Raw genomic sequence first — 49873 nt, forward strand, 5'->3', positions numbered from 1 at the left:
CGGCGCCGGTGACGGTCGCCGCCGCGGTCGCGGGTGCGTCGGTGCGGCTGGTCGACGTCGGCACGCGCACGGGCGGGGGCGAGCACCACGTCCGCGCGGGCAGCGGGCGGATCGACCGGGAGGACGCGCTCACCGCCGAGGAGGTGCAGCGGGCACTCGCGACCGGCCGGGGGCTCGCCGACGAGGAGGTCGACTCCGGGGCGGACCTCCTCGCCGTCGGCGCGATCGGGGTCGGCGCAACGACACCGGCGTCGGTGCTGGTCGCGGCCCTGACGGCCACGGAGCCGGTGGCCGTGGTCGGGCGCGGCAGCGGCATCGACGACGCGGGCTGGATGCGCAAGGCGGCCGCCGTGCGCGACGCGCTGCGCCGTGCGAAGCCGCACGTCCGGGTGCCGGAAGCGCTGCTGCAGGCCGCAGGTGGCGCCGACCTGGCGGTGCTCACCGGCCTGCTCACCCAGGCCGCAGCCCGGCGCACGCCGGTCCTGCTGGACGGCCCGGTGGCGGTCGCCGCGGCGATGGTCGCCGACGAGCTCGAGCCGCGGGCCCGCGGGTGGTGGCGGATGGCGGAGAGGTCACCGGAACCCGCGACGGCGCGGGCGCTCGCTCACCTGCGGCTGGAGCCGGTGCTCGACATCGGGACGCGGCTCGGCGACGGCACCGGCGCGGTGGCGGCGATCCCGCTCTTGCGCATGGCCGCGCACCTGCTCGCGGAGACCGCGATCCCCGCGACGTCCCCGGGATGAGCGCGCGCAGCCTGCGGCTGGCGCTGAGCTGGCTCACCGTGCTCCCGGTGCGCCTCGACGCCGCCGAGCTGGACGCGCGCACGGCAGCGCGGGCGATCCGGTGGGCGCCGGTGGTGGGCCTGCTGGTGGGGGCCGCGGGGGCCGCCGTGCTCGGTGGCCTCACCGGCCTGGACGTCCCCGGCCTGGTCGCGGGGCTGCTCACGGTCGGCTTCCTCGCTCTGGCCACCCGCGGGATGCACGTGGACGGCCTCGCCGACACCGCGGACGGGCTGGGCTGCTACGGGCCACCGGAACGGGCCCTGGCCGTGATGCGCGACGGCGGCGCGGGCCCGTTCGCCGTGGTCACGCTGGTCGTCGTGCTCGGCGCGCAGGCGGCCGCGCTCGCGACACTCACGCGGGAACCGTGGGCGCTGATGCTCGCCGCGGCGACCGGACGGGCCGCGTTCGCGTGGCCGTGCCGCCGGGGGGTGCCCGCGGCCCGGCCCGAGGGTCTGGGCGCGCTCGTCGCGGGCTCCCAGCCGTGGTGGGTGGCGCCGGCCTGGTGGGTGGCGCTGGCCGCCGCGTCCGTGCCGGTGACGGCGTGGCGGGGGCCGCTCGCCGTCGCCGTCGCCGCGCTCGTCACGGTGCTGGTGGCCGCGCACACCCGTCGGCGCCTCGGCGGCACCAGCGGGGACGTGCTCGGCGCGGTGAACGAGGTGTCCGTGCTCGCGGTGCTGGTGGTACTCGCCGCGTGACGGCGGTCCCGCCTCGGCCGGCCGGCTGAGCGGGTCACCTCGGGGCGGCCCGCGGCGCCCGCACACACCCCGCGGCGCTCGCACACACCGTCGGCACTGTGTGCCACCACCAGGGGATGTGTGCCACCGCCCGAACACATGTTCCACCTGCCGGCCGACCACCCAACCGCCCGCCGCGCCGCTGACGTGCCGCCGCGCCGCTGACGTGCCACCGCGCCGCTGACGTGCCACCGCTCGAACACATGCTCCACGCACGTGTGTGCCACCACCCCGCGCGAACGCTCAACCGCCCACCCGCGACGCTCGTACACACCCCGCGGCGCTCGCACACACCGTCGGCACTGTGTGCCACCACCAGAGGATGTGTGCCACCGCCCGACCACATGTTCCACCTGCCGGCCGACCACCCAACCGCCCGCCGCGCCGCCGAGGTGCGGCCGCCAGCCGCCCGCCGCGCCGCCGACGTGCTGCCGCTCGAACACATGCTCCACCGCCCGCACGTGTGTGACACCACCCGCGCGAGCCACCCGACGACGCTCGCACACACCCCGCGGCGCTCGCACACACCGTCGGCACTGTGTGCCACCACCAGGGGATGTGTGCCACCACCCGAACACATGTTCCACCCGCCGGCCGACCACCCTGCCGCCACCCGCCGCGCCGCTGACGTGCCGCCAACCACCCGCCGCGCCGCCGAGGTGCCGCCGCTCGAACACATGCTCCACCGCCCGCGGATGTGTGCCACCACCCCGCGCGAACGTTCCACCGCCCGGCCGCCGCCCACCCGGCGCCCGCAGGCCCCCTGACCCGGCGCGAACCCGCACGATCCGGACCGGCCCGACTCAGCAACCCGTCAGCCGGTCAGACCCGCGACCAACACGCACCCCAGCACGGCGAGCCCGACGAGCTTCGCGACCTCCAGCCGCCGGTAGAGCCCCGGCCGGCCCGCCGAATCCGGCTCGACGTCCCCGCTGCGCAGGCCCGACACGACGTGGCCCGGCCGAGGCCGCAGTAGCACGGCCTGGCCACCGAGCACGGCCCACAGCGCCAAGATCAGCGCCACGGACGCGAGCGAGGGGGCCGAGTCGGCGAGCACCGCCATGGTCAGGATCGCGGCCAGCACGATCTCGCCGACGTGGAGCGCCCGGAAGGCCTGCTGGCAGATGCCCAGGTGCAGGGAGAGGTTGATCTCGAGGAAGAGGATCACCAGCGCCGAGCCGAGCCAGAGGAACGGCACCCCGGCGCGCGCGATCTCGGTCGCCGTCGCGAGCACCGCGGTGTCCGCGGCCGGTGTGAGACTCACAACGGGCTCCCGCTCTCCGAGCGCCGAGGCGCCGCCTGCAGGTGGACCAGGCATGCTGCAGGCTCACCGAACGGCTCCATGTGGGTGGCCGCGAGCGGCGCGTCGAGTTCGTCGAGGGCACCCTGGACCAGCCCGAAGTGCAGCGTGCAGACCAGGTCGCGGCGTGGTTCGGCGAGCTCGAGGAACGGGCAGTGACGCAGCCGGAGCACGCCGGGGACACCCTGGGCGTCGGCCTCCGGGGCGAAATCCAGCTCGCCGAGCAGCGCCGTGAGCCGCGCACCCGCCTCAGCGGCGTCGACGGGGCGCCCCGGTGGCGGGCGCCCGATCATGTAGCTGCCCCAAGCCCGGCCGGCTCGCCGCGCGGCCGGGCCCGGCCGCGCGAGACCCGCGAGGTGGCCGAGCAGGATCTCGGCCAGCAGCCGGTACCGGCGGGTGTCGCCGAGCGCTTGGCCAGCCCGCGCCCGGTAGCTCGCCCGGGGCCGGCCGCGGCCCTTCGCCTGCCCGCCGACCCGCTCCACGACCCCGTCCTCGACCAGCGCGCCGAGGTGGAAGCGGGCCGTGTTGGGGTGGATCCCCAGCTGGTCGGCCACCTCGGCCACCCCGATCGGCCGCTCGGCCCGCTGGATCGCTACGAGCACCTGCGCGCGCCTGCCGTCCACGGGGAGGATTAAACACTATTGATCCTTGTGGAAATAGGGTAAATTTCGGCGCGCGTGGAACCGGCTGGTCGGTGAAGCCGTCGGCGCCCGCAGGCTCGGTGCCGGGGGTGCGATCCGGACTCCGGCACCGGCCGGGCCGGGCTACCGCTCGGGCGCCGCGACGAGCGTGCGCATCCAGGAGTGGGTATCCGGCGCGAGGCCGCGCTGGATGTCGGTGAGCATCGCGCGCAGGCGGGTGGTGATCGGGCCCGGCTCGCCGTCGCCGAACGTCACCTCGCCGTCGGCGTGCTTGATCCGGCCGATCGGCGTGATGACGGCGGCCGTTCCGCTGCCGAACACCTCGGTGATGCGACCGCTCGCGCCGCCTTCGAGCAGCTCCGTGCCGGACACCTTGCGCTCGGTCACCTCGCAGCCCAACTCCTTCGCGAGCACCAGCAGCGAGTCGCGGGTGACGCCCGCGAGGATGCTGCCGGTGAGCACGGGCGTCACGAGCTCCGCCTCGTCGCCCGAGCCGTAGACGAAGAACAGGTTGTTCGAACCCATCTCGTCGATCCAGGTGCGCTCCTCAGCGTCGAGGTAGGCCACCTGGGCGCAGCCGTGTTCCGCGCCCTGCTTCTGCGGCAGCAGGGACGCGGCGTAGTTACCGCCGCACTTGGCGGTGCCCGTGCCCCCGAGCGCGGAGCGGGTGTAGTCCGTGGACAGCCACACGTCGATGGGCTTGACCCCGCCCGGGAAGTACGGCCCGGCGGGCGAGGCGATCAGGCCGTACAGGTACTCCGCGGACGGGCGCACCCCCAGCCCGACCTCGGTGGCGAGCATGAACGGCCGCAGGTACAGCGACTCCTCGCCGCCGGCGGGCGGCACCCACTCCGCGTCGGCGGCGCACAGCTCCTGCAGCGACTCGAGAAAGAGCTCGTCCGGCAGCTCCGCCATCGCCAGCCGCGACGCCGACGCCCGGAACCGCGCCGCGTTGGCGTCCGGGCGGAACGACGCGATCGAGCCGTCCGGCTGCCGGTAGGCCTTGAGGCCTTCGAAGATCTCCTGGCCGTAGTGCAGGACCATCGTCGCCGGATCCAGCTGGAGTGGGCCGTAGGGCACCACAGCCGCGTCGTGCCATCCCTCGCCGGCGCGCCACCGGATCGTCACCATGTGGTCGGTGAAGTACCGGCCGAATCCGGGGTCGGCGAGGATCTCCGCGCGCCGGACCTCGGGCGTCGGCGACGGGTGGGTGGTGCGGTGGAACAGCGCGCTCATGGACGAACGGTAACCGGTCGGGCAAGGCGGATGTCAGGACGTCCGACTATCGGCCGATCGATGCTCCCACGGACCGGGACGGGGCGGCTGTAGCGTGCCGCCCGTGGACCTGCTCACGAGCCCCCTGCACGACCGGCACGTCGCTCTCGGCGCCACCCTCGCCCCGTTCGGCGGCTGGTCGATGCCGATCTCCTACCCGGGCGGCACGGTCGCCGAGCACACCGCTGTGCGCGAGGACGTCGGCGTGTTCGACGTGAGCCACCTCGGCAAGCTCGCGCTCCACGGCCCGGGGGCGGCGGGTTACGTCAACGCCTGCCTCACGGCCGATCTCGGCCGGATCTCCCCCGGGCAGGCGCAGTACACGCTGTGCTGCGCGGACGACGGCGGGGTCGTCGACGACCTCATCGCCTACCTCGTCGGCCCGGACGAGCTGCTGCTCGTGCCGAACGCCGCGAACGCCGCCGAGGTGGCGAAGCTCCTGGCCGCGGCCGCCCCTGCCGGCGTCACCGTCACGGACCGGCACACCGAGCTGGCGGTCCTCGCCGTGCAGGGGCCCCGCTCCCGCGCGGTCCTCGACGCCGCGATCGACGGGTTGGCGGAGCTGGACTACATGGCGTTCACCGACGCCGGCGAGGTGCGCGTGTGCCGCACCGGCTACACGGGCGAGCACGGCTACGAGCTGCTCGTCCCCGCGGCCGACGCGGGCCGGGTCTGGGACGCCGTCGTCGCCGCGGGCGCGCGCCCGTGCGGCCTCGGGGCGCGCGACACGCTGCGCACGGAGATGGGCTACCCCCTGCACGGTCAGGACCTCTCGCGCGACATCACACCGGTGCAGGCCGGCAGCGGGTGGGCCGTGGGCTGGGACAAGCCGGCGTTCTGGGGTCGGGAGGCGCTCGTCGCGGAGCGGGCCGCGGGCCCGGCGCGCCGCCTGCGGGGCCTGCTGGCCACCGGCCGCGGGGTGCCGCGCCCCCACATGGACGTGCGCTCGAGTGGTGTCGACGTCGGGACGACGACGTCGGGCACCTTCTCCCCCACGCTGCGGACCGGGATCGCCCTCGCCCTGATCGACACCGCGTCCGGGGTGGAGCTCGGTGACACCGTCGTCGTGGACGTGCGGGGTCGCGAGCTCGCGTGCGAGGTCGTGCGGCCGCCGTTCGTGCCGTCGCACGTGCGCTGACCCGCGGTCGAGGCGGTCCGTGCCGGGCCCTTGATCGGGACCCCGCTCACAAACCTTAGGTAAACGAACCCTAAGGTAGCGCGCCATGCCGCCCACGCAGGACGCCCGGCAGCGGTACGTCGCCGAGCAACTGGTCTCGAACGAGGAGTTCTGGCGCCGCTTCGGCGGTGAGCCCGACGTTCTCGGCCTCGCCGCGCTCGACCTGGGCTGCGGTCAGGGGGTGATGTCGGTGCGCCTCGCCCGCGCCGGGGCCGCCCGGGTGCTCGGCGTCGACCTCAACCCCAAGGCGATCGCGTCGGCCGAGTGCCACCTGGCGCGCAGCCATCCCGAACTGGCCCTCACCGTGTCCTACGTGGCCGCCGACATCGCCGCCCTGGCCGAGGACGGCTCGTTCGACCTCGTCGTCTCGAAGGACACCTTCGAGCACGTCGCGGACCTCGACACGCTCCTGTGCGACATCCACCGGCTGCTCCGGCCGGGCGGGCGGGTGTACGCGGGGTTCAGCCCGCTCTACCACAGCCCGTTCGGCGACCACGGGCGCGCGTGCCTCAAGATCCCGTGGGCGCACACCCTGCTGCCGCTCCCGGTGGTCGTCGCCTGGGCGCGACGGTGCCGGCGCGAGCCCTTCCGGTGCCTGGCCGACCTCGGCCTCAACGGCCTGACACCGGCCCAGTTCCGGGCGGCCTTCGAGCGCAGCCCGCTGGAGACCGAGTCGATCCGCTACAACCGCGGCGACAAGGCGCTGCTGCGGGTGCTGTCCTGGGCCCGGAGCTGGCGGCTGTTCGAGCGCTACGCCACCGTGAGCATGTACGTCGTGCTGCGCCGCCTCTGCTGACGCCGGGCCGATCGCACCCGTGGCCCCGGGATCGGGCCAGTCACGGCGTCGCGGTCCGGTGCACGGCGCTACCGCGGACGGTCGGGGTCGACAAGCTCCGGCTCGGCGCGCTCGGGCTCTGCACGCTCGAGAACCTGGCGACGGCGCGCCCGCCGCGCCGTGACCGTCCCGACCACGGTGCACGCCGTCCAGCCGAGCGCGAGCGCACCGGCGGTGATCAGCACCTGGCGCTGCGGCAGCAGCGCGGCGAGGCCCACACACAGCAGGAGCCCGAGCCAAGACGTCCAGGCCCGGAAGCGGCGCGACGGCAGCCTCAGTGCCGCCGCGTTGATCACGGCGTAGTAGACGAGCACCGCGCACGCCGACACCGCGATCGCCGCCACCGGGCCCGCCACCAGCACGATCACGATCGCGACGAGCCCACCCGCGATGTCGGCCCGCCAGGGGGTGGCCCGTGCCGACAGCGCCGCGAGGGAGGTCGGCAGCTCGCCGCGCCGGGCCATCGCGAGCGTCGTGCGGCTCAACCCGACCAGCACCGAGAGCAGGGCCGAGCCCGCGGCCACCGCCGCCCCGACCCGGACGAGGACGCCGAGGGCGTGCGCCTCGCCGTTGTCGACCAGGACCGCGAGCGGCGACGGCTCCCCGGCCAGCCGGTCGCTGCCCAGGCCGACGAGCAGGGCCGTCGCGACGAGCAGGTACGTGACCAGCGCGATCCCCAGCGCGACGCCGATCGCGCGGGGCAGGGTGCGGTCGGGATCGCGCACCTCCTCGCCCATCGTCGCGATGCGCGCGTACCCGGCGAACGCGAAGAACACCAGGCCGGCGGCCGTCAGCACGCCGAGCACCCCGTCCCCCGGATCCGGCGCAGCGGGCAGGGCGGGAGTGGCCGCGGCCGGTTCGACGTGCCCGCCGAAGAGGCCGCACAGCACGATCACGAAGAGGACCACGAGCGTGCCGCCGACCAGCGCCCACGCCCCGCGCGCCGTCCAGCGCACCCCCGCGATGTTCAGCGCGGTGACGACCACGACCACCGCCACCGCCACCACCTCCGGCCGCGACGGCAGCACGTACCAGCCGAAGACCAGCGCGGCTGCACCCGCGGACGCCGCCTTCCCGACCAGGAACGCCACGCCGGCCAGCCTGCCCGCCGCCGGCGCCAGCAGCTCGCGGCCGTAGACGTACCCGCCGCCGCTCTCCGGGTAGGCCACCGCGCAGTCCGCTGTGGAGGCGGCGTTGCAGGCCGCGACCACCGCCGCGAGCAGCACCGCCAGCGGCAACCAGGCGCCCGCGGCGGCCGCGGCGGGGCCCCAGACGGCGAAGACGCCGGTGCCGAGCATGGCGGCGAGGCCGAGCACGACCGCGTCCGCGGTGCCCAGCCGTCGCGTCACAGCGCCCGTCACGGTCTCCAGCCTGACAGGCGCCCCTGCCCGGGCGGGAGGCACGGCGGTGTCATTAGCATCTCGGTCCGGTCTCGGCGCCGGGTTCCTGCCATGCCCCCGCCGATCCGTCCAGCGCCGCCCTGACCCGATCGAGGAGTGTCCGTGCCCACCCACCTGCACGTCGCGCGCGGCTCCGCCGCCACCGCCGAGGCCGACGCCGTCGTCGTCGGCCTTCTGCCGGCCGACGACCCGGACGGCAAGGGCGGCCCACGGCTCGCACCCGGCGCCGAGGAGGTGGACGCCGCGTTCGGCGGCGGGCTCGTCGACCTGCTCGCCGTCGTCGGCGCCGCCGGCAAGGCCGACGAGATCACGAAGCTGCCCACGCGCGGGGCCGTCGCTGCGCCGCTGCTCGTGGCCGTGGGGCTCGGCACGCCCGGCGACGACGGCCGCCCCGCCGCCGACCAGGTGCGCCGGGCCTGCGGCAGCGCCGCGCGGGCGCTCGCCGGCACCGGCCGGGCCGTCACCACCCTCGGCCGTCTCGACCTCACCGCAGCGGCCGAGGGGACGCTGCTCGGGACGTACACCTTCACCGAGTACAAGGGCGCGAACGGCCGGGCACCGCTCGCCGATGTCGACGTGCTCACCGAGGAGCCCGGGGCGGGGGCCGTGCTCGAGCGGGCCGCGGCCGTCGCGCAGGCCGTCACCACCGCACGCGACCTCGTCAACACCCCGCCCAACGACCTGTTTCCCGCGAGCTTCGCCGAGCGGGCCCGGGTGCTCGGCGAGGCCGCGGGCCTGGACGTGGAGGTCCTCGACGACGCCGCGCTCGCCGAGGCCGGCTACGGCGGCGTCCTCGGCGTGGGCAAGGGTTCGTCGCGACCGCCGCGGCTGGTGCGGCTGTCCTGGTCGGGCGGGGGGACGCCGCGCGCGCGGGTGGCGCTGGTCGGCAAGGGGATCACGTTCGACACCGGCGGCATCTCGATCAAGCCGGCGCAGAACATGGACCAGATGACCTCGGACATGTCCGGTGCGGCGGCGGTCATCGCCGTCACGGTGCTGGCGGCGAGGCTGGCGCTGCCGGTGGCGGTCACGGCGACCGTCCCGATGGCCGAGAACATGCCGTCGGACACCGCGTACCGGCCCGGGGACGTGCTGCGGATGCTCGGCGGCAAGACCGTCGAGGTGCTCAACACCGACGCCGAGGGCAGGCTCATCCTGGCCGATGCGATCGTCCGCGCCGCCCAGGACGGGCCGGACTACCTCGTCGAGACCTCGACCCTCACCGGGGCCCAGCAGGTGGCGCTCGGGATGCGCACCGCGGGCGTCATGGGCGAGGAGGCGCTGCGCGACCGCATCGCCGCCCTCGGCCGGGGGGTCGGCGAGGACGCCTGGGCGATGCCGCTGCCCGAGCATCTGCGGGCCGACCTGGACTCCCGGGTCGCCGACATCGCCAACGTCACGAGCCACCGCTGGGGCGGCATGCTCGCGGCCGGGATCTTCCTGCGCGAGTTCGTCCCGGACGGCCTGGCCTGGGCGCACATCGACATCGCGGGGCCGTCGTTCCACAGCGGCGGCCCGTACGGCTACACGGCGAAGGGCGGCACGGGAGTGCCGGTGCGCACGCTGGCGGCGTTCCTGGAGGACGTGGCCGCCCACGGGTGACCGCGAGTTCCGCATCCCGCGGCCGCGAGTTCCGCATCCCGCGGCCGCGAGTTGCGCATTTCATCAGGCCGTGTGCGCCATACGCCTGACGGCGGACGCCACACGGCTTGACTGATCGCGCAACACGGCCGGGCAGATCGCACAACACGGCCCGGCAGGATGCGCAACTCGCGGTCACATGTTGGTCGCCCGCGTCGGGACGTCCGCAGGGATCGTCCCGGCCGGGCCGGCACCTGCCGCCTGCTCCACGGGCAGGTCCAGCGTGTAGGCCGTCATCGACAGCGACCCGTACGCGTAGCCGTCCACGAGCACGTCCGTGCCCTCCCCCGCCGCGCTCGCGAGCCCCGCCAAGTACAGGAGCGGGATGAAGTGGTCCGGTGTCGGGACGGCGAGGTCGAAGTCCCGCGCCTCCTGCAGCCCCGGTACCCGGGCCGGCATGCCGGTCATCAGCTCGCGGGCGGCGTCGTCGAAGCGGTGGGCCCAGTCGAAGCCGACGCCGGGACGCGTCGGGTCGATCCCGCCGAGGTTGTGCACAACGTTGCCGCTGCCCAGGACCAGCACACCGCTCTCCCGGAGCGGAGCGAGCTTGGCACCCAGCTCGAAGTGCTCGTCGAAGGTCTTGGTCGCGTCGATCGACAGCTGCACGACCGGCACGTCCGCACCGGGGAACACATGGGTGAGCACCGACCAGGTGCCGTGGTCGATCCCCCAGCTGTCGACGTCCGCACCCACCCAGGTGGGCTTCACGATCTCGGCGACCTCACCGGCGAGCTCGGGCGCGCCGGGCGCCGGGTACTCCACGTCGAACAGCGCCCGCGGGAAGCCGAAGAAGTCGTGGATCGTGCGCGGGCGGGGCATCGCCGTCACCGCGGTGGCGTTGATGAACCAGTGCGCCGACACCACGAGGATCGCCCGGGGTCTCGGCAGGGCTCGTCCCAGCGCTCGCCAGGAGTCGGTGTAGCGGTTGCGCTCCAGGGCGTTCATCGGGCTGCCGTGGCCGACGAACGCCGCCGGCATCGTGGTGGTCATGGCGGCGAGCATCACGGACCGACGCGGGTGGCGTCCACCCACGCGTCGATCCGTTCCCACCAGGCGTAGAGCCACTCCAGCTGAGCGTCGGGGTCGCGGGGCACCTCGGCGGCCGGGACGCGCCACCAGCGCATCCGCACCCGCCCGTCCAGCGGCAGCTCGCGCCACACGTCGGCCACGGTGTAGAGGTGGTCGAGGCCCGCGTGGGCGACCCACACGACGTCCGCCTCGGGCGCGGCCGCGAGCGCCGCGCGCACGCCGCCCGGGCGCGGCGGCAGCACGTGGCGCATGCGCTCGGAGCGTCGCGCCATCTCCTCCAGGCCCGCCCCGCGCAGGCGGTCGATCGCGGCGAGGCGCCTGCGCTCGGTGAAGTTGCCGCCCTCGGGGAAGATCACGAACGCGTCGTTGTGGTCCAGGGCGGTGGCGAGCTCACCGATGCCGCGCTCGACCTGCTCACCGCCGCCGGCGATGAACCGGTTCGGCAACCGGTTGAGCATGACGTCGATCGACGGCTGCCACTGCAGTGCCGCCGTGAGGACGATCCGCGGCTCCCGCGCGTACCAGTTGACGAGGGCGTGGGCGAGCAGGAAGGAGTCGCCGGGCCCGGCGTGGCGGCAGAAAACCAGGAGCGGCCGGTTGAGGTACTCGTCGGGGTCCGGGCCCTCGACGTCGACCCGCAGCCGCAGCACCCGCGCCGCCTCGCGGTAGAGCATCCGCAGGTACCAGCCGACCAGCTGGTAGTGCAGGTACTGGAACGGCGGCGTGCGCACGGCGGCACCGAACCCGGCGGCGATCCACAGCCCGAGCAGCGCGAACAGCGCGACCGCCTCCAGGACCATCGCGACGATCAGCACCCACAGCACGCGCAGTGCCCGTAGCTTCCCCGGCAGCAACGGCGACACGGCCGCGGCCGCCATCAGCCACAGCGGCAGCGTCACGAGGACCAGCACCGTCACCGCGACGATCGCCGGGGCGAGCACAACGCGGCGCACCCACCGCGGCGGCAACGCTCGGCTCAGCGCTTTCTTCACGCCCCCACCGTGCCAGCGCGATCAGGTCGGCACGCTAGCGAGGTACTCGGAGGTGGCCCGGTACGCCTCGGTGATCCGCCGGCCGATGCGGCCGGTGTCGCGGTAGCGCAACGACTCCACACTGTCCCAGCGCGGCGCCGCCCCGTCCCCCGCGGGAAGCACGTGAACCTCCACGCCCTCCGGCACCGATGTGAGGTCGCGCGCGAAGCGGTGCCGTCGCGCGATCTCGAACGCCACCGCCGCCACCTCCCACGGACGGTGCGGCGCGCGCAGCGGCTGCTCGATCCGCCCGACCTGCAGCACGAACACCCGCCGCGCCCCCAGCTCGACGGCCCTGCCCAGCGGGATGCTGTTCACCAGGCCACCGTCGAGGTAGTGGTGGCCGGCGCGCTCCACGGGCGGCAGCAGGCCCGGGACGGCCGACGACGCCAGCACCGCGTCCACCACCGGACCGTCGGCGAACCACTCCTCCGCCGCGTCCTCGATCCGGGCTGCGCAGCACTGGAAGGGCACCGGCAGGTCCTCGATCCGCCGCATGCCGAGCTGCTCGGTGAGCGCCTCGCGCAGCGGCTGCGGCGAGTGGACGGCGGTGCCCGTGCGGGCGAGCTCGCGCAGGCGCGAGACCGTCCCGGTCTGGAAGACGGCCCGCGCGTCGGGCGAGCGCCACAGGCGTTCGAGCCGATCGGCCGCCTCGCCGGGAGGAGACGCGGCGAGGACGGCTCCGTTGATCGCGCCGATGGACGTGCCGAGGACGAGATCGGGGCGCACCCGAGCCTCCTCCAGCGCGCGCACCATCCCGACCTGCACGGCGCCCAGCAGCCCCCCACCGCCGAGAACCACGGCCGTCACGTCTCCGGTCACGCCACCATGCTCCCACCCGGGAAGATCGCTGACACCTCACGCAAGACGGCCTGACGAGATGCGCAACTCGCCACCGCAGAACCCGCAACTCGCCACCGCAGAACCCGCAACTCGCCACCGCAGAACCCGCAACTCGCCACCGCAGAACCCGCAACTCGCCACCGCAGAACCCGCAACTCGCCACCGCAGAACCCGCAACTCGCGGACGGTCCTAGAAGGCCGGCCACGGGATCGCCGGGCCGTACCCCGACGGCCGCGGATAGCACGGATCCGCGAGCAGGGCGTCCACCCGCGCCTCGAGCGCCCGCACCTCGGCCCGCGTGATGTGCTGGCCCAACGTCTCGGCCAACCCGCAGTCCAGGGCCCCGCGCAGGCGCCGCACCCGCTCCAGCACCTCGTCGGACAGCCGCGTGCCCACCCATCCCCACAGCACGGTGCGCAGCTTGTCCTCGACGTGCAGGCACAGCCCGTGGTCCACCCCGTACACGCGTCCGTCCGCTCCGGCGAGGACGTGGCCGCCCTTGCGGTCCGCGTTGTTCACGAGCACGTCGAAGGCGGCCATCACCCGCAGTTCGAGGGTGTCCGCGTGGACGAGCACCGCGGGCTCGCCGCCCGTGCCCCGCGCCCGCAGCACGCCCAACCACCCGGGTGGGACGTCCTTCGGCGGGCGGACGTCCACGAGCTCGCGCTCGTCGGCCGTGTCGACCCACACCTGCACCATCCCGGGCCCGAACGGGCCGTCGCGGTGCACGGTCGGCGGCACGACGCCGAACCCGCCCGCCTCGGAGACCAGGTAGGTCGCGACCTCCCGGCCGGCGAGGGTGCCGTCGGGGAAGTCCCACAGCGGACGCTCGCCGCGCACCGGCTTGTAGACGCACCCCGCCGCGACGCCGTCCAGGGAGATCTCGCCGAAGAGGGTGGCGTTCGACGCGTCCACCAGGCGGCCCGTGACCTCGATGCGCCCGTGCCGGAGCAGCTCCGGAACCACCGGGTCCTGAGGGTGCACGGGTCCGATCGAATCAGACGGCGCGGGTAGCTCGGACAGGCGTCACTCCGTGACGGGACGCCGCTGGTGGTAGCCGTTGAGCCGGACGCAGACGTGCCCCTCCGCGTCGAGCGGCTCGGCGCACAGCGGGCACGGCGGTCGCCCGGCCTGCACGACCTTTTCGGCGCGCTCGGCGAACGCGCGCGCCTGCGGCGGGGAGAGGAACACCCGCAGCGCGTCCGGGCCCTCCTCGCCGTCGTCCAGGACGACGGACTCGTCGATCTCCTCCTCGCTCACGGCGAGCAGCTCGACCACGATGGAGCGGGAGTCGGCGTCCCAGCCCAGGCCCATCGTGCCGACCCGGAACTCCTCCTCCAGGGGGACGGCGAGCGGGTCGGTGTCGGTGCCCTCGCCCTCGTCCTCGCCCAGCTCGGGGCCGAACCGGCGGACGACCTCGGCGAGGAGCGCGGCGATGCGGTCCGCCAGGACGGAGACCTGCTGCTTCTCCAGCAGCACGCTCACGGTGCGGGCGTCCTCGACGGCCTGGAGGTAGAACGTGCGGTCTCCGGGCTCGCCGACGGTGCCCGCGACGAATCGCTCGGGCTGGCGGAAGACGTGGATGACGCGGGACATGGCACCGTCGAGAGTAGGCCACGTCGGCGCCCGCGGCATCCCTGCGATCAGGTCGAGCCGCCGACCACGGCGTCCGAACCGGGCGGACGGGTCCGGCGGCGGCGCTTCGGTGGAGGCGCGACGAGCGAGGAGAGGTCGCCACCCGTGTCGTTGACCCGCGCGACGAACGGGCGCAGCTCGGTGTGCACGACCACGCTGATCGAGCAGGTGTCGATCATGATGCGCTGGAAGTTGTCGAGGTGGGTGGCCAGGGCGTCCGCGAGGATCGCCTTGATGACGTCGCCGTGGCTGCACGCGAGCCACACGGAGTGCGGCCCGTGCTCGGCCGCGATCCGGGCGGCGTGCCTGCGGACGGCGGCCACGCCGCGGTGCTGCATTGCGGCGAGCCCCTCCCCGTCCGGGAACACCGCGGCGGACGGATGGGCCTGCACCACCTTCCACAGGGGTTCCTTGGCGAGGGTCTTCAGGCTGCCGCCGGTCCACGAGCCGTAGTCGACCTCGGCGAGCTCCGGCTCGGTGACCGCGGCGAGCCCGCGGGCCTCGGCCAGCGGCGCGACGGTCTGCTCGCAGCGCAGCATCGGCGAGCAGACGATCTCGGTCAGCGGGATGCCCGCCAGCCGGTCGACGACCTTGTCCGCCTGGACGCGCCCGGTGTCGTCCAGCTCGACGCCCGGGGTGCGCCCGGCGAGCACCCCGGCCACGTTGGCCGACGAGCGCCCGTGGCGCAGCAGGATGAGCGTCGTCACGCCGACCACGATGCCACGGCGGCCAGGTGTCTCGTCGCGAACGCGCGGTAACACGGCCGCAATCCGCACCTCCTACCCTGCGGCCGATCCGGTTCCGCCGACCGTGGGAGCACCGTGTCCGCGTCCGACACCCGTCGGGGCCACCTCACCCCGGTGCAGGCCGACGACCTGCAGTTCCGCGTGGTGCACGGCTACCGGCGGGCGTTTCGGACGTCGGGCGCCGGGCCGGCGATGGTACTGATCCACGGCATCGGCGACAGCTCGGCCACCTGGGATCCGGTACTGCCAGCACTCGCCCGCCGGCATCTGGTGATCGCACCGGATCTGCTCGGGCACGGCCGCTCCGACAAGCCGCGGGCGGACTACTCCGTCGCCGCCTACGCCAACGGGGTGCGTGACCTGCTCGGCGTCCTCGGCATCCAGCGCGCCACGCTCGTCGGGCACTCGCTCGGCGGCGGGGTGGCGATGCAGTTCGCCTACCAGTTCCCGGAACGCACGGAGCGGCTCGTGCTGGTCGGCAGCGGCGGGGCGGGCCTGTCCGTCTCCCCCGTGCTGCGCGCGATGACGCTGCCCGGGGCGATCGGCGCGCTGCAGTGGCTGCGGGTGCCGACGGCGCGCTGGCAGGTGGGCGCGATCGTCCAGCTCCTGCGCAGGCTCGACACCGACCTCGGCCGGGACGCCCCGGACCTGCTGCGGATGGTGGACGCCCTGCCCGACGCGACGTCACGCTCGGCGTTCATCCGCACGCTGCGCTCGGTGGTGGACTGGCGGGGCCAGGTCGTCACGATGCTGGACCGCTGCTACCTCACCCGGGGAATGCCGACGCTCCTGGTGTGGGGTTCCCGCGACGCCGTGGTGCCGGTGGACCACGGCCGCCGCGCCCACGCGGCGATGCCGGGCAGCCGCCTGGAGATCTTCGACGGGGCGGGCCACTTCCCGTTCCACACCGACCCCGGCCGCTTCGTGGGGGTGGTCGAGGAGTTCCTCGCCACCACCGAGCCCGCGACCTGGAGCGCCGAGCAGTGGCGCCAGCTCCTGCGCAGCACCCACAGCTCCGCGGCGGATCCGGCGGGTGGGGGCCACGGGCAGCGCTCGGCCACCTGAGCCCGGATCAGGAGTGCGCCCCCGCGGGCTTCTTCCGCTTCGGGATGAGGTGCATGACCGCCACGACGACCGCGCCCACGATCGCCCCGAGGATCGCCGACCCGACGGTGTTCGTGAGCCAGCCGAGGAAGCCGCCCAGCGGGCCGGTGGCGTCGTGCACGATCACCTCCAGGTGGTGGACGAGCGCGTAGGGCGGGTGGAAGCCGAGCTCGTCCATCCCGACCAGGAGGATGTGCCCGCCGACCCAGAGCATCGCCGCGATCCCGACGGTGGAGAGCACCGAGAGCACGACGGGCATCGCCGTCACCAGGCCGCGCCCGAGGGCGGCGACGGGACCGGAGTCCCGGCGCGCGAGGGCCAGCCCGGCGTCGTCCATCTTGACGATCAGCGCGACCACGCCGTAGACGAGCACGGTGATCGCGATCGCGACCACCAGCAGGATGACCGCCCGGGGGACGAGGCCCTCCGAGGCAACCTCGTTCAGCGCGATGACCATGATCTCGGCCGAGAGGATGAAGTCGGTGCGCACCGCGCCGGAGACGACCCTCTTCTCGTGCTGGGCCGGGTCCGCGGCGGCCGCGTCCGCGCGTTCCTCCGGGGCCGCCTCGTGGCCGCTGAGCTTCTCCCAGATCTTCTCGGCACCCTCGTAGCACAGGTAGGTGCCGCCGAGCATGAGGATCGGGGTGAGCAGCCACGGTGCGAACTGGCTCAGCACCAGCGCGACCGGAAGGATGATGAGGATCTTGTTGCGCAGCGAGCCGACGGCGATCCGACGGATGATCGTCAGCTCCCGCCGCGGCTCCAGGCCCTGCACGTAGCGGGGCGTCACGGCCGCGTCGTCGACGACGACACCGGCCGCCTTCGCCCCGGCCCGGCCCGCGGCACCGGCGACGTCGTCGAGGGACGCCGCGGTGAGCCGCACGAGCGCCGCGACGTCGTCGAGCAGGGCGAACAGTCCGCTCATCGGGTCGCCGTCCCGGGCAGGTCCGTCATGCGCACGGTCCGAAGCCTACGGTGCGACGGACCGCCGACGATCAGTATGCCGAGATCCACCCGGCGCCCAGCGCGACGAACAGCAGCAGCCCGAGCACGACGCGGTACCAGACGAACAGGTACACGCTGTGCCTCGCGACGTAGTGCAGCAACCACGCGATGCTCGCGTAGCCGAGCGCGAAGGCCACCACGGTCGCGACGATCATCTGTGCCGGTGTCGGCCCGTCGCCCGCGAACACGTCCGGCACCTGGAAGATCCCGGCCGCGACGACCGCGGGGATCGCCAGGAGGAACGAGTAGCGCACGGCGGCCTCGCGGGTGAAACCGAGGAACAGGCCCGCCGTGATGGTCCCCCCGGAGCGGGAGACGCCCGGGATCAGCGCCATGGCCTGCGCGAAGCCGAGGATGACGCCGTCGGCGACCTTCATCTGCTGCAGCTCGACCTTCTGCCGCCCGACCTTCTCGGCCAGCCCGAGCAGCAGGCCGAACACGATCAGCGTGGTGGCGATCAGCCAGAGGTTGCGGGCCGCGGTCTGGATCTGCTCCTCGAACAGGATGCCGAGCACGCCGATCGGGATCGTGCCGATGATCACCAGCCAGGCCACCCGGTAGTCCGGCAGGGTGCGCACCTGCGGGTCGGTGAACCCGCGCACCCACGTCATGAACAGGCGGCCGATGTCGCGGGCGAAGTAGAGCAGGACCGCGGCCTCGGTGCCGAGCTGGGTGACGGCGGTGAACGCCGCGCCGGCGTCCTGGCCGAAGAACACCTCGGACACGATCCGCAGGTGGGCCGACGAGGAGATCGGGAGGAACTCCGTGAGCCCCTGCACGACCCCGAGGACGATCACCTCGATCCAGGTCACCGCGGACCTCCGGAGCGCCCGTCCAGAACCGTTCCCGTCACGGGCGGTGACGCTATCGGGGACCCGGGCGGGCGATCTGCCGCCCTCCCCCGAGGCGGCACCGGCCGGGCCCGATGATATGGCGCGACCCCTGGCACGTGTCCCACGTCACGCCTATGGTGTGGGGAATTCCACCGCCGTTCACCGACGAACGGCGGGGTGTGCGGTTTCGAAACCGACGGAGGTGGCCGGTGGGTCGAGGCGTCGCGGAGGTCGAGGGGGACCTGACCGACGGGGAGTGGGAGTACCGCCCGGTGCAGCTCCCCGGAGACGTTTCCCGGGTGACGGCAGCGGTGCGGCTCGCCATACAGGCCGAGTTCGGCGGCTGGGAGCTCTCGAAAGTGCGGCTCTATCCACGCGGCGTCCGCAAGGTGTGGTTGCGCCGCCGACGGACGGGACGGATGCTCCCCGGTCTGTCCACCTGATCGCCGTCAGACGCGCAGCACGACCTTCCCCGTGCTGCCGCGCGACCCGAGCAGGCGCAGCGCCTCCGGGGCCCGGTCGAGGGGCAGCTCCGTGCCCACGAGCGGGTCGATGAGCCGCTTCGCCCACAGCTCGTCGAGCTGCCGCTGCCAGAGCGGGATCATCTCGGGACGCATCTGCCGGTAGTAGCCCCAGTGCACGCCGACGACGCTGTAGTTCTTGACGAGGACGTGCGGCGTCGGTGCGGCGGCGTGCGCGCCGGAGGCGAAGCCGATCACGAGGATGCGGCCCTCGAACGCGGCGAGCTTGCGGGAGGCGTCGAACACGTCCCCGCCCACCGGGTCGAAGATCACATCCGCACCGCGGCCGGCGGTGAGCTCCTTGACGCGGGCGACGAGATCCTCGTTCGCGTAGTCGACGACCTCGTCCGCGCCCAGCTCCTTCACCAGCGCGCACTTCTCCGGGCCGCCCGCCGTGCCGATGACGCGCGCGCCCGCGGCCTTGCCCAGCTGCACCGCGGCCGTGCCGACCCCGCCCGCGGCGGCGTGCACGAGCAGCGTCTCGCCCTCGCGCAGCTGCCCGCGGTGGTGCAGCGCGCACACCCCCGTCTGGTAGGTGATGAGCATCCCGGCGGCCTGGGCCGCGGCCATCCCGTCCGGCCACGGGAGCGTCGCGTCCGCGTCGAGCACCACCAGCTCGGCGTAGCCGCCCTGCCCCATCGGGGGCCAGCCGATCACCCGGTCCCCGGGCGCGAACCGAGCACCCTCACCGGCCGCGACGACCTCGCCCGCGATCTCCAGTCCCGGGGTGAACGGCAGCTCCGGGCGCTCCTGGTAGCGGCCCTGGCAGACGAGGATGTCCGGGAAGTTGCAGGCGGCCGCGTGCACCCGCACCAGGACCTGGCCGGGCCCGGGCGCCGGATCGGGCAGGTCCGAGTGCCAGGTCAGGACGTCGCCTGGCTCTCCCAGCTCGTGCACCCGCCAGCCGCGCATCAGTGGTCCCTCCAGCTCACGTCCGGCGGGGCCGCCCCGCCCTTCGGTCCGGGCACGCCCCGGAACCCGTACGGTGCGGGCTCGCGGCCCGGCTGGACGAACCAGCACTCGCCGGGCTCGCCCCGCTCCAGCACGGCCTCCACGGCGTCCGCGACGTCCTCGGCGGTGAGCAGCGGGAAGTCGCCGAACTGCGGGCGGGCGGGCGCGATCAGCGGGGTGTCGGCGAAGCCGGGGCACACGGCGTTGACCCGGATGCCCTCCTTCGCCAGCTCGGGGGCCGCCGCACGCACGTACCCGACGACGGCGTGCTTGGTGAGGGTGTAGAGCGCATCGCCGGGCATCGGGACGAGCCCCGCGAGCGACGCGGTGGCGAGGATCGTGCCGCCGCCCGCGCGGCGCAGGGCGGGCACCGCGGCGGTGAGCCCGAACACGACGTGATCGACGTTCACGCCCATGATCCGCCGGTAGCCGGCGAGATCGAGGTTCTCCGTCCCGGACTGGCCCGCGGTGACGCCCGCGTTGAGCAGGACGACGTTGAGCCGCCCGAAGCTGTCCTCGGCGACGTCGACCGCCATCGTCATCGTGTCGAGGTCCGAGACGTCACCGGGCAGGGCCAGGCCCCCCACCTCGTCCGCGAGCGCCCGCGCCGCCGCATCGTCCCGGTCCGCGACGGCCACCACCGCACCCGCCTTCGCCAGCCGGCGCACCGCCGCCGCGCCGATGCCCGACGCGCCGCCGGTCACCAGGGCGGCCCTGCCCTTGAGATCCATGGCCTCTGCCTAGCAGGTGCGCAGGAACCGGTCGAGCACCCGCGTGCCGAACGTGAGCGCGTCCACCGGGACCCGCTCGTCGATGCCGTGGAAGAGCGAGGCGAAGTCCAGGTCCGGGGGCAGCCTCAGCGGGGCGAACCCGTAGCAGCGCATGCCCAGCTCGACGAAGTGCTTGGCGTCCGTGCCCCCGGAGAGCATGTACGGCACGGCGTGCGCGCCAGGGTCCTCCGCGAGCAGCGCCGCGGTCATCGCCTCCACCAGGTCTCCCTCGAACGACGTCTCCACGGGCGGCAGGTCCGTGACCCACTCGCGGGTGACGTCCGGGCCCAGCAGCTCGTCCACCTCGCGCAGGAAGGCCTTCTCCCGCCCCGGCAGCACCCGGCAATCCACGACCGCCTCCGCGCTCGACGGGATGACGTTGGCCTTGTAGCCGGCCTTGAGCATCGTCGGGTTCGCGGTGTCGCGCAGGGTGGCGCCCACGATCCGGCCGAGCGGGCCGAGCTTGCGCACCGCGCCGTCCAGGTCGTCCTGCGGGAACTCCAGGCCGGTGAGCTCGCTCATCCGGTCCAGGAACTGCTGCACCGTGCCGGTGAGCACCAGGGGGAACGTGTGGTTGCCCAGCCGCGCCACGGCCTCGGCGACCTTCGTGACCGCGTTGTCGTCGTGCAGGAACGAGCCGTGCCCCGGGCGGCCACGGGCGCGCAGCCGCATCCAGGCGATGCCCTTCTCCGCGGTCTCGACCAGGTAGACGCGCCGGTCCTCGTCGAGCGTGAGGGAGAAGCCGCCCACCTCGCCGACGGCCTCGGTGCAGCCCTCGAAGAGGTCCGGGCGGTTGCGGACGAGCCAGCGCCCGCCGTACTCGCCGCCCGCCTCCTCGTCGGCGAGGAACGCGAACACGATGTCGCGCGGCGGCACGTACCCTTCGCGCGCGAACCGGCGCAGGACCGCGAGCGTCATCGCGACCATGTCCTTCATGTCGACCGCGCCCCGGCCCCACACGTAGCCGTCCTGCACCGCCCCGGAGAACGGGTGCACGGACCACTCGCTCGGCTCGGCGGGCACCACGTCGAGATGCCCGTGGACGAGCAGCGCCGGGCGGTCCGGGTTCGCCCCCTTCAGGCGCGTGAACACGTTGTCGCGCCGCGGCGCCCCCGACTCCACCGTCTCGTACTCCAGGCCCACCTCGGCGAGCTTCGCCGCCACGTACTCGGCGGCCTCGCGCTCACCGGTGACCGTGTCGGGATCGCCGGTGTTGCTCGTGTCGATGCGGATGAGCTCGGAGCACAGCTGCACGACCTCGTCCTCGGCGGTGGGGATTCCGGCGGTCTTCCCGGGCGTCACGGCGTCCGTCACCGGGACTTCCTATCACCTGGCACCTGGTGAAGCCCGCCCGCGGGCGTGGGCTAAGCTCCCCCGTGCGAGTCCGAGTGGCGGAATGGCAGACGCGCTAGCTTGAGGTGCTAGTCCCCGAGTAGGGGGTGGGGGTTCAAGTCCCCCCTCGGACACTCACCACAACCCCACGTCAACGCGTCGATCTCGACCGTGGCGTGAGTACCGGTGCCTACGTCTCTCGAGACCGTGGACATCCCTGGAGTATCAGGCCGTGGCGCCCGCGCTCACCGCGTCGCGCTCGATGTCCTCGACGTCGGCCTTCAGCTCTCGCTTCTCGACCTTCTCCGCGCGGCGCATCTCGTGCTCGATCTTCGAGCCCATGTCCGACACAGCCACCACGACCAGGCCGGCCTGCCCGCGGTCAAGGTGCTCGCCCAACTCCTTGAGATCGTGCCGACTCATCCCGCCTGCCGCGTGCCCGGCGACCGCGCCCAGCACGGCCCCGCCCGCCGTCGTGGCTGCCAGGAGACCTCCGCCGATCGCAGCGAACGGGAACAACGCCACCACGAGGCCGGATGCCAACCCGAAACCTCCACCCAGCACACCACCGACCCGCGTGGGTGTCTCGTGCTTGCGCACGAGCTTGACCTTGCCGTCCGAGCGTCGCTCGACGACGGCGGCGTCGTACGCGTCGATCAGCCCGGCCTTGTAGTGCAGGTCCTTGACCAGGTCGTAGTCAGCCTTGGCGCTGTCGACGTCCGGGTACACCCCGACGTAGGCCATGAACGTGTCGAACCCCATCGCCATCCTCCTCATCCAGTACGTGCCCACGATTGCGCCGAGACGCCGGGAGCGCTTCACCCGTTGCAGGCGGCTGCCCCGTGGGGAACCGCCCGGTCGGCGTCGATCGCCCGATCACCAGGCAGGCGATGGAACGGGTGGTACCGCGAAGCGATCCCAGTGGCCGGACACGCCTCGCAGAGGCTGCAGCCCCTGCGAGGCGTGCGGAAAGCCTGCGAAGCTGCCCGCCACCCACCCCGCCGACGCCGCCACCCACCCCGCAGACCCCCGCGGCGCGCCTCGCAGACGCCGGACACGCCCCGCAGACCCCCACCGCCCCCTCGCAGAGACCAAACACGCCTCGCAGAGGCTGCAGCCCCTGCGAGGCGTGCGGGAAGCCTGCGAAGCTGCCCGCCGCGGTCGGTTGCGGTCCGATCCGATGGTCGTAATCGGTGACCGACGACGTGCCGGCGATGCGCGGGCGCGGACCGGCCGCGAGGTCTCGTCACGCCTTCCGAGTCGACTGGTTCGTGGGCGTCAACGCCAGAGGTCGCCGAGCTGCTCGGCAAGGGCTCTGCCCTGGTCTTCACCGGCCCGAGCAGCGGACGCAGCGACAGATCCATCGCATGGGCACCGAACATGTGCTCGGAGCTGCTGTCCGGGAAGATCGTTTCGACTCTGCTGCCGCGTGCGCGGAGCTCGTCGACCTGTGCGGCCAGATGCATACCCCACTCCAACGGCATCCGTGTTCTGCCGCCGAACGGTGACAGCACCAGCACCCGCTCGTACCCGGCTGCCAGATCGGCGTTCTCGTTGCGTCGGTAGCCGCCGTCGATGTATCGGTTGTCCCCGATCCGGTAGGCGAAGCCACTGGCACAGCTGGCGGCGACGGCGTCCACCAGGTCGACTCCGCTGTGGCGGTCGAACACGACCGGTTCACCGGTGTGGGCGTCGACCGCCGTGACGAACACCGTTCGTTGCGGCCAGCGCCGGCTGGGCAGCCGAGCGGCGACGGTCGCGCGCCACCGCGCGTGTACGGAACCGTCCGACGCCGCCGCCATGTCGAGTGCCGCCGCACCCATTCTGCGGCGCATGTCGGCCGCGTCCCCGGCGGCGGCGATGATCGTGCTCGTTCTCTCCAGGTGGTCCGCCGCCGACCTGACCGCAACGCGGCCGGTGTCGGTTCCGACCGAACCGGTCCGTTGCCGGGGCGCCGCGGCAAGGATGGCGGCGAGCAGCTCGGTCGGGGTCGCGCCGGCCATCTGGGCCGCGGCCGTCGATCCGGCCGACGTCCCGATGACCAGATCGGCCGTGGTCACGTCCAGCCCGGCATCGAACAGGCCGGCGATGACGCCGATCAGCCACGCGTTGCCTGTCGATCCGCCGCCACCGAGGACCAACGCTCGCTCGCCCGCGGCGTGCATCCGCTTCGTGACGTCGATGTGCGGCTGATCCTGGTCGGACCTCATCTGGTCAGACCGGCCTCGTCGAGCATCGTCCACATTCTCGACGGGGACAGGGGGATCGCGACGAGCTTGTCGGCGATCTCGGGGACGGCCGCAGCGACCGCGTTGGCGATCGCCGCGGGTGGGGGGATGATGCCGCTCTCCCCGAGTCCCTTGAATCCGCCGGGGATGATCTCGCTCGGGGTGACGAGGTGGTCCTGGGCGACGTCGGGCACATCCTCGGACATCGGCAGCAGGTAGTCGAGGTACGTGGCGGTGATGGGTTGACCTTCCGGTGAGTAGGCGACCTGTTCGAGGAGCGCTGCGCCGATGCCCATCGCGACGCCTCCGGCGATCTGGCCCTCGGCGATGAGCGGGTTCACGACCACGCCGGCGTCGTGGGTGAGCCAGTAGTCCTCGACGGTGACCGTGCCCGTGTCGAGGTCCACGGCCACCTGGGCTCCGTGGGTGGCGTAGCCGTAGGTGATGCTGGGCGGGTCGAACTCCTCCAGTTCCTCGAGCGCGATGGGTCCCTTGGGGTCGCGGCCCCAGCCCATCCAGCCGCGGTGGGCGATCTGCTGCCAGGTTGCGGTGCTGCCGTCGGGTGCCCGGAACACGCCGTTGTCGAAGGTGACGTCGTCGGGAACCGGCACCGTGAGGAAGGCGGCGGCCAGTGCGCGCATCCGCAGCCGCAGCCTATCGGCTGCTTCCCAGAGCGCACCGCCGCCGATCGGGACGCCGCGGCTCGCCTGTGAGGCCATGTTCGAGTACGGGGACACCGCGGTGTCGCCGAGATCCACCGACACCCAGTCCAACGGAACCCCGAGCCGTTCGGCCGCGATCTGGGCGAGCGCGGTCTCGATGCCCTGCCCGATGCCGGTGAGCCCGGAGTGCACGGTGACCGTGCCGTCCTCGTTGACCCGGATCCGGGTCGAGTCGTAGCTGCTCCACTGGATGCCGAACATCTCCTGGAGGAAGGTCGGCGCGTAGCCGGTGATCTCGGTCATCGACGCCAATCCGACGCCGCGGCGGATCCGCCCCTCCGAGGGCCGGGCCCTGCCGCGCCCGTACTCGGCGGCGCGGGACAGGGCCAGCGGGTAGTTGCCGTTGTCGTAGGGCATCCGGGTACGGGTCACGAACGGCAGATCGCCCGGCGCGAGCATGTTGCGGGCGCGAAGCCGCTCGGGATCGGTGCCGAGCCGGCGCGCCGCCTCGTCGACCAGCCGTTCGCGGACGAAGCACGCCTCCTGCATGCCGTAGCCGCGGTACGCACCGGTCGGGGCGGCGTTGGTGTACCACGCCGTGACGGTGGCGCCGGCCCGGTCGAAGCGGTACGGGCCCTCGATCATCATCCCCGATACCTGGAACGGGCCGGTGGCGCCCGTGCCGGTGCTCGGGAAGGCCCCCAGGTCGCCGTGGATGTCGACGTGCAGCGCCAGGAACGTGCCGTCGGCGTCGAGCGCGAGCCGTCCGCGCGTCACCTGGCCGCGGCCCTGGTAGTCGGCGACCAGGCTCTCCGAGCGGTCCGCGATCCACTTCACCCGCGTACCGAGTGCCGTGGCCGCTGCGCAGACCATCGCCTCGTCGGGGAACAGCGAGGTCTTCTGGCCGAAGGAGCCGCCGACGTCCATGGCGACGACCCGGACCCGGTCGACGCGCAGGCCCAACGCGTGCGCGACCTCCTGGCGGACGAGGTGCGGCACCTGCGTGCTGCTGACGACCTCCAGCTGCCCGGTGGCCCGCACGTACTCGGCGACGATCCCCCGGGCCTCCATGGCGTTGTGCCCGATCCGGGGGATCTCGAACGTCTCGTCGACGACGGTCGCGGCCCGCGCGAAACACTCCTCCAGCTCCTCCGCCGGGTCGCCGAGGTGGATCCCGCCGACCCTGTTGGACCCCAGCTCCGGGTGGACCAGCGGGCCGTCCGCGCGACGGGCGCCGTCGACGCCGACGACGGCGGCGCGCTCCTCGACGTCGAGGACGACCAGTTCGGCGGCATCCTCGGCCAGTGCGCGGCCGGTCGCGACCACCACGGCCAGCGGCTGCCCGACGTAGTGGATCTCGGTGCCGGCGAGCGCGACCTCGGTGATCTGCTGGCCAGGGATCAGCCAGGGGTGCGGCAGGCGGGCGAACGTGCTCGCGAGCTCCTCCGGCCCGAGCACCAGCCGGACGCCGTCGACGGCGCGGGCCTCGCCCGCGTCGAACCCGATCACCCGGCCGCTGGGTGTCTGGGCCCGCACGATCGCGGCGTGCAGGGTGGTCCGGTCGGCGAGGTCGTCGACGTAGCGGCCGTGCCCGCGCAGCAGCCGCTCGTCCTGGATGCGCGGGGTGCGGGACCCGATCAGGCCGCGGTGCTCGACGGTCGTCATGCCCGCTCCTCCCACGTCCGGCGGATCGCGGCGCGGATGCCCGCGTATCCGGTGCATCGGCAGACGTGCCCGCCGAGCACCTCCTGCTCTGCTCGCTCGACGGGATCACCACGGCGCTCGGCGGCGGTGACGCTCATCAGGATCCCGGGCGTGCAGAAGCCGCACTGCAGCCCGTGCTGCGCGCGCATCTCCCGCTGGAAGGTGCTCAGCCGCTCGCCCGCGGCGAGCGACTCGACGGTCTCGACGGACCGGCCGTCGGCCTGTACGGCCAGCATGAGGCACGAGCGGACGGCGTCGCCGTCGACCAGGACGGTGCACGCACCGCACACGCCCTGCTCGCAGCCGACGTGGGTGCCGGTGAGGTCGCAACCGTGCCGGAGGAAGTCGCTGAGCAGGGTGCGGACGGCGACCTGGGCGGCGACGGGCTCACCGTTGACCGCCACGGTGATGTGGCGGGTGGTCGTCCCGGACGGGGCGGTCTGGGTCATCGCGCGTGCTCCTCGAGACGGGCGGACAGGCGGCGGACCAGCGTGCGCAGCAGCCCGCGGCGGAAGGCGACGGTGCCGTGGTGGTCAGCGGGCGGCGTGATCTCGGCGGAGGCGGCGTCGGCGGCGTCCTCGACGGCGTCGGCGAGCGGCCTGCCGAGCAGGGCGGACTCCAGACCGGGCAGCCGCACCGGCCGGCCGGCGACCCCGGCGGCCGCGGCGCGCGCCTCGGCCACCCCGCCGTCGACGAATCCCAACCCCAGGCACAACCCGACGAACGGGAAGTCGCCGTGGCGGCGGGAGATCTCGTCGTAGCCGAACCGCATTCCGCGCCTGCGTGGGAAGCCGACCCGGACGAGCAGCTCGTCGGGCTCCTTGACGGTGGTGAAGATCGTCTCGAAGAACTCCTCGGCGGGCACGGCCCGCTCCCCGCGGGCCGAGCGCAGGTGCATGGTCGCGCCGGTGCCGACGGCGACGGTCGGCACCTCGGCGGCCGGGTCGGCGTGGCAGCAGGTGCCGCCGATGGTGCTGCGCACCCGGATCTGCGGGTGCGCCACCCACGAGACGGCCTCTGCGAGGACCGGCAGCGCCGCCGCCACCCGCGCGTCGTGCTCGAGCGCACCGAGCCGCACCATCGCGCCCAGCGAGACGGTGTCGTCGGTGACGGCGACCGTGTCCAGTCCCTCGACCCGGTTGAGGTCGACGACGATCTCCGGCCGGGCCAGCCGCATGTTCAGCAGCGGCACGAGGCTCTGCCCACCGGCGAGCAGCGACACGCCGTCGGCGTGTGCAGCGAGCAGCGCGAGGACGTCGTCGACGGTGCGGGGATCGTGGTAGTCGAACGGCGGTGGTTTCACGAGCGCCTCCAGACGTGCTGCAGATGTGTCCAGATGTGGTGGTGGGACGGGCCGACCGCGCGCCTCAGTGCGTCACAGTGCGTCCAGTGCGTCACTGCTGCCGCCCGACGCGGCCACCGGGACGGGCGATCCCGCGGATACCCAGACCGCTGTCGGCGGTGACCATCGAGCCCGTCATCGCGCTCGCCTCCGGCGAGGCGAGCAGGGTGAAGAGCCCCGCGTAGTCGTCGGGCTCGGGGACGGCCTGGAGCGGAAGTGCCTCGCGGGTCCCGTCGAGCACCGCGTCCGAGCTGCCCTGACCGAGCGCCGCGGTGCCGCGCAGCCGGGTCGGGGCGACGCCCGGCGCCACGCCGTTGACCCGGACGTCCGGGGCCAGCTCGTAGGCGAGCTGACGGACCAGTCCGAGGACCGCGTGCTTGGAGGCGGTGTAGAGCGCGCCGCCGCCGGCGGCGTGCTCGCTCGCGAACGATCCGGTCAGCACGACCGCACCCCGGGTGGCCACCAGGTCGTCGAGCACGGCGCGCACCCCCAGCAGCGGCGCCAGCACGTTCACGCCGAAGAGCTCGCCGAACGCGCCGGCGAGCTGCTCGCCGGGGACGTCCTCCAGCGGCCGGGCGCCGTCGGTGATACCGGCGTTGCCGACGAAGACGTCGACGGGCCCGAAGCGCGCCCGGGCCAGTGCGGCGGCGGCCCGGTTGCCCTCCCAGCCGGCGACGTCGGCGACGAAAGGGGCGACGGCGGCGCCCAGCTCGTCGGTCAGCGCGTGCACGGACTCGGACCGGTCGACGGCGACCAGCCGGGCGCCCTCGGCGACGTAGCGGCGGGCGACGGCACGGCCGATCCCCGCCGCCGCCCCGGTGAGCACGACGACCTTCCCGTCGAGAACGCCCACTGTCACATCACTCCCGCCGGGTCGAGGCACGGCCAGATGCATTCACCTGTGCATGCATCTGGTGAGAGGAGATCGAAGCGCATCCCGTGGCGATCCGTCAATGCCTGATCAGGGCATTTCTAGCCGGACCGGCATCGCGGCAGGGCCCAGACGTTGCCTGAGCGCCAAAGTGCATGCAATACTCGCCGTCGCTTCAGGGAGGTGGCTCATGACACGTGCCAGTGCTGTGGTCCCCGTCGGCAGTCCCACCTACAACGAGGTCGTCGGGTGGCTGTACGCGGAGGCCGAGCTGCTCGACGATGGACTCGAGGCCAGGTGGCTCGAGGAGATGGTCAGCGAGGAGATCATCTACCGGGTCCCGCTCCGCCAGACCGTCGAACGCGCCCGGGGAACCGGCTTCGCCGAGGCGGCCTACCACCTCGACGAGACCTACGGCTCGCTCGGCAGCCGCGTCGCACGCAACCAGACGGCGTACGCGTGGGCGGAGGACCCGCCCTCACGCATCCGGCACTTCGTCTCCAACGTCCGGGTGTCGCCGGGTGACGGGGAGGACGAGCTCGCCGTGCGCTCGAACCTGTTGATCCTCCGCACCCGCCAGGACCAGACGGTCCCGCAGATGTTCGCCGGCGAGCGACACGACGTGCTGCGCCGCGAGGCGGGTGTGCTGAAGCTCCACCGCCGCACGGTCCTGCTCGACCTGACCGTGATCGGCACCCACAACCTCGCGATCTTCTTCTGACCCGAGAGAGACGCCATGACCACCACTGATCCGCGACCCGGCACGTCCCGCAGCGCGACGGAGATCCTCCGCCGCCTCGATGCCGGCCTGCCGGTCGGCGAGGTTCCGGCCTCCCTGTTCGGCAACGAGGAGATCCACCAGCGCGAGCTGCGCTCGATCTTCGGCCGCTGCTGGGTCTTCCTCGCGCACGAGTCCGAGATCCCCGCCAAGGGCGACTACGTCGTCCGCCGCATCGGCGAGGACCCGTTCGTCGTGGTCCGCGACGAACACGGCGGCATCAACGTCCTGTTCGACGCGTGCCGGCACCGCGGTGTCCAGATCTGTCGCGCCGACTCCGGCAACACCTCCCACTTCCGCTGCCCGTACCACGGGTGGACCTACAACACCCGGGGCGCCCTGGTCGGCGCGCCGCTGTGGCGCAACGCCTTCGGCGGCATGAGCAAGGAGGACAACGGCCTCACCCACGCCGCCAAGGTGGCCACGCACCAGGGCCTGATCTTCGCCACGCTGGACCCGTCGGCGCCCCCGCTGCGGGAGTACCTCGGCGGCATGACGTGGTACCTCGACCTCGTCTTCGGCCTCAACTCCGACGGCGTGGAGGTGCTCGGCCCGCCCCAGCGGTTCGTCATCGACGCGAACTGGAAGTCCGGCGCCGACAACTTCTCCGGCGACGACTACCACCTCGGCACCCTGCACCGGTCGGTGTGGGAGATCGGCGCCTTCCCGGTCCCGTTCCGCGAGAACATGCTCGGCTACCACATCCAGGCCTCCCCGGGACACTCGCTGTCGTTCTCCATGGCGCCGACCGAGGACGAGCCCGGCCCCCGGTTCTTCGGCTACCCCGACGACCTCGCGGCCACCTTCGACACGAGCCGCATCAGTGCCCACCAGCTGGACGTCGCCCGGCGCTCGCGGGTGTTCGTCGGCAACGTCTTCCCGAACTTCTCGATCCTCGCGCTGCCCATGACCGAGGACGGCGCCCACCATGCCCCGACCGGCGTGCTGACCTTCCGCACCTGGCAGCCCAAGGGCCCGGGTCAGGTCGAGATCTGGAACTGGTTCGGCGCCTACAAGAACATGACGGCCGAGCAGAAGGACCGCGCCTACCGGGCCGGGCTGGGCACGTTCTCGATGGGTGGCTCGTTCGAGATGGACGACACCGAGCCGTGGATCACCGTGGGCCGCACCGGGCGCTCGGTCGCCGCCGAACTGCTCGACTTCTCCCTCAACTACCAGATGGGCATGCCCGGCATCGGCATCGCCAAGCCCGTCGAGGACTGGCCGGGCCCCGGGATCGCCTACTGGACCCGATACGAGGAAGGGGTCCAGCGCAACCTCTACGCGTTCTACAGCCGGATGATGCAGGCCGCGCCGGGCGAATGGCCGTCGTTCCGGTTCCCCGGGGCGGACGGCGACGGACGGACCGCGGCGCCATGAACGCTCCGGGCCGGCGCTGCGGGGCGACGGCGGCGCCGCCGGCGACCACGGCGGACGCCCGATGAACGCCGACCTCCAGGAGATACCCGGGATCGTCGATCCCGAGACGCTCGCCGGCGGTGCGCACCCGGCGATCACGCCCCGCCTCGTCGTCCCGGGAACCGAGACGGGACCGCTGCCGCTCGCCGCGGAACGCGCGCTCGGCACGTACGGCCCGGTGCGCGCCGCGGACGTCGTCGCCGAGCTCGCCGCCGCCGGCCTGCGCGGCCGCGGTGGCGCCGCGTTTCCGGCGCATCTCAAATGGACCGCGGTCGCCGCCGCGCCCGGGCCGACGGTCGTGCTCGCCAACGGGGAGGAGGGCGAGCCGGCGTCGGCGAAGGACCGGTGGCTGCTCGTCCACCGACCGCACCTCGTGATCGACGGCCTGCTGCTGGCCGCGCGCACGGTCGGGGCCACGCGCGCGGTCCTCTACCTGTCGCACGCGGCGACCGTCGCCGCCGTCCGGGCGGCGCTGGCCGAGCTCGGCCGCCACTCCCCCGCCGACGTGCACGTCGACGTCCACGTCGTGCAGCACGCCTACATCGCCGGTGAGGAGACCGCGGCCTGCTCCGCCGTCTCCGGCGGCGACGCCCTCCCGAAGGCGAAGCCGCCCCGCCCGCACGAGCAGGGCGTCGACGGCCTGCCGACGCTGGTGGCGAACGTCGAGACCCTCGCCCACGCGGCCTGGATCGCCCGGCACGGCGCCGCCGCCTACCGCGCCCACGGCACGTCGACCTCGCCCGGCACGACGCTGATGACCCTCGGCGGGGCCGTCCGGCGGTGCGGTGTGTACGAGGTCCCCTACGGACCGTCGGTCCGGGACCTCGTGACCGCGGTGGCAGGCGGGTTCGCCGGTCCACCGACCGGCTACCTCATGGGCGGCTGGTTCGGCGGTGTGCTGGCCGCCGGCCGCGGCGATGCCGCGTGCTGCTACGACGCGATCCGCGCCGCCGGATCCGGGCTGGGCTGCGCCGCCGTGACCGTGCTCGGCGAGCACGACGACCCCGTCACCGTCGCGGCGGCGGTCGCCGCCTGGTACGCCCGCGAGTCCTCCGGCCAGTGCGGGGTCTGCATCCGCGGCACCGCAGCGATCCGGGACGCGCTCGCCGCACTGCGGGACGGCACGGCGAGCGGCGACGAGCCGGCGAACCTCGCCCGCTGGGGAACGGCGCTGCCGCGCCGCGGCGCCTGCGCCTTCCTGGACGGCTCCGCGTCGCTGGCCCGCACGGTCGTCACCGAGTTCCCCGATGCCGTCCACCGGCGCGCCACCCACCACCGCGCCTCCCACCACCGCGCCTCCCACCACAACGACATCTCAGGAGGACCCGCGTGAAGGCCTTCGTCGACTCCACCCGCTGCTCCGGCTACGGGGCGTGTGCCGAGCTGTGCCCCTCGGTGTTCACCCTCGACGAATGGGGCTACGCGGCCACCACCGGCCTCGTCCCCGACGGCGACGAGGACGCGGTCCGGGAGGCCGCTGCGACCTGCCCGGAGCAGGCGATCCGCCACGAATCCTGAGGACGACGCACGTCCTGGGTACAACGCACGGCCGACGAGCACGAGGACGAACTGATGGACCTGGACCTGAAGGACAAGGTCGCGCTGGTCACCGCGGCCGGCAGAGGGATCGGCCGGGCCGTGGCGCACCGGCTGGCCGCCGAGGCCGCCGTCGTCGCGCTGAGCTCGCGCAGCGCCGCGGGCGTCGACGCGACGATCGCGGAGCTCACGCCGTCGGCCGGAACGCTGTGCGGCCATCCCGCCGATCTCGCCGACCCGGACGCGACCGCAGGCCTGGTCCCCGAGGTCGTCGCCGAGCACGGCCGGCTCGACATCGCGGTGCTCAACACGCCCGGGCCGCGGATCGGCGCGTTCCTCGACACCACAGACGAGGACTGGGCCCACGCCTACGACCTGCTCGTCCGGCCGGTCGTCCGGCTCGCCCGCGACGCGGCCCGACAGATGGTGGCGCAGGGCGGAGGCAGCATCGTCCTCCTGACGTCGACCTGGGTCCGGCAGCCCGCGCCCGGCGGGGTGCTGTCGGCGGCGATGCGCTCGGCCCTGTCCGCGACCGCCAAGGCGATGGCCACCGAGCTCGCGCCGCACGGGGTCCGCGTCACCCAGGTCATGCCCGGCGCCACCGGCACCGGGCGGATGGAGGCGATCCTCGAGAGCAAGGCCGCCGCGCACGGCACCAGTCGCGACGCGGAACTGGCCGGCGTCGTGGCCGACATCCCCCTCGGCCGGTGGGGGGCTCCCGAGGAGATCGCCGACGTCGTCGCCTTCCTCGCCTCCGAACGGGCCTCGTTCATGACCGGCTCGGCCGTTGCCGTCGACGGCGGGGCCATCCGGGCCGTCTGAGCCGACTGAGCCGGACTTCCACGAAAGGAACACCACACCATGCCCAGGACTCTCCGCGAGCTCTTCGTCGACCAGCTCCGGCTCTGCGGGCTGCAGGCGAGCGAGACGGTGGGGGTGATCAGCGAGCTCGGGCAGAAGACCGAGTACGTGGACGCCGCCGTCGCCGCGGCCCGCGCTCTCGGCGCAGGCGCACTGGTGCTGACCGCGTCGAGCCTGTCCAGCCCGATGCTCCCGCCCTACACCGCCGACGGCCGCGAGGTCGCCGCGCTGCTGGCAGGCGCGGGCGAATGCGACCTCGTGATCGACGTGACGGTCGGCGGCCTGATCCACTCCGACGTCCGCACCCGGATCACGGGGGCCGGCAAGCGGATGCTGTTCGTCGCCGAGCCGCCCGACGTGCTGGAGCGGCTCATGGGCTCGGCCGACCTGCGCCGCGTCGTCGAGCAGGGCGGCGACCGGCTGCGGGCCGGCAGCACCCTGAGCGTGACGAGCGCGGCCGGAACAGACCTGGTCGCCGACATCGCCGGGCCGGACCTGCCGATCACCCACCAGTGGGGCTACGTGGACGAACCCGGCCGCTGGGACCACTGGCCGAGCGGCTTCGTCGCCTGCTTCCCGCACGACGGCACCGCGGCGGGCACCCTCGTGCTCCAGCCCGGTGACGCCCTCATCCCCTGGCAGCGCTACGTGCGCGACGAGGTGCGGCTCACCGTCGAGAAGGGCTTCATCACCGAGGTCGACGGCGGGGCCGACGCGATGCTGCTGCGCGACTACTTCGAGAGCTGGGACGACCCCGAGGTGTGGGCGCTGTCGCACATGGGTTGGGGGCTGCTGCCCGCAGCGCGCTGGTCGGCGTTCGACGTCTACGACCCGCGCACCCTCTACGGGCAGGAGCTGCGCTCCACGGCCGGCAACTTCATGTGGTCGACGGGCTCGAACCGGTTCGCCGACCGGGAGACCCCGGCCCACCTCGACATCCCCATGCACGGCTGCACCGTGTCCATCGACGACGTCACCGTGGTCCGCGACGGCCACCTCGTGGAGGAATGACATGGCCGACCCCAGGACCCTCGAGTCCGCGATCAAGGCACTCGCCACCGACCCCGAGCTGCTGGCGCGCTTCCGCGCCGACCCGGCCACCGTCGGCACCGAGGTGGGCCTCGACGCGGAGTGGGCCGGTGTCGTCGCCGCGGGCGACCGGGACCGGCTGCGCTCCGCCGGGGTCGGGGACGGCGTGACGATCCTGGTCAGCCGCTGGTTCGCCGACGACCTCGGCGACTCGTCGAGCACCGGGCGGCTGCACGTCGAGCACACCGAGCTGCCCGACCCCGACGTGCCGGCCGACCTGGTGTTCGCCGGCGGCTGCTCGCACGTGCCGGACCTGCTGGCCCGCCCCGAGATCGACCCGGCCGACGGCGTCGCGCGGCTGTCCACCGCCTACGCCCGCCTCGCCAGCGACCTCGCCGCCGCCGCACCGGACGTCCTGCTCGTGACCGCCGACTGCCACTTCCAGACCTTCCGCACCGCCGCCACCGTCGTCGGCACCGGAGCGACGCACACCGGCTCGATGGCCTTCTTCAAGCGCCCCGACCTGGACCTGACGCTGACCGGCGATCCCGAGCTGGCGCGGACGATCATCGACGCCGTGCGAGCGGAGGGGATGGAGGTCGAGGAGGCCGGCACGGTCGAGCTCGACCACGGCCTGATCGTGCCGCTGCGCCAGCTGCTCCCGCGGCCGGACCTGCCCGTCGTCCCGATCATCACTCAGCCTGCCCGGGGCTTCTCGCCCTTCGGCTCGAGGGCGTGGGGTGAGGTGCTGCGCACGGTCGTGGAGAGCAGCGGGCGGCGCGTCGCGATGCTCGCGACCGGTGGCCTGTCGCACTGGCTCGACCCCGGCAGGTTCGGCGCCGTCGACGAGGAGTTCGACGCCTACCTGCTCGAGATGCTCGAGGCCGGCAAAGGCACCGAGCTGGGCAACCTGGAGCCGCTCGCGCTGCTCGGGCACGGCCAGTACGAGTTCGCCAACTGGCTGATCATGCTGGGCCTGGTGGGGCCCGGCGTACGGGGCGAGGTCTACGCCTACGAGCCGATGCAGGCGTCCGGCGGCGGCTGGACCGTCGTGCACATGCCGCTGCCGCCCGACTCAGCCGCGCGGCAGGCCGGCCGGGAACGGGTGGCCGCCGATGGATGAGCCGGCGGCCGGCACCGACGAGCGGCGGCTGCGCGTGGCGCTGACCCAGTGGCAGCCCACCCGCGACGTCGCGGCCAACCTCGCCGTCGCCGTCGGGCTGGTCCACGCGGCCGGCGCGCACGCCGATCTCGTCGTGCTGCCCGAGAACGGCCTGCATCTCGGCACCAACGCCGAGATGCGGGCCGCGGCGCTCGCCGTCGACTCGCCCGAGATCGACGCGCTGCGCGCCGCCGCCGAGGCCGCCCGCGTGGCCGTCGTCCTCGGTGGGTTCAAGCGCAAGGCGCCCGACGGCGACGTGTTCAACACGGCGCTGGTGATCGACGCCGACGGTGCCGTCGCCGGCGGATACGACAAGATCCACCTGTTCGACGCGCGGATCGACGGCCGGTCGTTCGAGGCCTCCGGGGTGGAGCGGGCCGGTGAGCGGCCCCTGATCGCGACGGTCGCCGGAGTCCGCGTGGGCCTCACCATCTGCTACGACGTGCGCTTCCCCGAGCTCTACCGCACGTTGGCACTGGCAGGCGCCGAGGTCCTCCTCGTTCCGGCCGCGTTCACCCACCGCACCGGCTCGGCGCACTGGGAGGTGCTCCTGCGGGCTCGCGCGATCGAGAACGGCGCGTTCGTCGTCGCCCCGGCGACCGTGCGCGGCACCGACGGCACGGACGCGTTCGAGACCTGGGGGCACGCGCTCGCCGTCGGACCCTGGGGCGAGGTGCTCGCCGACCTCGGGGAGCGGTCACCGGCCTGGGAGGTGCACGAACTGCGCCTCGCGGACGTGGCGGCGGCGCGCGGGACACTTCCGGTGCTGCGCGGCGTCCGCGTCGCGGCGACGGCCGCGCCTGAGATCATTGAGCGCGACGCGAACCCGAAGGGAAGTGCCAATGGGTGACGGGGCGAGCGATCCGGGCGCCGCCGTCGGACGCGAGTCCGACGCCGACGGGGTGGTCCGCGCGGGCGAGGCGTTCGGCATCGGCAACGAGTTCACCGGCGTCCTGGTGCGCAAGGTCTGGACGCAACAAGGGGAACGGCTCGAGCTTCGGGTACCGCGGACCGGACGGCGGATCCTGCTCGACGCCATGCAGCTGGAGATCCTGACCGCCCAGGAACCGGAGCGGTTCTCCGAGCTCTTCGCGGTGCACCTCGGCGCGGACGACGAGGACAGGTCGTGACCACGACCCGACCGGGGAACACGGTCGAGGAGATCTACCTGACCCTGCGCAAGCGCATCATCGAGGGCTTCTACGTGCCCGGCACCCGGATGTCGCAGAGCGGGCTGTCCAAGGAGCTGCGGATCAGCCGCACGCCGCTGCGCGAGGCGCTGCAACGCCTCGAGGGCGACGGGCTGCTCGTGTCCCAGGCCAACCGCGGCATGGAGGTCGCCCCGACCGACGTCGACCAGATCGAGCAGTACTACGCGATCCGGCTGCTCGTCGAGCCACCCACGATCGCGGCCATCCTCGCCGAGCTCGACGAGACCGAACTGGCGAAGATGGCCGCCGAGCTGGACACCATGGAGGCCGCCCGCAACCGGATCCGCAACTTCCAGGAGGCGCACCTGCGCTTCCACGAGTTCTGCATCCAGCACTACCCACCGGCGATCGCCGACCTCACCCATTCGCTGCACCTGAAGATCTACCGGCACCAACGCCTGTACTTCTCCCGACCACAGGTGCCCGACGACTTCACCCGCGTCGACCGGATGTTCCTGGAAGCCATGCGCGGTGGCGACGCCGAACTCGCCCGACGCCTGCTCGAGTTCCACCTGATCGACGCCGCCATGGGCCTCGTGTCCGAAGACGCCCCCGACCACCGCTACGACGCGCTCCTCGTCGCCACCCGCGGGCTGGACATCACGCTCGACTCCGCACCGGACGGAACTCTCACACCGCCCGCGCGGATCGCGTGGCGACGCCACGCCACCGTCGACATGCCCTCCCTGACGACGGCGAACCTGGTGCACGAAGCAGGGACCTGAGCGAGGCTGGTCGGCCGTTCGAGGCGAGGCCCGCTATCGATGAGTTCGGACGGGCCGGGTGGTCTACTTCCCCATGGGCACCCTCAACTACGCGATGAGCATCTCCCTCGACGGCTACATCGAGGACGTGACCGGCGGCATCGCCTTCTCCGAGCCCGATGAGGAGGTACACCGCTTCGCCAACGAGCAGACCCGCGAGACGGCGGCGTTCCTGTTCGGCCGCGGCCTCTACGAGGTCATGGAGGAGTACTGGACGGCGCCGGAGCGGGCCGACGGGGGCGAGGTGGAGGCGGAGTTCGCACGCGAGTACGCCGCGACGCCGCGGATCGTGTTCTCCGACTCGCTGGAGTCGGTCGCGCCCGGGTGCCGGCTGGTGCGCCGCGCCGACGCGGTCGACGAGGTGGTCCGGCTCAAGAAGGAGACCGACGGCGAGCTGTCCGTCGGCGGCGCCGGTCTGGCCGCCTCACTGCTGGACCTGATCGACGAGTTCCGCCCGAGCGTGGTGCCGGCCTTCCTCGGCGGCGGCAAGCCGTACTACCCGCTCGGCGCCGACCTGCAGCTGCGGCTGGTCGAGCAGCGCGCCTTCCGCAACGGCACCGTGTACCTGCGTTACGAGAGGATCGGCTGAGGGAGCACGTGTGATCATCCTGGCTGATCTGACCTGCACCCCGACGCTGGGGTCCGCTTCGAGGTTCATGAACCATGCCGGGTTCTCGTCGGCACCGCCCGTGGAGGCGACGACGACGTACTCGCCCGAGGTGCCGTAGATCGGGCAGGTGCGGCGAGGCGTACCGGTCCGGCGTCCGGTCGTGGCGAGCACGGCCGATGGCGCGGTCGGTGGCCGGGACACGAGTTGTTCCGCTCAGCGGGGCGATGGGGTCGTGCCGCCTCGGGTGGGCACGCAGGCTGCGTCCATGCGCAGCTCCGCGGGGCAGTCGCCCGAGCGCTCCAGCCTGGCTCGTGCGGACGCGATCCTGGCGTGCTTCGACGACGCCCACCCGACGATGAGCCTGCCGGCGATCGTCGCCGCCACGGGCCTGCCGAAGACGACCGTTCATCGGGCCATCGAGAAGCTGCTCGAGCTGGGCTGGCTCGAGCAGCAGCGCATCAACGGCGCGATCGGGCACGGGCGGGACCGCTACGCCGTCGGACGGAGGCTGTTCGAGATCGCCACTCTCGCGCACCTGCGGACCGACCTGCGGGAGGCCGCCCTTCCCTACATGGAGGACCTGTACGAGGCGACGCACGAGACGATCCACCTCGCGGTGCTCGACGGTGTCCACGTGCTCTATGCGGAGAAGATCAGCGGCCATCGCCGGATCACGGACCTGAGCCGGGTCGGCGGGCGGATGCCGTCGCACTGCACGGCGGTGGGGAAGGCTCTGTTGGCCTTCGGCCCACCGGAGGCGGTCGACGCCGTCATCGCCGAGGGGCTCGATCCGCGGACACGGACGACCATCACGTCGCCGGTCAAGCTGCGTGCAGAGCTCGAAGCGATACGGCTCGAGGGCGTGGCGTACGACCGTGAGGAGTGCGACATCGGCATGGCATGCGTTGCCGCCCCGCTCTTCGGGCCGGACAGCACGTGCGTCGGAGCCATGTCGATCACCGGACCGGCGCGCGTCCTCCGGCTGGACCGGCTTGCGCCCGCGGTGCGCACCGCGGCCCTCAGCGCGTCGCGCGCATTGCGAACCCGCGTCGAGTAGCAGCCCCGTTCCTCGTTCGGGAACGCCCTGTCGGGCGCGCGCCTTCGACGGATTCAGTTGGTCCGCTGAGCGGAACTACCCACTACCAGGTCCGAACCCCAGGCGGCACGTTCGCCCCGTGGTTCCCCTCAACGTGATCACCGTCGCTCTCTGCCACGCCGGCATGCCCCGTACCGCCACGACGCCGCGGCGGGAGCTCGCGCGGTGATCAGCCTGTCGGAGGTCGTCGACGATCTGCTCCGCGCGGAGCGGGAACGCAAGCCGCTGCCGCCGTTCACCGAAGCCCATCGCGACTTCGACGTCGGGTCCGCGTACGAGGCGCAGCGGCGGCTCGTGGCGGCCAAGGAGCGTGCAGGGGACCCCGTCGTCGGCGCCAAGCTGGGTCTGACCAGCCGCGCGAAGCAGGAGGCGATGGGTGTCGATCACCCCCTGTACGGGTGGGTGACCGGCAGCATGCTGCTGCCCTTCGGCGAGCCGGTGGCGCTCGAGACGCTGATCCAGCCGCGGGTCGAGCCGGAGATCGCGTTCCGCCTGAAGGCCGACGTGCCGACCCCGGCCACCGTCACCGGCGTCCTGAATGCGACCGAGTCCGTGTTCGCCGCGATCGACGTCCTGGACTCCCGGTACGAGGACTACCGGTTCACCCTCGCCGACGTCGTCGCCGACAACTGCAGCGCCGGTCGGTTCCTGCTCGGACCCGTGACGCGCGACCCGGCCGCGCTCGGCGACCTCCGCCTCGTGGGCTGTGTGCTCCGGGTCGACGGCGAGGTCGCGGCGACGGCGGCGGGCGCGGCCGTGATGGGCCATCCGGCGGCCTCGGTGGCGTGGCTGGCGAACCGGCTGGCCGTGAGGGGCGAGGTGCTGAAGGCCGGCTCGCTCGTGTTCTCCGGCGGGTTGACCGCCCCGGTACCGCTTCGTCGCGGCCGGTCGATCAGCGCGGAGTTCGACGGGTTGGGCGCGATCGAGGTCGTCGGCTCGTGATCCATCAGCAGCGTCGAGGAGAAGGACGGACGCAGTGACCGACCAGGGTCGCATCATCGAGCTCGCCGACCGCCTCTGGCGGGCGGAGGTGGATCGGATCCCGATCGACCCCATCACCGCGACGGTGAACGGGCTGACCGTCGAGGACGCCTACGCGATCCAGAGCTACAACATCAGGCGCCGCACGGGCTCGGGTCGGGTACTGCGCGGCCGGAAGGTGGGCCTCACTTCGCGGCCGATGCAGGAGCTCCTCGGCGTCGACGAGCCCGATTTCGGCGTCCTGCTCGACGACATGTTCGTCGAGGACGGCGACGAGATCGACCTCGCCTCGATGGTGCAGCCGCGGGTCGAGGCCGAGATGGCGTTCGTGATGGGTCGCGACCTGGCCGGGCCCGGCGTGACCACGAGCAACGCGCTCGACGCGATCGCAGGCGTGCTCCCGGCGATCGAGGTCGTGGACAGCCGGATCGCGGACTGGAAGATCCAGCTCGTCGACACAGTCGCGGACAACGCCTCGTCCGGGAAGATCGTCGTCGGCGGCCGGCTGACCCCCGTCACCGAGCTCGACCTCCGGCTGACCGGCATGTCACTGAGCCGCAACGGCATGCTGATCGACACGGGAGCGGGCGCCGCAGCGCTCGGCAACCCGGCGCGCTGCGTGGCGTGGCTGGCGAACAAGCTCGGCGCGTTCAGCACGGCGCTGCTGAAGGACGACATCGTGCTGCCCGGCGCGCTGCATCGGATGGTCCCGGTGCGTCCCGGCGACGTGTTCCGCGCCGAGTTCGCGCATCTCGGCGCGGTCACGGCGCGGTTCAGCAACGGTCAGGGGCCGTGATGGACGCCCGGGCCATCGCCGACGAGCTTCTCGTCGCCCGGCGGGAGCGCAAGGCCATCCTGCCGTTCACCGACGCCAACCCGTTCTTCTCCGTCGAGACGGCCTACGAGGTCCAGCGCTTCGGCATCGAGGACCGGCTGGCCGAGGGTCACCGCGTGGTGGGGGCGAAGCTCGGCCTGACCAGCCGGGTCAAGCGCGAGGCCATGGGCATCCACGAGCCGCTGTACGGCTGGTTGACCTCAGACATGGTGCACCCGTCCGGCGAGCGGCTCCCGCTCGACGAGCTGATCGCACCGCGGGCGGAACCGGAGATCGCGTTCCTGCTCGGCGACGTGCCGCAGGCACCGGCCACGGTGCCCGGCGTGCTGGCCGCGACGGCGGCGGTGTTCGCCGCGATCGAGGTGGTCGACTCGCGGTACCGCGACTTCCGGTTCCGGCTTTCGGACTCGGTCGCGGACGACGCGGGTGCCGGCCGGGTCGTACTCGGCCCGCGAGCGTGCCCGCCGACCGAGGTGGAAAACCTCCGGCTCGTCGGCTGTGTCCTGCGGGCGCGGGGAGAGGTGGTCGGCACCGCGGCAAGTGCGGCGGTGATGGGCCACCCGGCGGCGGCGGTCGCCTGGTTGGTGAACGCGCTCGCCGCCCGCGGCGAGTCGCTCGAGAAGGGAATGGTCGTGCTGTCCGGTGGCCTGACCACTCCGGTGTCGTTGTCGGCCGGTTCCGTCGTATCCGCCGAGTTCGACGGCCTCGGTTCGGTCGAAGTTCACTGCTGAGAGGAAAGGCTGGTATGGGATACGAGCTGCGCACGAATGTCATCGATCAGGAACGGAACACGTTCGACTATCTCGTCGAGCGGTTCGGTGATCGGCCCGCGACGCGCTACCAGGAGGCGTCGTTCAACATCCAGCCCACGGAGAACTTCCACTACCGGCCGACGTGGGACGCGGACCACGAGATCTACGACCCGAACTACTCGGCGCTCAAGCTGACCGATCCGCACGCCTATACGGATCCGCGGCAGTTCTACTACACGCCGTATGTCGCGGATGCCGCCGCGCGCCACGAGTCGTTCGGCCAGACCCTCAAGTACATCGAGGATCGCCGCCTGCTGGACAAGCTGCCGGAGAACTGGCAGACGGTGCTCAACGGCTTCCTCGTCCCGCTGCGCCACTACGAGTCGGGCGCGCAGCTGATCTGCATCAACGCCGGGCGTTTCGCCTACGGCACGACCGTGGAGCAGCCGGCCTCCTTCGCCAGCTTCGACCGCATCGGCAACGCGCAGCAGCTGAGCCTCGTCGGGCTCTCCCTGTCCGGCGGTGCCGCGGACACGCTGAGCGAGGCGAAGAAGAACTGGCTGTACGCGCCGCAGCTGCAGGGGCTGCGCCGGATCGTCGAGGAGCTGCTCGTCGAGAAGGACTGGGCCGTCGGTCTGATCGGGCTCGACATCACCGACACGCTGTTCTACCCGCTGCTGTTCGAGCACCTCGACGAGCGCGCGCTGGTCCGCGGCGCTGCCGCGTACAGCCTGCTGGCCCGGCACTTCAACGACTGGTACCGCAACCATCGCAAGTGGCTGGTGGCGCTGCTCAAGGCCTGGACGAGCGACACGCAGCACGGCGACGCCAACGCCAAGGTGCTCGCCGAGATCGCCGACCAGTGGTACCCGCGGGCCGTCGAGGCCGTGCGCATCTATGCCGCGGCACTCGCCGAGTCGGCGGGATCGACGTCGGTCGTGTCGGCGGCCGAGCGGGGCGCGGCCGAGGTCGCAGCAGAGCTGACCAAGGCCGGCGTCGCCGTCTCCGCGGCGGGAGCCGTCCGATGAGCGCCGCGGGGAAGGTCCGGCTCGTCGGCGTCGATCTGCAGGACACCGAGGAGACGCGGGCGCTGGTCGACGCCATCGAGGCCGACAACCCGGACGCCGCGCTGCTCCGGATGCCCGGAATCGTCAAGATCCAGGCTCCCGGTCAGCTGGTCATCCGGCGGGAGAGCGTGGAAGCGCGAATGGGCCGGGAATGGGAGACCCACGAGTTCCAGCTGAGCATCGTGTCCTATTCCGGAAGCATCGAGACCTGGGACGACGACGAGATCGTCATCAAGTGGGAGCACTGAGGAGGAAGACGTGGCGAAAGCCAAACTGTCCATGCGGGAGCGCTACCGCCTGCTGACCCGGGATCTCGACTGGACGCCCACGTACGTCGACCCGAAGGACGTCTACCCGCACACCCGGTACGAGGGCATCAAGATTCACGACTGGGACTCGTGGGAGGACCCGTTCCGGCTGACCATCGACTCGTACTGCAAGTACCAGGCCGAGAAGGACAAGAAGCTCTACGCGGTCATCGAGGGCTTCGCCCAGGGGCAGGGGCACCTGTCGCTCACCGACGCCCGGTACGTGAACGCGCTGAAGCTGTTCCTGCAGGGCGTCACGCCGTTGGAGTACGCCGCTCACCGGCACTTCGGGTACCTGGCCAGGCATCTGGACGGGCCCGGGGCGCGATTCGCCGCGCTCTGCCAGAGCATCGACGAGCTGCGCCACACGCAGACCGAGATCCACACGATCAGCCAGTACAACAAGTACTACGGCGGGCTGCACAACTTCGGGCAGATGCACGACCGCGTGTGGTACCTGTCGGTCCCGAAGTCCTTCTTCGACGACGGCATCACCGCCGGGCCGTTCGAGTTCCTCACCTCGATCTCGTTCAGCTTCGAGTACCTCCTGACGAACCTGCTGTTCGTGCCGTTCATGAGTGGCGCGAGCTTCAACGGCGACCTGGCCACGATGACGTTCGGCTTCTCCGCGCAGAGCGACGAGAGCCGGCACATGACGCTCGGGCTCGAGGTGCTCAAGTTCATCCTCGAGCAGGACGAGGGCAATGTCCCGATCATCCAGGACTGGGTGGACAAGTGGTTCTGGCGCGGATACCGGCTGCTCGGTCTGGTCGCCGCGATGATGGACTACATGCTGCCGAAGAAGATCATGAGCTGGAAGGAGGCGTTCGAGCTCTACTTCGAGCAGCAGATGCTCGAGGGCCTGTTCCCGGACCTGGAGTACTACGGCATCCGGCCGCCGCGGCACGTCGCCCAGGCGATCGCCGAGAAGGACATCCTCAGCCACCAGCTGTACTGGACCCTCTACCAGTTCAGCCATGCCGCGGCCTTCAACACCACCGTTCCCGAGCCTGCGGAGCTGGACTGGATGTCGTCGGTCTACCCGGACACGTTCGACCGCCACTACCGGCCGCTGTGGGAACGCGCGCGGCGGCTCCAGGAGGACGGCAAGCGGTTCTTCTTCCAGGGCCTTCCGATGCTGTGCCAGGTGTGCCAGATCCCGATGACGTTCACCGAGCCCGGTGATCCGACGACGATCAACGTTCGCACGAGCACCTTCCGCGACGAGCGGTTCAACTTCTGCTCGGACGGCTGCAAGTGGATCTTCGACCGCGAGCCGGAGAAGTACGTGCAGTCCTGGCTCCCGGTGCACCAGATCTACCAGGGCAACTGTGGCGGCGCGTCCATCCCGGACGTTCTGGCCTGGTACGGCTTCCAGCCAGGGGACGGCGGCGAATACCTGACCTCGCCGGACAAGGTCAACTGGGACAAGTGGCACGCGCCGGCCGTCGTGGCGGGGGGTGCGTGATGGCAGTCAAGGCCCTTTACGAGTACGACTTCCCGTCGAAGGACCGCCAGGAGCTCTTCGGCGACGACATCCTCGTGCACGTCATGTGGACCAACAACAGGATGTTCGCCAGCGCAGCGTGCTTCCGCGCTCCGAAGGCGATGCCGTGGTCGGACTTCAAGGCGACGATGATCGACGCGTTCGCGGGGTCGGACCCCGAGTACGACCCGTCGGCACCGACCGACTGGCACGTCAACGGCCAGCCGTTCACCCCGGACGCCACGACGACCCTGGAAAGCACCGGGGTCGGCCACAAGGGTCTCATCGCGTTCCGGACCTGAGGATGCCGGACGTGACCGTCCTGCCCGACGGCGTCAGCATCCCCACCCGCGACGGGGAAACGGTGCTGGCGGCGTTGGGCCGGGCCGGACTCAGGTACCGCGTCGGCTGCCGGCGCGGCGGATGCGGCATCTGCAAGGTGCAGCTGTCGCTCGGCGAGGTCACCTACGAGCGGACGGTTGCCGAGAGCGTGCTCAGCGACGAGGAGAAGGTCGAGGGAATCTGCCTCAGCTGCCGCGCCGTACCGATCACCAACATCGTCATCGAGTTGCAGGAAGGCGACAAGCTTCGCCGGGTCCTGCCCTACGGCTTCGCTTCCCTCGGAAGCGCGTCGGCGGACGTCGATCGAAAGGAATCATGAGATGAGCGTGCTCAGGCTCGGTTTCGTCCACATCCGGGTGACCGACCTGGAAGAGGCCCGCAACCACTACACCAACACCATGGGCATGAAGGTGGTGCACGAGGAACCCGGCAAGCTCCACCTCAAGTGCTGGGACGAGTGGGACCACCACTCCCTGGTGTTGGAGGAAGGCGGGGTCGGGCTGGTCAAGCTCGGCTACAAGTGCAAGAGCGAGGACGACCTCGTCGAGTACGAGAAGGCGGCCCAGCAGTTCGGGGTGAGGACCGGCCGGGTCAGCAAGGGCGAGAACCTGACGGTCGGCGACGGGGTCGCGATCACCCTGCCGTCGGATCAGCGGATCGAGCTGTTCACCGACATCGAGTACGGCGGCACGGAGACGGGCGCGCTGAACCCCGATCCGTGGCCCCGTGACCAGCGCGGCATCGCCGCCCGCTGGATCGACCATGCGCTGATCCCGGCCGAGGACCCGGCGACCGTCGAGCGGTTCTTCACGGAGGTCCTCGGCTTCCACGCGGCGGAGCGGGCCATCACCAACCCGTCCAACCCGGAACTGCTGGGCTCGTGGCTGTCCTGCGGGGAGTCGCCGCACGACTTCGCGGTCGTGAAGGGCCCGAACGCCAAGCTGCACCACTTCGCGTTCTTCCTGGAGGACTGGAACGCGATCCTGCGGGCCGGGGACATCATGAGCATGGACGACGTGTCGATCGACTACGGGCCGACCCGGCACGGCATCACCCGCGGCACGACGATCTACTTCTTCGACCCCTCCGGCAACCGCAACGAGGTGTTCGCCGGTCTCGGCTACCGCACCGGACCGGACTTCCCGACCATCAGCTGGACCGAGGACCAGATCGCCAGAGGCATCTTCTACATCCAGCGCGAGCTCAACGACACCTTCATGTCGGTCTTCACGTAAGAAGCCGCGCCGACCGCGTCGTTCGCGGGTTCCCGTGCACGGCCGGAGCCCGCGAACGGCCCGTCCCTTCGGAAGGAGCTCGCGTGAGCGAGACGTTCACGATCACCATCGAGCCACTCGAGCGCGAGGTCGAGTGCCGGTCCGACCAGCCGATCCTGGACGCCTGCCTGCGTGCCGGCGTGTGGCTGCCCCACGCGTGCACGCACGGCACCTGCGGGACGTGCAAGGTGGACGTCCTCGACGGCGACGTGGAGCACAACGACGCCTCGGACTTCGCGCTGATGGAGTTCGAGCGCAACGAGGGCAAGACCCTCGTGTGCGTCGCGACGCCGTCGTCGGACGTCACGATCGAGGCCGACGTCGAGTTCGAGGAGGGCGTGACCCACCACCCGGTGCAGGACTACACCGGCACCGTCGCGGCCCTCGACGACATCGCCCGCGCCACCCGCAGGCTCGTGATCGACCTCGATCACGACATGCCGTTCAACCCCGGCCAGTACCTCGCCATCGACGTGCCGGGCAAGGGGGTGACCCGTACCTACTCGATGGCGAACCCGCCGAGCGAGCCGCGCCGGGTCGAGCTGCAGGTCCGCCGCACACCCGGCGGCCTCGGCACCGACGGTTGGATCTTCAAGGACCTCGCCGTCGGCGACACCGTCACGCTGTCCGGCCCGTACGGGCGCTTCTTCCTGCGGGCGGCCCGGCCCCAGCCGATGATCCTCATCGGCGGGGGGACCGGACTCGCACCGCTGAAGTCGATCGTCCGCCACGTCCTGGAAGGTGGCCTCGAGCAACGGATCCACCTCTACCAGGGCGCCCGCAGCAGGGATGACCTGTACGACGTCGAGTTCTTCGAGCGGCTCGCGGACAAGCATCCGGAGCAGTTCACCTACCGGCCGTGCCTGTCCGACGACGAGTGGGACGGGCCGACGGGCATGGTCACCGACGTGGTCGCCGCCGACTTCGAGACCTGTCGGGGGCACACCGCGTACCTGTGCGGTCCGCCGCCGATGGTCGAGGCGGCGTTGAAGACGCTGATGAAGAAGCGGCTGTTCCCGAAGGACATCTACCGCGAGGACTTCTTCGACGCCTCGGACAAGGCGACCGGCGGGGTCCGCAGCCCTCTGTTGAAGGGGTGAGCACCACCGTGGAACTGAGCCAGCGGGACGTCGTCTTCACTCCCTTCATGCTCCGCGTCCGGGCGGCCGGCGAGGTGGGCCGCGAGGAGCGCCCCCGCGTCCGGCCCAGCACGCTGCACCCGATCGCCGAGGCCACCGACGAGTGGTTCTACCTGCGGTGCCGGGCCGAGCAGGTGATCGCCGAGGCCAACGCGATGCTGCCGGACGGACCCCTTCACCTGCAGGACGAGTACGGCACCGGGCAGCTCGCCTTCGTCCTGCGCTGCCGGGACCGGTCAGCCCGGATCTGGCTGTCCCAGGTGGACCGGAAGGGATGGGTCGAGCTCGACCGGTCCTACCAGCACAGCAGCTCGCCGGTCGCACCGGCGGACGAGGCGACGATCGAGGACCTCGTCGTCGAGCTTCTCGAACAGAACGTCGAGCTTCTCGAACAGAACGTCGAGCTTCTCGAACAGAACGTCGAGCTTCTCGAACAGAACACTGAGGAGACGAGCAATGGCTGACGCACAGCGGCCCGAGATCGGCGCGAGCATCGACGCGGGCGGCGTCACGACCAACTACCTGGACGCGGGACAGGGCGCGCCGGTCGTCCTCGTGCACGGTTCGGGGCCCGGCGTCAGTGCCTATGCGAACTGGCGGCTGACGATCCCGGACCTGGCCCAGCACTTCCGGGTACTCGCGCCGGACATGGCCGGGTTCGGGTTCAGCGACAAGCCGGGCGACTACGGCATGAAGCGCTGGACGGACCAGATCATCGGTTTCCTGGACGCGCTCGGCCTGGAGCGCGTCTCGCTGGTGGGCAACAGCTTCGGGGGCGGCCTCGCCCTGCGGGTGGCGGTGGAGCACCCGCAGCGGGTGGACAAGCTCGCGCTGATGGGCGCGATGGGCGTCGAGTTCCCGATCACCGAGGGACTGGACTTCGTCTGGGGCTACGAGCCGGGCATCGAGACGATGCGCCAGGTGCTCGACCGCATGGCCTACAGCCGCGAGCTGGTCAGCGACGAACTGGCCGAGGTCCGGTACCGGGCCGCGTCGGAGCCCGGAGTGCAGGAGGCGTGGGCCGAGATGTTCCCCGCGCCACGCCAGCGGTGGGTCGAGTCCATGGCCACGCCGGAGGAGCGGATCCAGGAGATCCCGCACGAGACGTTGATCGTGCACGGGCGGGACGACAAGGTGATCCCGCTGGAGAACGCCCACCGGCTGAACGCGCTCATCGAACGCTCCGAGCTGCACGTGTTCGGCCGCTGCGGGCACTGGAGCCAGATCGAGTGGGCCGCGGACTTCAACGCGATGCTCGTGCGGTTCTTCAGCCGAGAGCCACGGTGAACACGATGGCCGACGCCATGATGGCGGTGTTCGACTTCCACGGCGATTCCGACGAGCTCGCCGTCGCCTACGACGAGGTCCTGCGCAAGGTCGTCGCCGTGTCCTCGGCCCGGCCGGTCGTCCACCTGGCGGTGCCGCGGGAGTACGGGTTCATGGTCGTCGACGTGTGGAACTCCGCCGAGGCGTTCGACACGTTCGTGGGCAACGACGACTTCCGCCGCGTGCTCGCCGAGAGCGGCCTCCCGGAACCGAAGATCCGCACCTACCCGGTGCACAACCTGGGGTGGCCGGTGGACGCGCTGCCGCTCTACCGCTGATGGCACGAGGAGGTCGAATGGCCAACACGCGTACCCGCCCGGCGAAGCCGAAGCTCGCCGTCGACGACGACCTCGCCGTACGGATCTTCGAGACGATGGTGCTGATGCGGGCGGTCGAGGACCGGATGGTCGCCATGTACAAGGGCGGCGATCTGCTCGGTTCGCTCTACACGGGCCATTGGCACGAGGCCATCGCCGTCGGGACCGCGTCGGCGCTGCGCCCCGACGACTACCTCGCGCCGCTGCACCGGGATCTCGGTGCGCACCTGTGGCGGGGGATGGAGCCGTGGCAGGTGATGGCGAGTTTCATGGGCAAGGCGACCTCGCCGACCGGGGGTCGGGACGGGACGCTGCACTACGGGCGGCTCGATCTCGGCATCTACAACCCGCCCAGCCACATCCCGGCGAACTTCCCCGTCGCGACCGGGATGGCGTTCGCGGCGAAGTACCGCGGCGAGGACCGGGTCGCGCTGGCCTACTGCGGCGACGGGTCCACCTCGCGGGCGGACTTCCACGAGTCGCTGACGATCGCGTCGGTGCAGAAGCTGCCGTGCATCTTCGTGATCGAGAACAACCAGTTCGCCTATTCCACGCCGTTGAGCCTGACCTCGGCGTCGGTGGACTTCGCGACGAAGGCCGTGGCGTACGGGATACCCGGGGTGCGGGTGGACGGCACGGACCCGCTCGCGGTGCACACCGCGACGGCCACGGCGGTGGCCCGGGCTCGCGCGGGCGAGGGCCCGTCGATCGTCGAGGCCGTCACGATGCGGATGCACGGGCACGCCGAGCACGATCCCGCCGACTACGTGCCGCGGGAGATGCTGGCCGACTGGAGCGAGCGCGACCCCGTCGCGCTGTACGAGAAGACGTTGATCTCGGCGGGGGTGCTCGACGCCGACGCGGCCGAGGGCATCCGGCAGGCGGCCCGCCTGCAGGCGATCGAGGCGCGCAAGAAGGCGCTCGCCGATCCCATGCCGGACCCGGCCGGGATCGAGGACGGCGTCTATGCCGACTGAGCACACCCACCGGAAGCGGAGCCGACCATGAGTACTGACGGGCAGCTCACCTACCTGGAAGCGATCGGCCGAGCCCTGGACGCCGAGATGGATCGTGATCCGGATGTCTTCATCATTGGTGAGGATGTGGGGCAGTTCGGTGGCGCGTTCAAGGTGACGAAGGGGTTTTTGGACAAGTTCGGTCCGCGTCGGGTGGTGGATACGCCGATT

The 49873-nt window shown here is 72.3% G+C and carries 54 protein-coding genes, 1 tRNA gene and 2 pseudogenes; 35 read left to right on the forward strand and 22 right to left on the reverse strand.

Going from position 1 to position 49873, the window contains the following annotated elements:
* Together AB7J25_RS14595 and AB7J25_RS14600 are read left to right on the forward strand one after the other, a co-directional pair.
* Positions 1 to 743: nicotinate-nucleotide--dimethylbenzimidazole phosphoribosyltransferase (locus AB7J25_RS14595; protein WP_428509193.1), on the forward strand; the 743-nt coding region annotated here is incomplete at its 5' end.
* On the forward strand, positions 740 to 1477 hold the full coding sequence (locus AB7J25_RS14600) for an adenosylcobinamide-GDP ribazoletransferase (protein WP_428509195.1): 738 nt from the start codon (positions 740 to 742) through the stop codon (positions 1475 to 1477). The genes AB7J25_RS14595 and AB7J25_RS14600, both read left to right, overlap by 4 nt.
* 853 nt (positions 1478 to 2330) lie before the next feature.
* Here the strand turns inward: AB7J25_RS14600 and AB7J25_RS14605 are convergent.
* The 3 genes from AB7J25_RS14605 to AB7J25_RS14615 all read right to left on the reverse strand — a co-directional run bounded on the left by AB7J25_RS14605 (position 2331) and on the right by AB7J25_RS14615 (position 4693).
* A complete protein-coding gene (locus AB7J25_RS14605; protein WP_428509197.1) occupies positions 2331 to 2780 on the reverse strand; it encodes a hypothetical protein in 450 nt (149 codons plus the stop codon).
* Positions 2777 to 3439, reverse strand: coding sequence for a helix-turn-helix transcriptional regulator (locus AB7J25_RS14610; RefSeq protein WP_428509199.1), 663 nt, complete (start codon positions 3437 to 3439; stop codon positions 2777 to 2779). The genes AB7J25_RS14605 and AB7J25_RS14610 overlap by 4 nt, the downstream gene beginning before the upstream one ends.
* 141 nt (positions 3440 to 3580) lie before the next feature.
* Entirely contained in the window at positions 3581 to 4693 is a 1113-nt protein-coding gene (locus AB7J25_RS14615) for a branched-chain amino acid aminotransferase (RefSeq protein ID WP_428509200.1), read from the reverse strand.
* 103 nt (positions 4694 to 4796) lie between these two features.
* On the opposite strand from AB7J25_RS14615, the gene gcvT reads away from it, so the two are divergent.
* Both gcvT and AB7J25_RS14625 read left to right on the forward strand, forming a co-directional pair.
* Entirely contained in the window at positions 4797 to 5870 is a 1074-nt protein-coding gene (gene gcvT, locus AB7J25_RS14620; protein WP_428509202.1) for a glycine cleavage system aminomethyltransferase GcvT, read from the forward strand.
* 85 nt (positions 5871 to 5955) lie between these two features.
* Positions 5956 to 6705 carry a class I SAM-dependent methyltransferase gene (locus AB7J25_RS14625; RefSeq protein WP_428509204.1) on the forward strand — a complete coding sequence of 250 codons (750 nt, stop codon included), beginning with the start codon at positions 5956 to 5958 and terminating at the stop codon, positions 6703 to 6705.
* 68 nt (positions 6706 to 6773) lie between these two features.
* Here the strand turns inward: AB7J25_RS14625 and AB7J25_RS14630 are convergent, their stop codons facing one another.
* The gene (locus AB7J25_RS14630; RefSeq protein WP_428509206.1) at positions 6774 to 8105 is read right to left on the reverse strand and encodes an APC family permease; all 1332 of its coding nucleotides are present in this window, start codon (positions 8103 to 8105) and stop codon (positions 6774 to 6776) included.
* 135 nt (positions 8106 to 8240) lie between these two features.
* Here AB7J25_RS14630 and AB7J25_RS14635 point away from each other — a divergent pair, with 135 nt between their 5' ends.
* Positions 8241 to 9746, forward strand: a complete 1506-nt coding sequence (locus AB7J25_RS14635) for a leucyl aminopeptidase (protein ID WP_428509208.1) — start codon at positions 8241 to 8243, stop codon at positions 9744 to 9746.
* Between the two features lie 174 nt (positions 9747 to 9920).
* On the opposite strand, the gene ygiD is transcribed toward AB7J25_RS14635, so the two are convergent.
* The 6 genes from ygiD to AB7J25_RS14665 all read right to left on the reverse strand — a co-directional run bounded on the left by ygiD (position 9921) and on the right by AB7J25_RS14665 (position 15031).
* The gene (gene ygiD, locus AB7J25_RS14640) at positions 9921 to 10775 is read right to left on the reverse strand and encodes a 4,5-DOPA dioxygenase extradiol (RefSeq protein ID WP_428509210.1); all 855 of its coding nucleotides are present in this window, start codon (positions 10773 to 10775) and stop codon (positions 9921 to 9923) included.
* Positions 10776 to 10786: 11 nt separating this feature from the next.
* Positions 10787 to 11806 carry a 1-acyl-sn-glycerol-3-phosphate acyltransferase gene (locus tag AB7J25_RS14645; RefSeq protein ID WP_428509212.1) on the reverse strand — a complete coding sequence of 340 codons (1020 nt, stop codon included), beginning with the start codon at positions 11804 to 11806 and terminating at the stop codon, positions 10787 to 10789.
* A gap of 21 nt (positions 11807 to 11827) precedes the next feature.
* Positions 11828 to 12667, reverse strand: coding sequence for a patatin-like phospholipase family protein (locus AB7J25_RS14650; RefSeq protein ID WP_428509214.1), 840 nt, complete (start codon positions 12665 to 12667; stop codon positions 11828 to 11830).
* A 211-nt stretch (positions 12668 to 12878) separates the two neighbouring features.
* Complete coding sequence (locus AB7J25_RS14655) at positions 12879 to 13673, reverse strand: SCO1664 family protein (RefSeq protein ID WP_428509216.1); 795 nt, start codon at positions 13671 to 13673, stop codon at positions 12879 to 12881.
* A 42-nt stretch (positions 13674 to 13715) separates the two neighbouring features.
* Complete coding sequence (locus tag AB7J25_RS14660; RefSeq protein ID WP_428509218.1) at positions 13716 to 14285, reverse strand: DUF3090 domain-containing protein; 570 nt, start codon at positions 14283 to 14285, stop codon at positions 13716 to 13718.
* 47 nt (positions 14286 to 14332) lie between these two features.
* Positions 14333 to 15031 carry a histidine phosphatase family protein gene (locus AB7J25_RS14665; RefSeq protein ID WP_428509220.1) on the reverse strand — a complete coding sequence of 233 codons (699 nt, stop codon included), beginning with the start codon at positions 15029 to 15031 and terminating at the stop codon, positions 14333 to 14335.
* Between the two features lie 114 nt (positions 15032 to 15145).
* Here AB7J25_RS14665 and AB7J25_RS14670 point away from each other — a divergent pair, with 114 nt between their 5' ends.
* Positions 15146 to 16135, forward strand: coding sequence for an alpha/beta fold hydrolase (locus tag AB7J25_RS14670; protein ID WP_428509222.1), 990 nt, complete (start codon positions 15146 to 15148; stop codon positions 16133 to 16135).
* Between the two features lie 7 nt (positions 16136 to 16142).
* On the opposite strand, the gene AB7J25_RS14675 is transcribed toward AB7J25_RS14670, so the two are convergent.
* Together AB7J25_RS14675 and AB7J25_RS14680 are read right to left on the reverse strand one after the other, a co-directional pair.
* A complete protein-coding gene (locus AB7J25_RS14675; RefSeq protein WP_428509224.1) occupies positions 16143 to 17099 on the reverse strand; it encodes a DUF808 domain-containing protein in 957 nt (318 codons plus the stop codon).
* Positions 17100 to 17169: 70 nt separating this feature from the next.
* Positions 17170 to 17991: an undecaprenyl-diphosphate phosphatase gene (locus AB7J25_RS14680; RefSeq protein WP_428509226.1), complete on the reverse strand. Its 822-nt coding sequence runs from the start codon at positions 17989 to 17991 to the stop codon at positions 17170 to 17172.
* 230 nt (positions 17992 to 18221) lie between these two features.
* On the opposite strand from AB7J25_RS14680, the gene AB7J25_RS14685 reads away from it, so the two are divergent.
* Complete coding sequence (locus AB7J25_RS14685) at positions 18222 to 18455, forward strand: DUF5703 family protein (protein ID WP_428509228.1); 234 nt, start codon at positions 18222 to 18224, stop codon at positions 18453 to 18455.
* A 6-nt stretch (positions 18456 to 18461) separates the two neighbouring features.
* On the opposite strand, the gene AB7J25_RS14690 is transcribed toward AB7J25_RS14685, so the two are convergent.
* Genes AB7J25_RS14690 through AB7J25_RS14700 form a run of 3 tightly spaced genes read right to left on the reverse strand, consistent with a single transcriptional unit; the run spans position 18462 to position 21568 of the window.
* Positions 18462 to 19445, reverse strand: a complete 984-nt coding sequence (locus tag AB7J25_RS14690) for an NADPH:quinone oxidoreductase family protein (RefSeq protein WP_428509229.1) — start codon at positions 19443 to 19445, stop codon at positions 18462 to 18464.
* Positions 19445 to 20215: an SDR family oxidoreductase gene (locus tag AB7J25_RS14695; protein ID WP_428509231.1), complete on the reverse strand. Its 771-nt coding sequence runs from the start codon at positions 20213 to 20215 to the stop codon at positions 19445 to 19447. The genes AB7J25_RS14690 and AB7J25_RS14695 overlap by 1 nt, the downstream gene beginning before the upstream one ends.
* A 9-nt stretch (positions 20216 to 20224) precedes the next feature.
* Complete coding sequence (locus tag AB7J25_RS14700; protein ID WP_428509233.1) at positions 20225 to 21568, reverse strand: M20/M25/M40 family metallo-hydrolase; 1344 nt, start codon at positions 21566 to 21568, stop codon at positions 20225 to 20227.
* A 68-nt stretch (positions 21569 to 21636) separates the two neighbouring features.
* Here AB7J25_RS14700 and AB7J25_RS14705 point away from each other — a divergent pair.
* A tRNA-Leu gene (locus AB7J25_RS14705) sits at positions 21637 to 21720 on the forward strand.
* 91 nt (positions 21721 to 21811) lie between these two features.
* Here AB7J25_RS14705 and AB7J25_RS14710 read toward each other — a convergent pair.
* From AB7J25_RS14710 to AB7J25_RS14735, 6 genes are all read right to left on the reverse strand, one after another.
* On the reverse strand, positions 21812 to 22348 hold the full coding sequence (locus AB7J25_RS14710) for a DUF1269 domain-containing protein (RefSeq protein WP_428509235.1): 537 nt from the start codon (positions 22346 to 22348) through the stop codon (positions 21812 to 21814).
* 56 nt (positions 22349 to 22404) lie between these two features.
* Positions 22405 to 23796, reverse strand: coding sequence for a patatin-like phospholipase family protein (locus AB7J25_RS14715; RefSeq protein WP_428509237.1), 1392 nt, complete (start codon positions 23794 to 23796; stop codon positions 22405 to 22407).
* On the reverse strand, positions 23793 to 26141 hold the full coding sequence (locus tag AB7J25_RS14720; protein ID WP_428509239.1) for a xanthine dehydrogenase family protein molybdopterin-binding subunit: 2349 nt from the start codon (positions 26139 to 26141) through the stop codon (positions 23793 to 23795). Before AB7J25_RS14720 ends, AB7J25_RS14715 begins: the two co-directional genes overlap by 4 nt.
* Positions 26138 to 26629, reverse strand: a complete 492-nt coding sequence (locus tag AB7J25_RS14725; protein WP_428509241.1) for a (2Fe-2S)-binding protein — start codon at positions 26627 to 26629, stop codon at positions 26138 to 26140. Before AB7J25_RS14725 ends, AB7J25_RS14720 begins: the two co-directional genes overlap by 4 nt.
* Positions 26626 to 27483: an FAD binding domain-containing protein gene (locus AB7J25_RS14730; RefSeq protein WP_428509242.1), complete on the reverse strand. Its 858-nt coding sequence runs from the start codon at positions 27481 to 27483 to the stop codon at positions 26626 to 26628. Before AB7J25_RS14730 ends, AB7J25_RS14725 begins: the two co-directional genes overlap by 4 nt.
* 91 nt (positions 27484 to 27574) lie before the next feature.
* Positions 27575 to 28375, reverse strand: a complete 801-nt coding sequence (locus tag AB7J25_RS14735) for an SDR family oxidoreductase (protein WP_428509244.1) — start codon at positions 28373 to 28375, stop codon at positions 27575 to 27577.
* A gap of 208 nt (positions 28376 to 28583) precedes the next feature.
* Here AB7J25_RS14735 and AB7J25_RS14740 point away from each other — a divergent pair, with 208 nt between their 5' ends.
* The 11 genes from AB7J25_RS14740 to AB7J25_RS14790 all read left to right on the forward strand — a co-directional run bounded on the left by AB7J25_RS14740 (position 28584) and on the right by AB7J25_RS14790 (position 37742).
* The gene (locus tag AB7J25_RS14740; protein ID WP_428509246.1) at positions 28584 to 29114 is read left to right on the forward strand and encodes an aromatic-ring-hydroxylating dioxygenase subunit beta; all 531 of its coding nucleotides are present in this window, start codon (positions 28584 to 28586) and stop codon (positions 29112 to 29114) included.
* 15 nt (positions 29115 to 29129) lie between these two features.
* Positions 29130 to 30551, forward strand: a complete 1422-nt coding sequence (locus AB7J25_RS14745) for an aromatic ring-hydroxylating oxygenase subunit alpha (RefSeq protein WP_428509248.1) — start codon at positions 29130 to 29132, stop codon at positions 30549 to 30551.
* A gap of 61 nt (positions 30552 to 30612) precedes the next feature.
* Positions 30613 to 31923 carry an NADH-ubiquinone oxidoreductase-F iron-sulfur binding region domain-containing protein gene (locus AB7J25_RS14750; protein ID WP_428509250.1) on the forward strand — a complete coding sequence of 437 codons (1311 nt, stop codon included), beginning with the start codon at positions 30613 to 30615 and terminating at the stop codon, positions 31921 to 31923.
* Positions 31920 to 32108: a ferredoxin gene (locus AB7J25_RS14755; protein WP_428509252.1), complete on the forward strand. Its 189-nt coding sequence runs from the start codon at positions 31920 to 31922 to the stop codon at positions 32106 to 32108. Before AB7J25_RS14750 ends, AB7J25_RS14755 begins: the two co-directional genes overlap by 4 nt.
* A gap of 54 nt (positions 32109 to 32162) precedes the next feature.
* A complete protein-coding gene (locus AB7J25_RS14760; RefSeq protein WP_428509254.1) occupies positions 32163 to 32948 on the forward strand; it encodes an SDR family oxidoreductase in 786 nt (261 codons plus the stop codon).
* Between the two features lie 39 nt (positions 32949 to 32987).
* Positions 32988 to 33998 carry a hypothetical protein gene (locus AB7J25_RS14765; protein ID WP_428509256.1) on the forward strand — a complete coding sequence of 337 codons (1011 nt, stop codon included), beginning with the start codon at positions 32988 to 32990 and terminating at the stop codon, positions 33996 to 33998.
* Between the two features lies 1 nt (position 33999).
* Entirely contained in the window at positions 34000 to 35139 is a 1140-nt protein-coding gene (locus AB7J25_RS14770) for a hypothetical protein (protein WP_428509258.1), read from the forward strand.
* On the forward strand, positions 35132 to 36028 hold the full coding sequence (locus AB7J25_RS14775) for a nitrilase-related carbon-nitrogen hydrolase (protein WP_428509260.1): 897 nt from the start codon (positions 35132 to 35134) through the stop codon (positions 36026 to 36028). The genes AB7J25_RS14770 and AB7J25_RS14775 overlap by 8 nt, the downstream gene beginning before the upstream one ends.
* Entirely contained in the window at positions 36021 to 36308 is a 288-nt protein-coding gene (locus AB7J25_RS14780; RefSeq protein WP_428509262.1) for a hypothetical protein, read from the forward strand. The genes AB7J25_RS14775 and AB7J25_RS14780 overlap by 8 nt, the downstream gene beginning before the upstream one ends.
* Complete coding sequence (locus AB7J25_RS14785; protein WP_428509264.1) at positions 36305 to 37114, forward strand: GntR family transcriptional regulator; 810 nt, start codon at positions 36305 to 36307, stop codon at positions 37112 to 37114. The genes AB7J25_RS14780 and AB7J25_RS14785 overlap by 4 nt, the downstream gene beginning before the upstream one ends.
* Positions 37115 to 37172: 58 nt before the next feature.
* A complete protein-coding gene (locus AB7J25_RS14790) occupies positions 37173 to 37742 on the forward strand; it encodes a dihydrofolate reductase family protein (protein WP_428509266.1) in 570 nt (189 codons plus the stop codon).
* Positions 37743 to 37757: 15 nt separating this feature from the next.
* On the opposite strand, the pseudogene AB7J25_RS14795 reads toward AB7J25_RS14790, so the two are convergent.
* A pseudogene (locus tag AB7J25_RS14795) lies at positions 37758 to 37964 on the reverse strand (nitroreductase/quinone reductase family protein); the annotation flags it as partial.
* Between the two features lie 64 nt (positions 37965 to 38028).
* Here AB7J25_RS14795 and AB7J25_RS14800 point away from each other — a divergent pair.
* The 16 genes and pseudogenes from AB7J25_RS14800 to AB7J25_RS14875 form a co-directional block, all read left to right on the forward strand.
* The gene (locus AB7J25_RS14800) at positions 38029 to 38820 is read left to right on the forward strand and encodes an IclR family transcriptional regulator (RefSeq protein WP_428509268.1); all 792 of its coding nucleotides are present in this window, start codon (positions 38029 to 38031) and stop codon (positions 38818 to 38820) included.
* Positions 38821 to 39024: 204 nt separating this feature from the next.
* Positions 39025 to 39801 (forward strand): 2-keto-4-pentenoate hydratase, encoded by a 777-nt coding sequence (locus AB7J25_RS14805; protein ID WP_428509270.1) that lies wholly within the window; start codon positions 39025 to 39027, stop codon positions 39799 to 39801.
* Between the two features lie 34 nt (positions 39802 to 39835).
* On the forward strand, positions 39836 to 40636 hold the full coding sequence (locus AB7J25_RS14810) for a 2-keto-4-pentenoate hydratase (RefSeq protein ID WP_428509271.1): 801 nt from the start codon (positions 39836 to 39838) through the stop codon (positions 40634 to 40636).
* Positions 40636 to 41406: a 2-keto-4-pentenoate hydratase gene (locus AB7J25_RS14815; protein WP_428509273.1), complete on the forward strand. Its 771-nt coding sequence runs from the start codon at positions 40636 to 40638 to the stop codon at positions 41404 to 41406. Before AB7J25_RS14810 ends, AB7J25_RS14815 begins: the two co-directional genes overlap by 1 nt.
* Positions 41407 to 41420: 14 nt before the next feature.
* The gene (locus tag AB7J25_RS14820) at positions 41421 to 42455 is read left to right on the forward strand and encodes a phenol 2-monooxygenase (RefSeq protein WP_428509275.1); all 1035 of its coding nucleotides are present in this window, start codon (positions 41421 to 41423) and stop codon (positions 42453 to 42455) included.
* Positions 42452 to 42742, forward strand: a complete 291-nt coding sequence (locus AB7J25_RS14825; protein WP_428509276.1) for an MmoB/DmpM family protein — start codon at positions 42452 to 42454, stop codon at positions 42740 to 42742. Before AB7J25_RS14820 ends, AB7J25_RS14825 begins: the two co-directional genes overlap by 4 nt.
* Before the next feature lie 10 nt (positions 42743 to 42752).
* The gene (locus tag AB7J25_RS14830) at positions 42753 to 44270 is read left to right on the forward strand and encodes a YHS domain-containing protein (RefSeq protein ID WP_428509278.1); all 1518 of its coding nucleotides are present in this window, start codon (positions 42753 to 42755) and stop codon (positions 44268 to 44270) included.
* Positions 44270 to 44590, forward strand: a complete 321-nt coding sequence (locus AB7J25_RS14835; protein ID WP_428509280.1) for a phenol hydroxylase subunit P4 — start codon at positions 44270 to 44272, stop codon at positions 44588 to 44590. The genes AB7J25_RS14830 and AB7J25_RS14835 overlap by 1 nt, the downstream gene beginning before the upstream one ends.
* Positions 44591 to 44601: 11 nt before the next feature.
* Entirely contained in the window at positions 44602 to 44949 is a 348-nt protein-coding gene (locus AB7J25_RS14840; RefSeq protein ID WP_428509282.1) for a 2Fe-2S iron-sulfur cluster-binding protein, read from the forward strand.
* 1 nt (position 44950) lies between these two features.
* Positions 44951 to 45865, forward strand: coding sequence for a catechol 2,3-dioxygenase (locus AB7J25_RS14845; protein WP_428509284.1), 915 nt, complete (start codon positions 44951 to 44953; stop codon positions 45863 to 45865).
* An 83-nt stretch (positions 45866 to 45948) separates the two neighbouring features.
* Positions 45949 to 47004, forward strand: a complete 1056-nt coding sequence (locus AB7J25_RS14850; protein WP_428509286.1) for an NADH:ubiquinone reductase (Na(+)-transporting) subunit F — start codon at positions 45949 to 45951, stop codon at positions 47002 to 47004.
* A complete protein-coding gene (locus AB7J25_RS14855; RefSeq protein WP_428509288.1) occupies positions 47001 to 47507 on the forward strand; it encodes a hypothetical protein in 507 nt (168 codons plus the stop codon). Before AB7J25_RS14850 ends, AB7J25_RS14855 begins: the two co-directional genes overlap by 4 nt.
* Positions 47500 to 48330: an alpha/beta fold hydrolase gene (locus AB7J25_RS14860; RefSeq protein ID WP_428509290.1), complete on the forward strand. Its 831-nt coding sequence runs from the start codon at positions 47500 to 47502 to the stop codon at positions 48328 to 48330. The genes AB7J25_RS14855 and AB7J25_RS14860 overlap by 8 nt, the downstream gene beginning before the upstream one ends.
* 5 nt (positions 48331 to 48335) lie before the next feature.
* Positions 48336 to 48647, forward strand: coding sequence for a hypothetical protein (locus AB7J25_RS14865; RefSeq protein ID WP_428509292.1), 312 nt, complete (start codon positions 48336 to 48338; stop codon positions 48645 to 48647).
* Between the two features lie 17 nt (positions 48648 to 48664).
* Complete coding sequence (locus AB7J25_RS14870) at positions 48665 to 49663, forward strand: thiamine pyrophosphate-dependent dehydrogenase E1 component subunit alpha (protein ID WP_428509294.1); 999 nt, start codon at positions 48665 to 48667, stop codon at positions 49661 to 49663.
* Positions 49664 to 49690: 27 nt separating this feature from the next.
* Positions 49691 to 49873: pseudogene (locus AB7J25_RS14875) on the forward strand (alpha-ketoacid dehydrogenase subunit beta); the annotation flags it as partial.

The sequence above is a fragment of the Pseudonocardia sp. genome, from assembly GCF_050246655.1.
GTDB lineage: Bacteria > Actinomycetota > Actinomycetes > Mycobacteriales > Pseudonocardiaceae > Pseudonocardia.

Bases quoted from the DNA above. Each gene is read 5' to 3' on its own strand.
- AB7J25_RS14865 (WP_428509292.1), top strand. From the start codon at position 48,336: ATGGCCGACGCCATGATGGCGGTGTTCGACTTCCACGGCGATTCCGAC.
- AB7J25_RS14740 (WP_428509246.1), top strand. From the start codon at position 28,584: ATGACACGTGCCAGTGCTGTGGTCCCCGTCGGCAGTCCCACCTACAAC.
- AB7J25_RS14770 (WP_428509258.1), top strand. From the start codon at position 34,000: ATGGCCGACCCCAGGACCCTCGAGTCCGCGATCAAGGCACTCGCCACC.
- AB7J25_RS14870 (WP_428509294.1), top strand. From the start codon at position 48,665: ATGGCCAACACGCGTACCCGCCCGGCGAAGCCGAAGCTCGCCGTCGAC.
- AB7J25_RS14725 (WP_428509241.1), bottom strand. From the start codon at position 26,629: ATGACCCAGACCGCCCCGTCCGGGACGACCACCCGCCACATCACCGTG.
- AB7J25_RS14720 (WP_428509239.1), bottom strand. From the start codon at position 26,141: ATGACGACCGTCGAGCACCGCGGCCTGATCGGGTCCCGCACCCCGCGC.
- AB7J25_RS14715 (WP_428509237.1), bottom strand. From the start codon at position 23,796: ATGAGGTCCGACCAGGATCAGCCGCACATCGACGTCACGAAGCGGATG.
- AB7J25_RS14695 (WP_428509231.1), bottom strand. From the start codon at position 20,215: ATGGATCTCAAGGGCAGGGCCGCCCTGGTGACCGGCGGCGCGTCGGGC.
- AB7J25_RS14615 (WP_428509200.1), bottom strand. From the start codon at position 4,693: ATGAGCGCGCTGTTCCACCGCACCACCCACCCGTCGCCGACGCCCGAG.
- AB7J25_RS14690 (WP_428509229.1), bottom strand. From the start codon at position 19,445: ATGCGCGGCTGGCGGGTGCACGAGCTGGGAGAGCCAGGCGACGTCCTG.
- AB7J25_RS14760 (WP_428509254.1), top strand. From the start codon at position 32,163: ATGGACCTGGACCTGAAGGACAAGGTCGCGCTGGTCACCGCGGCCGGC.
- AB7J25_RS14750 (WP_428509250.1), top strand. From the start codon at position 30,613: ATGAACGCCGACCTCCAGGAGATACCCGGGATCGTCGATCCCGAGACG.
- AB7J25_RS14845 (WP_428509284.1), top strand. From the start codon at position 44,951: ATGAGCGTGCTCAGGCTCGGTTTCGTCCACATCCGGGTGACCGACCTG.
- AB7J25_RS14745 (WP_428509248.1), top strand. From the start codon at position 29,130: ATGACCACCACTGATCCGCGACCCGGCACGTCCCGCAGCGCGACGGAG.
- AB7J25_RS14660 (WP_428509218.1), bottom strand. From the start codon at position 14,285: ATGTCCCGCGTCATCCACGTCTTCCGCCAGCCCGAGCGATTCGTCGCG.
- AB7J25_RS14765 (WP_428509256.1), top strand. From the start codon at position 32,988: ATGCCCAGGACTCTCCGCGAGCTCTTCGTCGACCAGCTCCGGCTCTGC.
- AB7J25_RS14860 (WP_428509290.1), top strand. From the start codon at position 47,500: ATGGCTGACGCACAGCGGCCCGAGATCGGCGCGAGCATCGACGCGGGC.
- AB7J25_RS14825 (WP_428509276.1), top strand. From the start codon at position 42,452: ATGAGCGCCGCGGGGAAGGTCCGGCTCGTCGGCGTCGATCTGCAGGAC.
- AB7J25_RS14710 (WP_428509235.1), bottom strand. From the start codon at position 22,348: ATGGGGTTCGACACGTTCATGGCCTACGTCGGGGTGTACCCGGACGTC.
- AB7J25_RS14820 (WP_428509275.1), top strand. From the start codon at position 41,421: ATGGGATACGAGCTGCGCACGAATGTCATCGATCAGGAACGGAACACG.
- ygiD (WP_428509210.1), bottom strand. From the start codon at position 10,775: ATGACCACCACGATGCCGGCGGCGTTCGTCGGCCACGGCAGCCCGATG.
- AB7J25_RS14600 (WP_428509195.1), top strand. From the start codon at position 740: ATGAGCGCGCGCAGCCTGCGGCTGGCGCTGAGCTGGCTCACCGTGCTC.
- AB7J25_RS14625 (WP_428509204.1), top strand. From the start codon at position 5,956: ATGCCGCCCACGCAGGACGCCCGGCAGCGGTACGTCGCCGAGCAACTG.
- AB7J25_RS14815 (WP_428509273.1), top strand. From the start codon at position 40,636: ATGGACGCCCGGGCCATCGCCGACGAGCTTCTCGTCGCCCGGCGGGAG.
- AB7J25_RS14780 (WP_428509262.1), top strand. From the start codon at position 36,021: ATGGGTGACGGGGCGAGCGATCCGGGCGCCGCCGTCGGACGCGAGTCC.
- AB7J25_RS14675 (WP_428509224.1), bottom strand. From the start codon at position 17,099: ATGAGCGGACTGTTCGCCCTGCTCGACGACGTCGCGGCGCTCGTGCGG.
- AB7J25_RS14835 (WP_428509280.1), top strand. From the start codon at position 44,270: ATGGCAGTCAAGGCCCTTTACGAGTACGACTTCCCGTCGAAGGACCGC.
- AB7J25_RS14775 (WP_428509260.1), top strand. From the start codon at position 35,132: ATGGATGAGCCGGCGGCCGGCACCGACGAGCGGCGGCTGCGCGTGGCG.
- AB7J25_RS14800 (WP_428509268.1), top strand. From the start codon at position 38,029: ATGCGCAGCTCCGCGGGGCAGTCGCCCGAGCGCTCCAGCCTGGCTCGT.